Raw genomic sequence first — 56,775 nt, 5'->3', positions numbered from 1 at the left:
CCCCGAGATGCCAGACCTCGTCATCCGGTAAAACAACCTCGTTCCAGTTGGCGATGAGAGCCGCATCGTGCTCGGGAATCGTCTTGAACGGACGCTTGTCGATCCGCAACACGCGCGGATCGCCGAAATGGGTGTCACTGGTGAAGAAAACCGTCAAACGCCGTTCCGCCTGTCACTGCCCGTTTCAAGCGTAATCGTGCAACGGCGAACCTAGTTCCTGTCATCCGGCACGACAGGCAGCGGCAGCAGGTCGATGCCTTCGTCCAGAAGCGCGCGGGCCTCCTCCATGTCGGCCTCGCCATGGATCGAGCGCTCTTCCGTCTCGCCGTAATGCATCTTGCGGGCTTCCTCGACAAAACCCTTGCCGACATCTTCCGAGTTCTTCATCACGTGCTCGCGCAACGCACGAAGCGCGGCGCGCAGCTCGCGCTCCTGATCCGAGAGAACGGCCACCGGCTGCGGTTCAGGCGTAGCTGCTGCTGCGAGCGGTGCTTTATCAGTGCGCGCCACGGACGGCGCCATGATTTGTTTCTCAACCTTGAGTGAATTGCAGAACGGGCAGGTCACGAAGCCGCGCTTGCGCTGCGTTTCGAACGCCTCGCTCGAGGGAAACCAGCTTTCGAATTCGTGGGCCTGCTCGCAGGCCAGGGCGTACTTGATCATGTCCTTCGGGTTCGAAATCTTTATGCGGTTGCGGCTGTTCCGACGGTACTGGACTCCGGCACCACCTCGACCTTGAAGGTCCGCGCGTTCTTGAGCGTCGGGATGCGCCCGCGAACTTCGCTGACGAGGGCGGTGTCGATCTCGGCGAGGATCACGCCAGGTTCCGTGCCGGCTTCCGCTAGCACGCGGCCCCATGGGTCGATGATGATCGAATGGCCGAAGGTCTCGCGACCATCCTCGTGCAGGCCGCCTTGCGCGGCCGAAATCATGAAGGAGCCGGTCTCGATGGCGCGTGCCCGGTGCAGCACGTGCCAATGGGCTTCGCCGGTCTGCTTGGTGAAGGCGGCGGGTGCGGAGAGGAACGACGCCCCGTTCTCGGCAAGCGCCTTGTAGAGGGCTGCGAAGCGCACGTCGTAGCAGATGGTCATGCCGAGATAGCCCCAGGGCAGGGGCGCTGCCACGGCATGGGTGCCGCCGGTATAGGTGGCGGATTCCCGCCAGCTCTCACCGTTCGGCAGGTCCACGTCGTAGAGGTGGATCTTGTCGTAGGAGGTCACGATCTCGCCGTCCGTGTGGATCAGGAAGGCGCGGTTGGCGACCTTGTCGCCCTCCTTTACGGCAATCGAGCCGATATGGACATGGATGCCCTTGTCCCGCGCCACCTCCTGCAGGGCGGCGAGCACCGGATCATTCGCTTGAGGCCCGACCTTGTCGAACAGCTCCGCCCGGTCCCGACAGACGAGAGAGGTCATCTCCGGCGTCTGGGCGAAATGCGCGCCCTTGTCGGCGGCCTCGCGCACGAGGGCCACGGCGGCGTCGCGGTTCTTCAAAACATCGCGGCCGGAGCGCATCTGCACGCAGGCGGCGGTAAAGCGGGTCGGGTTCATCTCAAGCGGTCTCCGTCAGGCCTGCAGCATGGGCTCAAGCTGGCCCCGGTCGTCGAGGGCATAAAGATCATCGCAGCCGCCCACATGTTTGTCGCCGATAAAGATCTGCGGCACGGTGGTGCGGCCATTCGCTTTCTGGATCATTTCCGCCCGCGCTTCCGGCTTTTTCTCGATGTCGATCTCGGTGAAGGCGACGCCCTTGTCCTCGAGAAGGTTCTTGGCGGCCGAGCAGTAAGGGCACCAGCCCTTGGTATAGATCGTGATGGACGGCATGATTGTCTCCGTGTTGAGGCTAGATATAGGAAGATTCAACGCCGGATCACAACTCTTGTCCCACACGGGCGAAGGCCAGCACATCCACCGAGGCCGCGCCGCCGCGCAAAAGCGCGCGGGAAGCGGCATTGGCGGTGGAGCCGGTGGTGAGCACATCGTCGATGAGGAGGACCCGCTTGCCTTTGAGCCGGGCCTTGGCCTCGTCAGGCACCCGGAAGGCCCCTTGCAGGTTCTCCTGCCGCTGGGATTTGGTGAGCCCGACCTGCCGCCTCGTGCGCTTGACGCGGGCGAGAAGGAAGGGATCGCAAGGAACCGCGCTTTCCTCGGAAACCACCCTGGCCAGCGCCATGGCCTGATTGAAGCGCCGCCGCCAGAGCCGCCATCGGTGAAGCGGAACGGGCACGATCACATCCGCTTCGCTTAAAAGCTCGCGGCCCGCCCGGGCCATCATGATGCCGAGCCCGCGCGCGAGTTCCAGCCTGTCATTGTATTTGAGCCGGTGCACGAGAAGGCTCGCCGTGCCGTCATATTCCGCGACCGCGCGGGCGCGCTGGAAAACCGGCGGATCGGCGATGGCGGCGGGCGAGAACAGGGGCTGGCCAAGATCTACCTGGAACGGGATGCCGAGACGCTCACAGAACGGGCGTTCGATCAGGTGCATACCCGCCCAGCATCCGGCGCATAGGCCATGGGGCTCGCCGGTGGCAGCTTGGCAGGCGATGCAGGTGGGCGGGTAGAGAAGGCTCAAGGCCGAGCGCGAGACCGCCCGCGCTGCTTGGCGCAGACGGGATGAGAATGGGGATTGCTGCGCCTGGGTCGCATCGCTCATGGAGCAAGCTTAGCGGGTGAGGCGAGGAAGGGCGAGACGATCTTTTCCCTCTCCCTTTGCGGGAGAGGGATTGCCGTTGTGCTTCAGCCCCCTCCAAAAGTCTCTTGGCTCCGCCCGCATTCCACGTCATATCGAGCACCTGATGAACACACCTCTCGTCTTCGATCGCGCCCTTGTCCGCCATCGCCTCCAGCGGGCCATGAGGGAAGGCTATGCGGATTTTCTGCTGGTTCGTGCCGTGGAGGATCTGGAGGAGAGGCTGGCGGCTGTGCTGCGGCCTTTCCCCCTGGCGCTCGATGTCGGAACGCCGACCCCGCTTGCCAGCGAGGCGTTGAAGCGCAGCGGGCGCGTCGAGCGGGTGGTTCGCCTGTCGCCTATCTCTGAGCCCGGCGCGATCCATGGCGACGAGGAGCGGCTGCCGTTCGCCGGTGAGCAATTCGATCTGGCGATTTCTCTGTTGGCGCTTCAGGGCGTAAACGACCTGCCAGGTACGCTCATCCAGATCCGCCGCGCTCTGAAAGCCGACGGCCTGTTCATCGGCGCGCTGCTCGGCGGTTCGACCCTCACCGAGCTGCGTCAGGCCATGACCCAGGCCGAATCCGAGCTGGAAGGCGGTGTGAGCCCCCGCGTGGCGCCCTTTGCGGATCTGCGCGATATCGGCGGCCTGCTGCAGCGTGCTGGCTTCGCGCTTCCGGTCACCGACACGGATATCGTGCGCGTACGCTACGGCAGTGCCTTTGCCCTGATGCGGGATCTTCGCCGCATGGGGCTTACCAATGCCCTCAACGACCGCCGCCGGACGCCCCTGAAGCGTAGCACCCTGCTCCGAGCAGCGGAGATCTATGCGGAGCGGTTCGCCGATCCGGACGGACGCATTCCAGCAACCTTCGAAATCGTCTGGCTCTCCGGCTGGACGCCGCACGAAAGTCAGCAGAAGCCCCTGAAGCCGGGCTCGGCCCAGATGCGGCTTGCGGATGCCCTGGGCGGCAAGAACGGAGCAACCCCGCCGCTACCGGAAGAATGATCTTTCGTATCGGCGGGGCGCTGCTTGCAACTTGAGCACACGATTGATCGTTCTCCAAAGACCTTCTGGAGAATGTTGCGCCATGAAACAGCCCGGCCCGGATCATCCGATCACCGTCACACCCAATCCGCACCGCATCCGGGTCATGCTCGGCGGTTTCATCATCGCCGAGACAACGAAGGCGCTGACCCTCCAAGAGGCGACCCTTCCGACCGTGCAGTACATCCCACGGGAGGATGTGCATATGGATCTTCTCGATCCGACCGATCACCGCACGCATTGCCCCTACAAAGGCGACGCTTCCTATTTCACGGTGAATGGCGGCGGGCTTGTGCGCGAGAACGCGGCCTGGACCTACGAGGAACCAGCATCCTCGGTCGTCGCCATCAAGGAGCACGTAGCGTTTTACCCAGAGAAGATCGACGCCATCGAGGAGTTCAGAGACTGACGAACCGCTCGGCATGCTCCCAATGGCTGACGGGATGTGCATTGCCGGATCGGCTTCGTTTAAGGCAATCTCCGGCGGCAAAGGAAATGCCTCATGTCGCCATTCACCTTCAACACGGTTCCCTCGCTCATCGTGGGCTCGGGCAGCATCGCCCGGCTGGGTGAGGTCGCGGCCCAAAGACTCGGCGCCCGCGTGGCCCTCGTCACCGATGCCGGTCTCGTCAAGACGGGACTCGTCGCGCAGGCGCTGACCATTCTGGAAGAAGCGGGCATCGCCGTCGACGTGTTCGACGGCGTCGTAGCCGATCCGCCGGAGGATGTGGTGCTTGCGGCTGTTGCCAAAGCGAAAGCCTTCGACGCGCGAGCCGTCATCGGATTCGGCGGCGGATCCTCCATCGACGTGGCGAAACTCGTGGCGCTTCTCGTGCGAAGCCGCGAGACATTGCCTGAGATTTACGGCGTCGGCATCGCGAAAGGCCCGCGCCTTCCGCTTCTCGCCATCCCGACGACGGCGGGCACCGGATCGGAGGTGACGCCGATTTCCATCCTGACCACCGGCGCGCACGAGAAGAAGGGCGTCGTCTCGCCGCTTCTCATTCCCGATATCGCGCTGCTCGATCCCGATCTCACCGTGAACCTGCCGCCGCATGTGACGGCGGCGACGGGCATCGACGCGATGGTGCATGCCATCGAGGCCTATACGTCCGTGAGCGCCAACAACAACCCCGTGTCGAAGGCGCTCGCGCGTGAGGCGTTGAGCCTGCTCGGCCGCAATATCGAGCGCGCCGTGCATCAGGGTTCCGACAAGGAGGCGAGGGCTGCGATGCTGCTCGGCTCCATGCTTGCGGGTCAAGCCTTCGCGAATTCGCCGGTGGCCGCAGTGCATGCGCTGGCTTATCCCATCGGTGGACATTTCGGTGTGCCGCACGGCCTCTCGAACGCGCTCGTGCTGCCGCATGTGCTGCGCTTCAACGCCAGCGCCTGCGAGGACACGTATGCCGAACTCGCGCCTTATGTGTTTCCCGATCTCGAAGGCGGAGCCAGTGCGGCGGCTTTCGCCGAGGCCATCGCCGGTCTTTGCGGCAGGGTGGGCCTGCAGCCGCGCCTGCGCGATGTGGGCATTCCGCAGGATGCGGTGCCGATGCTGGCGGAGGATGCTATGAAGCAGACGCGGCTTCTGGTGAACAACCCGCGTCCGGTTGCGCTGGAGGATGCGCGCACGATTTATGAGGCGGCGTGGTGAACATGTCGAAGCAGGACAAGCCGACGCCCCGTCACCGCTCCACCTTCGGGGTCTTCCTGCCCATCACGACGCGATGGATGGACAACGACGCCTATGGGCATGTGAACAACGTTCATTACTACTCGTATTTCGATTCCGCCGTGAACGGCTGGCTCGTCGAGCAGGGTCTGCTCTCCATCGGCGACAGCCCGGTCATCGGCCTCGTGGTCGAATCGGGCTGCGCGTATTTCGAGAGCGTTGCATTTCCTGAAAGGCTGGAAGCCGGCATCAGCGTAGCGCATCTCGGGCGCTCCTCCGTGCGCTACGAGATCGGCATCTTCAAGGAAGGTGAGGACCTCGCCGCCGCGCAGGGGCACTTCGTCCATGTCTATGTGGATCGTGCGACGCAGCGTCCTGTGGAGATTCCCTCCCAGACGCGCGAGGCGCTCAGCGAACTTGCTTCAACCGCCCGCTGAACGACACCAGCGCCACGCCGGCGAGYACCACGGCACCGCCGGCGAGTTCACGAAAGCCCACGCGCTCGTTCAGGAACAGCACCGCGAACAGGATGGTCCAGACCGGCGCGAGATAGCCCACCATGGAGGCGCGGGTGGGGCCGGTGCGGCGGATGAGATGCATGAACAGCAGGATCGGCAGGGCCGTGGAGAGCACGCCTAACGCCAGCAGCGGCGCGGCATGGGTCAGCACCGGCACGAAAGCCGCAGGGCCGACCATGACGAGAGCAAGCAGCGTTGCGGCCGTGCCGGACGTGATCTGCTGGCCGAGCGCCATGCGCGCCGGGTCCGCGTGCTTGACGGTGCGGACATAGATATTCGCCGATGCATAGCTGCATGCGGTCATGATCATGGCGACAAGACCGGCGAGGCTGATGCCGCTGTCCGGCATCGCTGCCGGTCCGATCAGGATGCCCATGCCGATGAAGCCGACGAGCACGCCGACAAACCGCTGCGGCGTCAGCCTCTCGTCCACGAACAGCAGGTGAGAGAAGAGAGCGACGATCAGCGGGGACGAGGCCTGGATCATCGCGGCGGGAGCGGTTGCGATCTCGGTCAGCGCAAAGGCCACGAGCACGTTCGGCAGCCATCCGTTGAAGGTGCCGAGAAACGCCCAGATCCGCCATTCATGGCGCCGCGGCAGGATGCTTTTGCCCTGCACCGTAAACCAGATTGCGAGAGAGACTCCGCCGAGCAGACCGCGCATGGCCGCCAGCACGAATGGGTTCAGGTCCCCGCTCAACTTCACGAACAGGAAGGAGCTACCCCACAAAAGCGAGCAGACAAGCAGATTGACGAGAATGAAGCCGGGCGTCGGGGCGGAGGAGGCTTCGGCAGGTTGCGAAGACATGGGGGCTCACGAGCCGAGAAGATCGAGCAGGAACGGGATGAGCGGTTCATCGGCGGGCGGCATCGGATATTGCCGCAGCTCCTGCGGCTTTACCCATTTCAGGGCCTGCCCCTCCATGGATTGCACGAAGCCTTCCCAGCGGCGGCAGATGTAGAGCGGCATGAGCAGGTGGAAGGTCTCGTAGGGAAAGCTCGCGAAGGTCAGTGGCGCGAGGCAGGCCTCCTTCACGGTGATGCCGAGTTCCTCGTGCAGCTCGCGGATCAGCGTCTCCTCGGGCCGCTCGCCCGGCTCGACCTTGCCACCGGGAAACTCCCACAAGCCCGCCAGCTGCTTCCCTTCGGGGCGCTGCGCCAGAAGGATGCGGTTATCGGCGTCGATCAGGGCAACGGCGATGACGAGGGTGAGCTTGAGAGGGGGCGTGTTGGTGGTCATGTCGGCTCTTCTCTCAGCAGATTTAAGTGCGGAAGACAAATCGCAGCGCTTGCAAATCATAATGTGATAACATCAAAATAAGTCTTCTCACGAGGGTGCCATCCATGATTAAGCGTAAGTTTCTGCTGCAAGGTATGATGATCATTGCAGCCTCTGCCCTCTCAGGCGCAGCTCAGGCTGATTGCAAGGGACCGCCCTTCTATATTCCGGGCAACATGGCTGAGATTGAAGCTCCGATCACCGTCAAAGCGGGCACAGGCTGCACGTTTGGCCTCAGCGGTATTCCTGGAGCTATCAACGAAGTGAAAATCGTCCAGGCGCCCAAGATCGGCCGCGCCGGAGTTCAGAACCTTCGCGCCCTCTACGTAGCAAAGCCCGGCTACCAAGGGGCCGATGAATTTACTTACGCGCTTATCGGAACTGACCAGTATGGCGGGCCAATGCGCGTCACGATCAAGCGTAAGGTAACTGTCGTTCCGAGCCTGTAATCAGCTGCGGTAATCGCCGTTGATTTCCACGTAGGCCTTGGTGAGGTCGCAGGTCCAGGCCGTGGCCTCGCCACGGCCGAGGCCGAGATCGACGCGGATCGTGATCTCATCGCCCTTCATATAGGCCGTGGTCTTGGCCTCGCTGTACCCGGGATCGCGCGCGCCCTTCACGGCCACGCGGATATCGCCGAACCAGATGGCGAGCTTGTCGCGCTCGGCGGGCTCGCCCGCCTTGCCGACCGCCATAACCACGCGGCCCCAATTGGCATCCTCGCCGGCAACGGCGGTCTTCACCAGCGGCGAATTCGCAATCGCCATGGCGATGCGCTTGGCGGATGCGGCGCCCGTGGCGCCTGTCACCTTCACGGTCACGAACTTGCGTGCGCCTTCACCGTCGCGGGCGACCTGTTGCGCGAGGTCGATGAGCAGATCCTCGAGCGCCGCGCGGAATTCCCTGAGGCGACGGTCGCTCGGCAGCGAGATGGCGGGCGCGCCCTTCGCGGCGGCGGCCCCCGTCGCGAAGAAGAGCAGCGTGTCCGATGTGGAGGTATCGCTGTCCACCGTCACGCAGTTGAAGCTCTTGTCGGCGCCCTTCTTGAGCAGCGCCTGAAGCACGGACGCCGCAATCGGCGCATCGGTGAAGATGAAGGAGAGCATGGTCGCCATGTCCGGCGCGATCATGCCCGCGCCCTTGGCCATGCCGTTGATCGTCACCTCGACGCCGCCGATGGTGGCCGTGCGGGTCGCCACCTTCGGAAAGGTGTCAGTGGTCATGATGGCCTTGGCCGCATCGAGCCAGGCGGTGGGCTTGGCCTTCTTCTCGCAGGAGGCGAGCACACCCTCGAACTTCGTGGCATCGAGAGGCTCGCCGATCACGCCGGTGGAAGCGATGAACACCTGCGATGCGCGGCAGCCAGCGGCCTCGGCCGCGATCTCCGCCGTCAGCTTTACGGCTTCCGCGCCGGTCTTGCCGGTAAAGGCATTGGCATTGCCGGAATTCACCACGAGCGCCCGCGCGGTGCCCTTGGGCAGATTCTTGCGGCACCAATCCACGGGAGCCGAGGGGCACTTGGAGCGGGTGAACACGCCCGCCACCGTCGTCTCCTTGGGCAGCGTCACATAGAGTACGTCCGTCCGGTTCTTGTATCGGATGCCGGCCTCCGCCGTCGCAATCCTGACGCCGTCGATGGCGGGCAGGGCAGGGTACGACTTGGGTGCGAGCGGAGACACGGACTTGGACATGCTAAGGGTCTCGAAAAATCAGCGGATGGAATACCGTTGGGAAAGGCGACCTGTGGTTTTCTCGAACTTTTTGTCAAGTCAAAGCTGCTGAAGCGAGGTCGCGGAAAAGCAGGAACGTGCCATCTGTGTCCTCGTCGACCCAGTCTGCTGATGAGGAGACCCTCATGACAGGCAAAGACCCGCGTGACCTGGACGGCGGCTCGACTTTCCAGGGCGACGTGGGGAACCAGACGAACCGCCAGGGCGGCGTCGATCCCAACCGCATGGGCCGCCGGGAATGACGCCTGGTGGAATGGAAACAAAAAGGGCGGCCTAAGGGCCGCCCTTTGAACTTATGGAAGTAAAAACCTTAAGGCTGCTTCTGCTGGACGAGGTTGCCCTTGTCGTCCAGGCGCTCGATCTTGGCGTCCTTGCGTAGGCCGACGATCAGGTCCTGCTGGGCCTTGCGGCCGAGATAGGACTCGACCTGATCCTTGGTCTCCTCGAAGGTAGGCGCGGGCTTGTTGCGCTTTTCCTCGACTCGGATCACGTGCCAGCCGAACTGGCTCTTCACGGGGTCGGAGATCTGGCCGGGCTCCAGCTTGAAGGCGGCTTCGGCGAAGGGCTCGACCATACGGTCCTTGGTGAAGAAGCCGAGATCGCCGCCATCGGTCTTGGAGCCGGGATCCTTGGAGACTTCACCGGCCACCTTGGCGAAGTCCTCGCCGCCCTTCACGCGGGTGGCGATGGCTTTGGCCTCGTCCTCGTTCTCCACCAGGATGTGGCGGGCGCGAACCTCCTGCTCGGCGGGCACGCTCTTCACAGTCTCCTCATAGAGCTTGCGGGCGGCCTCGGGGTTCACGGCCTTCTTGGCCGTCTCGTTGAGGTATTCGTCCAGCAGGGTCTTGTCACGGTTATAGGCAAGCTTGCGGGCGAATTCGGCGCCGCTGCCGACCTTGGCCGCTTCAGCCGCCTTGGCGCCGAGCTTCAGGTCGATCATGTAGCCAGTGAGAAGCTCGCGCTTCTGCTCGTCAGGCACGTTCGGCATCTGGAGGCCCGGGTCCTCGGCGGCGATGGCGAGGTCACCTTCCGTAATGTCGACGCCGTTCACCCGGGCAACCACCTTGGAGGGGTCGACGGCGGGCACGGCAGCCGGGGACGTCGCCGGCGACGTCTGGGCGGCGGGGGGCGTCTGGGCATAGGCGGCGCCGGCCACGAGGGGCAGGGCGGTGCCCAGGATGAGAAGGCCTGGGGCGAGCAGGGTTTTGCGAACCGATGTTGGCGACATGTAAAATCCTCTGGCGGGCGAAAAGCGGCCCACTGACAGCACCGATCAGATGGCCCAACGTGTTTACGTTTGCAAGCGAAGGCATATGTATGCCACAGCATCCGGCACAGCGTGGCCTTTTCGAGGCCGGTTTATAGAGCTAAGACTGCGCCATTCAGGCACAGCCTTTAAGATGCGCCCTGGCATAATTAGGTCTATAAGGCGGCCCAAATCGCCCGTTCCCCTGGAATTCTGGAATTTTCGAAGGCTATCGATGTTCGGTTCTCTCGCGAAGAAAATCTTTGGCTCGGTCAATGATCGCCGGCTGAAGTCCTACCGGCCCAAAGTGGCGGCCATCAACGCGCTTGAGGCCGAGCTGGAGGCATTGTCCGACGAGCAGCTGCGTGCCCGTACGGAAGAGTTCAAGGCCCAGCTCGCTGCCGGAAAGACCCTGGACGACCTCCTGGTCCCCGCCTTCGCCACGGTCCGCGAGGCTGCCAAGCGCACCCTGGGCCAGCGCCCCTTCGACGTGCAGCTTCTGGGCGGCATGGTGCTTCACGAGGGTTCCATCGCCGAAATGCGCACCGGTGAAGGCAAGACCCTGGTCGCAACCCTGCCGGTCTATCTGAACGCGCTCGCCGGCAAGGGCGTGCACGTGGTTACGGTCAACGACTACCTGGCCAAGCGCGACTCCGAGTGGATGGGCCAGATCTACCGCTTCCTCGGCATGAGCGTGGGCGTGATCGTGCATGGCCTCGACGATGCCGAGCGCGCCGAGGCTTACGCTGCCGATATCACCTACGGCACCAACAACGAATACGGCTTCGATTATCTGCGCGATAACATGAAGTACGAGATGGGGCAGATGGTCCAGCGCGGGCACAACTTCGCCATCGTGGACGAGGTGGACTCGATCCTCGTGGACGAGGCGCGCACGCCGCTCATCATCTCCGGCCCGCTCGACGACCGCTCCGATCTCTACAACGCCATCGACAAGGTGCTCCCGCGCCTCGACAAGAGCGATTACGAGCTCGACGAGAAGCAGCGCTCCGTGGCGCTCACCGAAGACGGTACCGAGAAGATCGAACAGCTTCTGCGCGAGGTCGGCCTGCTGACCGAAGGCGATCTTTACGACGCGCAGAACGCCACCCTCGTGCACCACATGAATCAGGCGCTTCGCGCCCACACCCTGTTCCAGCGCGACAAGGATTACATCGTCCGCAACGGCGAAGTGGTGATCATCGACGAGTTCACCGGCCGCATGATGCAGGGCCGCAGGTATTCGGAAGGCCTGCACCAGGCGCTCGAAGCCAAGGAGCACGTGCAGGTTCAGCCCGAGAACCAGACGCTCGCCTCCATCACCTTCCAGAACTACTTCCGCCTCTACAACAAGCTCGGCGGCATGACCGGCACCGCGGCGACGGAAGCCGACGAGTTCCTCGAGATCTACAATCTCGAAGTGGTCGAGATTCCGACGAATCGCCCCGTCGCCCGTATCGACGATGACGACGAGGTCTACCGTACCGTTGAAGAGCGCTATCAGGCGGTCATCCGCGATGTGGAGGCGTCCTCCGCCAAGGGTCAGCCGATCTTGGTCGGCACCACCTCGATCGAGAAGTCGGAAATGCTCGCCGAACTCTTGGTCAAGGAAGGTTACAAGCTCATCGACTTCGAGGATCCGCTGGCGCTGGAGCCGCTCTACAAGGATGCGCGCGCCGGTCGCGGCACGAAGCATTTCGCGGTGCTCAACGCCCGCTTCCACGAGCAGGAAGCCTTCATCGTCGCCCAGGCCGGCGTGCCGGGCGCGATCACCATCGCTACCAACATGGCCGGTCGCGGCACCGACATTCAGCTCGGCGGTAACGCCAAGATGCGTGTCGAGCGCGAGCTCGTCGGCGTCGAGGGCGAGGAACGCGTGCGCCGCGAGAAGGAAATTCTCGACGAGGTCGCCATGTTCAAGGAGAAGGCGCTCGCCGCTGGCGGTCTCTACGTGCTCGGCACCGAGCGCCACGAGTCGCGGCGCATCGACAATCAGCTGCGTGGCCGTTCGGGCCGCCAGGGCGATCCGGGCCGCTCCAAGTTCTATCTGTCGCTCCAGGACGACCTGATGCGCATCTTCGGCTCCGACCGCATGGACGGCATGCTGCAGAAGCTCGGTCTGAAGGAAGGCGAGGCCATCATCCATCCGTGGATCAACAAGGCCATCGAGCGTGCGCAGGCGAAGGTCGAGGCGCGCAACTTCGACATCCGCAAGAACATCCTGAAATACGACAACGTCATGAACGACCAGCGCAAGGTCGTGTTCGAGCAGCGCAAGGAGTTCATGGCGGAAGAGAGCGTGCGCGATACCATCGACGATATGCGCCATGGCGTCATCGACGACATCGTGTCCCGCGCGATCCCTGAGAACGCCTATGCGGAACAGTGGGATGTGGCAGGTCTCAAAGAGAACGTCGTCAACTTCCTCAACCTCGACCTGCCGGTCGAGGAATGGGCGAAGGAAGAGGGCATTGCCGACGATGAGATCCGCGAGCGCATCACCAAGGCCGCCGATGAGGGTTACGCCCAGCGCGTCGAGGCCAACTCGGCGGAAGTGATGAACTACGTCGAGAAGCAGGTTCTGCTCCAGAGCCTCGATCATCTCTGGCGCGAGCACCTCGTGACGCTCGATCATCTGCGTCAGGTCATCGGTTGGCGCGGTCTCGCCCAGCGCGATCCGCTGAACGAGTACAAGTCGGAAGCCTTCGAGCTCTTCAATGCTCTCGTCGGCCACCTGCGCGAGCAGGTGACGGGCCAGCTCATGCGCATCCAGGTCGTGTTCCAGCAGCCTGAAGCCGCATCGCTTCCGCCCATGTTCCCGCAGCATCTCGATCCCGCCACCGGCGAGAACGAGTTCGACATGCCGCAAGGCGCGGCCTTCGGTGAGGGCGGAGCCCAGGGCTTCGCCGCCACCGCAATCGACCCGTCCACGGGCGCTCAGCGCGATCCGAACGACCCCTCCACCTGGGGCCGCGTCAGCCGCAACGAGCCCTGCCCCTGCGGTTCCGGCAAGAAGTTCAAGCACTGCCACGGCCAGTTCGTGGCCTAGAGGCGAAACTTGAAATGAAATGGAAAAGCCCGGCCTTCGTGCCGGGCTTTTTCTTTAGCGGTCGGTCGAGAAGATGACGCGCCACCCTCTGCCCCTTACAAGGGGTAAACACACGCTACCCCTATCCGTCAGCCCCTCAAAAAGGCTGGTCAGGTCTCATAAAGATACGTATCCGGCAGTCCCATACGGCGGCAGGATTGGATGGCGGGGGAGGATGGCAGGATGAGCCGGTCGGCTGCTTTCGCCATGGTGCGGACGAGGGCAAGTTCGATGGGGTTGAGGTTCCAGGCGGAATCGAGGCCGAGCCGTTCCCTGATCCAGTCCGGCACGATCCCGACGGCGGCCTTGACCAGCATGGGCTGAAGGGTGCGGGTCGCGCCGGGCAGGATCGACGTCTTTCGCATGATCTCCAGGAATTCGAAGATGATGGGCGAGGGGACGAGCCTCGGCTTCATTGTCTCGAACAGGGCATCGAGCTCCTGCTGCGAGGTGGGAGCGCCCTTCGCGCCGTAGAGCCGCGCGGCCGGGGCGGCCTCGGTCAGCAGGGAAGCGCGCTCGCCGCCGGTCAGGTCCCTGGCATAGGCGTGGTAGGCCTGCGTGAAGCCGAAGCCCGCGGTGGCCTGCACCCAATCGAGCAGCACCGGATCATTCGCATGATAAGCCTCTCCCTCGCTGGTCTGCCCGGTCACACGGTCATGGCGTCTGACGACGCCGGCAATCATCGCCTCCGCCGTGCTGCGGGGGCCGTAGATGGTGATCATCGCGGCAAGGCCGGTGCGCTGAAGCCGGGTGAGCGGGTCCGTCCGGAAGCTGCTGTGCTGCCACACGCCGTCACGCACGCGCGGCTCGCCGAACTCCAGAATGACCGCTGCAACCCCGCCGATGAAGACGGAAACGGGATTCTTGAAGATGCGCCAGGACACAGAGTCCGGCGGGACCAGCGCGGGCTCCATCGGCGGCGACGAGAAATCGACGCTGGGAACCGGCTGCAGGAGCGACTGCGCCATATGATCGATGTGGCGGCGAAGGGGGCCGGGCAGGGGAATGACGCTTGGATTGTAGAGCAATGCGTATCCTCCAGCCGTCAATTCATTCGCAAGCCGGATGGTTGCCGGTTCCGCTCAAGCGGCGACAGGGCCAACAAAAAGCCCGCCGGATGGCGGGCTTTTGCATTCCTGGTAGGCTGGCGTCTCTTAGTTCGCCGCAGCCACATTGACTGGGGAGGAGCCTTGCGCCCGCTTCTGAGGCACGGCCTTATGAACCGGCGTCGTGCGCAGGCTCGGGGACATGGCCGAAGCGACGGGAGCGGCCTGGGCCGTCTCGGCGGCGGGTTGCGATGCCGAGGAGCTGAAGAGGTCGGCGACGCCGCCGAACATCTTCTTGTAGAAGGGTGTCTCCTGCGAGGCGGCGGCGGGCGCGGCGGAAGCCGTCACCACGGGCGCAGCGGCAGGCTGAGGCGCAGTGCGGGCGACCAGGGGTTCCTGCGTCTCGACGGGAGCTTCCCGCATGGAGGCGAAGGCCAGGGCGGCCGACGGGGTGTCGATGGCCTCGCGGCCGCTGTCGTCGAGCGCGATCTGCTGCGGACCGGAGGAGATGCCCTCGGTGCGGCTCACATAACCGAGCTTGCTGTCTGTCACGCCGGATGCGTTGGCGAGCGCCGTGCGGAAGGATTCGTGCGTGTCGCCATCATGATAGACGAGCTTGATCGGCTTGGTGCCCTTGGCGACCAGGCTAGCGACTTCCTGCTCGTCCTCGTGCTGTTTCTGCACCACGGCGGCGGCGACGGTCTCGTCGGCGTTGAACATGTAGCGGGCGCCGGCAACCGCCACGCGGACTTCGTCCTTCGTCACCTCAAAGGTGTCGGAGCCTTCCTTCAGGTTCTTCCAGAAGGCGATGTTCGGGTCGAGGCGGTGCTTGGCCAGGTTCTGGGCCGTCATCCGGAACGGATAGGACTGGAACTGGAAGCCGCGCTGGCCGCCTGCAAGAGCGTCGCGGGCGATGGCGTAGATCTCGGCCACGTTCTGATCCGTCATGGCGAAGCAGCCGCGCGAGGAGCACGCGCCGTGGACCATGATGTCGCCGCCGTTGCGGCCGAGCGAGCGGTCGAAGGCGTTCGGATAGCCGGTATCGAACGACAGGTAATAGTTGGAATTCGGGTTCATCTGCGCCGGGGTGACCGTGTAGAAGCCTTCCGGCACTTGGCGGTCGCCCTCGCGGGTCTTCGGGCCGAGCTGGCCGGACCAGCGGCAGACGGGGTAGGTCTTGAGCAGGGCGTATTTGCCGTCGGAGCCGCGCTTCCAGATCTCCAGCTCCGATTCCTTCTTGTAGGCTCGGACCAGGATGGGATCGTTCTTGGACATGCCCTTGGCGGACATGAGCGCCATGGTGGCCGGCGGAATCGGCACGAGRTGGCGCGTGGAACCTTGGGTGAGGTTGCCGTCCTGGCAGGCGGCAAGCGCGAGCACCAGGCTCGCGGCCAATGCGATACGCTTCATCATGGGGGACCCCGCGTTTCTGATCTGCCGGCGTTGTGCCTGACAGTTCCCCTGTACCCTTAAATCGTTAGCCTTAACCCGCCCTTACTGCAAGCCGGGACGCAATGAAGTCATGGTTAAAGAGAGGTAAATTCCCCTGCCCGAGAGAATTTTTGCTCCTGCCAAGCTGCTGCGAAGTCTCTGGCGGATCATCTCTTTTGGAGAAAACGGTCCTGTGGACAGGAAAAAGGCCGCACCCGAGGGAGCGGCCTTGAACGGGAAGCGGCCGAGCTTGTCTTAAAGCTTGCGGCCGATGTTGAGGAACTTCTCGGCCCGGTGGTCACGGATCTCCGCGGGGCCCATGTTGCCGAGATCGTGGAGGGCTTCCTCGATGGCGTTGCCGGCGGCCTGGATGGCGGCCTGCGGGTCCCGGTGGGCGCCGCCCACGGGCTCGGTGACGATGCTGTCGATGATGCCGAGCCGCAGGAGGTCCTGGGCCGTGATCTTCATGTTGGTGGCAGCGTCCTGGGCGCGTGCCGCGTCGCGCCACAGGATCGAGGCTGCGCCTTCCGGCGAGATCACGCTGTAGATGGCATGCTCCATCATCAGCACCTTGTTGGCGGTGGCGATGGCAATGGCGCCGCCCGATCCGCCCTCGCCGATGACGAGGGAGACGTTCGGAACGCCCAGGCCCAGCTGAGCCTCGGTGGAGCGGGCGATGGCCTCGGCCTGGCCGCGCTCCTCCGCCTCGATGCCCGGATAGGCGCCGGCGGTGTCCACGAAGGAGAGAACGGGCAGGTTGAACCGGTCCGCCATTTCCATCAGGCGCACGGCCTTGCGGTAGCCCTCGGGGCGCGCCATGCCGAAATTGTGCCGGATGCGGGTCTCGGTGTTGTTGCCCTTTTCCTGGCCCATCACGCAGACTGGCTGGCCCCGGAAGCGGCCGAAGCCGCCCATGATGGCTTCGTCCTCGGCGAATTTGCGGTCGCCGGCGAGTGGCGTAAACTCGGTGATGAGCCCGGCGCAATAATCGACGAAATGGGGCCGCTGCGGATGGCGCGCGACAAGGGTCTTCTGCCAGGGGGTGAGCTTGGCATAGAGGTCCTTCAGGGCATCGGCGGCCTTGGTTTCCAGCCGGGAGATGTCGTCGGAAATGGAGACGGCATCCCGGTTCTCACCGAGGGCCCGAAGCTCTTCGACCTTCGCCTCAAGTTCGGCGACCGGCTTTTCGAAATCGAGATAACTGCGCATCAGACTCTATGGATAATGGAAAGCCAGCGTGACTGAGTAGCTTCGCTGGAGCGGGCGGACACTGGCGATTTAGGGTGATCAAGTCAAGTTGAGCCCTGCTTTACTCCCCTAAAACCCGGCGAAATCAAGGAAGAACGCGTCACTTGAGAGGCGGGAGCCGGTACGAAGACCGGCGAGAACCGCCGCGAGCGGCGCACCGCCTGGACGGTTCCGGGGCGGTAGAGCTGCTTGGTGGCCTCGACAATGTGGAGGCCCGCGAAGGGCATGGAGAAGCCGACCCCGATACCCTCCCAGACCTGGGCGGTGCGCAAAAGAAGGCGGCTCGTCAGGGGCGGCATATAGAGGGTCTCGGCCCATCCCTCGGGCGAAAACCATGTCTGGCGCATGAGGCTTTTGAGCTGCGAGCGGCTATAGGGCTGGCCGTAGCCGAAGGGGGTGGTGTCCATTCGCGCCCACAACCCGCGCCGGTTGGGGGCGACCAGGATGATCCGCCCGCCGGGGGTCAGGATGCGCCAGATCTCGTGGAGCAATTCGCTTGGGCTCTCCACGGTCTCGAGGGCATGGACCACGAGCACCCGGTCGATGGAGGAATCGGGCAGCGGCATCATCAGCGGATCGACGAGGGCGGAGGCCGAGGGGCCGGTGCTCGGCCAGTTCACTACGCCCTGGTTCGCCGGCATAAAGGCCAGCGCCCGCTCGCACTCGTTCCTCACACGGATCAGGTAGGGCGGCGCATAGCCGAGTCCAAGCACGCGCAGGCCCGTCAGCGGGCCCCAGAAACGGTCGATGGCCCGCCCGACATAGCGGCGCGTCACGGCCCCGAGGGGGCTCGCGTAAAAGCTGCGCAGGTCGGTGATATCGATGCTCATGGACTCGTCAGGATGCCTTTCGATCCGGCCGACAACGCCTGATATTCGTTCGGGATCTGGTTTCTTCTGCCAACTGTTCCATGATAGCTCAGAGCACATCAAGACAAGGTTCCTCGATGTCAGCCCAGATTCACGTCTTTCTCTGCCTTCAGGATAATATCGGTGTCCTGATCCACGATCCCAATACCGGTGCCTGCGCGGCCATCGACGCGCCGGAGGAGGGGCCGATTCTCGCGGCTCTCGCCGAGAAGGGATGGCAGCTCACGGACATTCTCGTCACGCACCGGCACAGCGATCACGTGCAGGGCATTGAGGGCCTGAAGCGCCGCACGGGCTGCCGGGTAGTGGCCCCCGTGAAAGCCCGCGAGGCGGTGCCTCACGCCGATGCTTATGTGCGCGAAGGCGACACGGTCATCGTGGGCGGCTTGCAGGCGCATGTGTGGGAAACGCCCGGCCATTGCTTGGACCATGTATCCTACTGGTTCGCTGCGGACCGGGCGCTGTTCGCGGGCGATACGCTCTTCACGCTGGGCTGCGGGCGCATGCTCGAGGGCAACTACCCTGAGTTCTGGCATTCGCTTCAGCGATTGGCGGCGCTGCCGGACGAGGCGCGGGTTTATTCCGGGCACGACTACACTCTGTCGAATGCCCGCTTCGCGCTGGCCGCCGATCCGGACAACGAGGCCCTGAAGGCGCGCGCGAAGGAGGCCGAAGAGGCGAAGGCCCAAGGGCGCTTCCTGGTGCCGTCTACCATCGGTCAGGAGAAGGCGACCAATCCTTTCTTGCGCGCCGGGGAGCCCGAGCTCGCGAAAACCGTTCATAAGGAAGGCGCTTCCACCGTTGAGGTGTTTCAGGCCTTGCGCGAATGGAAGAACAGGTTCTGATGCGGGTGAGCAACGAAGGAGCGGCAGGCACCCTATGAGCGACCACGGCCTCATCATCGGACTCGAGAGCAGGCTTTTGAACGCCTGGCCCTCGTTCGATTACCAGATCTATGACGGCTGGATCCTTCGTCTCGCCAACGGCTATTCGAAGCGCGCCAATTCCGCGACGCCATTTCGCTCCGGCGTTGGTCTCGACGATGAACTCATCGACTACATGATCGCCCGCTTCGTGGAGGCGAGTGTGCGCCCCACCTTCCGGCTCAACGGCATCGAGGCGCCGGACGTGGACGAGCGCCTGAAGCTGCGCGGCTTCAAGGAGGTCGAGCCCACGCATGTGCTCACTTCGACCATCACCAGCGCGGATTGCGAGCGCGATCCCGAGGTGGCGCTCGATCCGCAGCCATCGAAGCGCTGGGTGCGGGAGGCGGCCCATTCCTATGGCGGCGACAAGTCCGACGACGCGACGCTCCTGCAAATCGTCTCACGCATTCGCCAGAAGGCAGCGTTTGCCACCTTGAGCCTCGACGACAAGCCCGTGGCCTGGGGTCTCGGCGTCGTGGAGCGGGGTTATATCGGGCTCTACGACATCGTCGTCTCGCCGGATCTGCGCGGCATTGGTCTTGGCCGCCGCGTGGTGTCGAGCCTGATCGCCTGGGGCTGCGAGCAGGGCGCGCACACGGCCTATCTCCAGGTGCGTGAGGAGAACGAGGTGGCCCGCTCGCTTTACGGCGCGCTCGGCTTCGGAACCGCCTATCGCTACACCCACCGGATCATGCCCGGGCGCTCTTCCGTTTCGGCGTGAGCGTTGCCACCAGCGCGCCGATGACGATGAGGCCGCAGGACAGAGCCAGGGTGAGCGAAGGCTCCGCATAGCCGCCTGCGATCAACAGCAGGGTCGAGAGCACGGGCGTCGCATAGGCGGCGACGCCGAGAAAGCGGATGTCGCCGTGCTTCATGCCGATATCCCAGACATAAAAGGCCACGCCTACGGGTCCAATTCCGAGGGCGAGAAGCGCGAGCCATTCCATGTTCGTTTCCGGCCACACCGTCGTCTCGAAGGCGAAATGGCAGACCCAGCTCAAGAGCGATGTGGCAAGGCAAAAACCCGCCACCGCATCGGTCGGCACCTGCCCGAAACGGCGCGAGAGAACCGAATAGCCGCCCCATATGAAAGCGGCGATGAAGGCGCAGAGATAGCCCGGCACGTATTCCGCCCGCGCATCGAGGGCGCCGCGCCCCGCGATCAGCACGATCACGCCCGAGAAGCCGAGCAGCGCTCCCACAAGATGCGCGCGCCGCAAGTGCTCGCCCGGCAGCAGGGAGGCGAAGAGCACGATCAGGAGCGGCCAGAGATAATTGATGAGCCCCGCCTCGGCCGGAGGCGCCCAGCGAAGGGCTGCGAAATACAGCGCGTGATAGCCGAAGAGGCCGCCCAGCCCCAAGGCCCAGACGGCGGGCKTCTGCTTGAGGGCCTTGATCCCTTGAGGGCGCACGATCCAGCTCGCCACGCCCACAAGCCCGCCGATGAGGAAGGTCATCGCATTGAGCTGAAGCGGCGGAATCGTACCCGTGGCAGCCGTGAGCAGGGCTAGGGTGGACCAGAGCAGGATAGTGATGAGGCCGATGGTGGTGGCGGTGCGAGTCGTCATGGTGTTCGCAATAAACGAAAGCCCTCCTGCTGAGGAGGGCTTTCAATAGGAAATGACGAATTCTTTAAGTCTCGGTCAGGCCATGTACTGCCCGCCATTCGCCGACAGCGTCGAGCCCGTGATGAAGCCGGCATCGTCGCCGGCGAGGAACAGTACGGCGCGGGCGATCTCTTCTGCCTCACCGAGGCGTCCTACGGGGATGAGCGGTAGGATCTTCGCCTTGAGCACTTCCTCGGGCACCGCCTTCACCATCTCGGTGGCGATGTAGCCCGGTGCTACAACGTTCACGGTGACGCCCTTGTTGGCGTTCTCCAGCGCGAGCGCTTTCGCGAAGCCGATCACGCCTGCTTTCGCGGCGGAATAATTGGCCTGTCCCATCTGTCCCTTCTGGCCGTTGATGGACGAGATGATGACGATGCGGCCGAAGCCGCGTTCGCGCATTCCCTCGATAACAGGGCGCGTGCAGGTGAACATGGAATCGAGATTGGTGCGCATCACGGCGGACCACTGGTCGAAACTCATCTTGTGGAACATGCCGTCGCGGGTGATGCCCGCGTTGTTGACCAGGATATCGACCGGCCCGACTTCTGCTTCGACCGCGCGGATGCCCGCCTCGCAGGAGGCGGCATCGGACACGTCGAACTTGAAGACCGGGATGCCCGTCTCGCCCTTGAATCGATTGGCCGCTTCGTCGTTGCCCGCGTAATTCGCGGCGACCTTGTAGCCGGCCTGCTTCAGGGCCGCGGAGATTGCGGCGCCAATGCCGCGAGTTCCGCCCGTAACCAATGCAACGCGCGCCATGCCTGTTTCCTTCCCAAGAATGTTCCTAAGCGGATCTCTTCGAGATCTCGTTGTCGAAGGGCTGCTTCACCGAAGCAGCCCTTCACTAATAGCTTAGTACAAGTCGGGAAAGGTGGAAGGGTGCGCAGCCTTATTTTCCTTGTGCGCTGAAAGATTCATCGCTGGATCTTCAGCGCACAAGGCAGCTTTTACCTTTCAAGGCACATGGCGACGCCCATGCCGCCGCCGATGCACAGTGTTGCGAGACCCTTCTTCGCATCACGGCGGTTCATTTCGTGCAACAGGGTCACGAGAACGCGCGCGCCCGATGCGCCGATGGGATGGCCGATGGCGATCGCGCCGCCGTTCACGTTCACGATGGACGGATCCCAGGCCATGTCCTTGTTGACTGCGAGCGCCTGCGCCGCGAAGGCCTCGTTCGCCTCGACGAGATCGAGATCCGACACTTTCCAGCCGGCCTTCTCGAGCGCCTTGCGYGAAGAGGGAATCGGGCCCGTACCCATGATCGCGGGATCGACGCCGGCGGTGGCCCAGGAGGCGATGCGTGCGAGCGGGGTGAGACCGCGCTTCTGCGCTTCCGCTTCCGTCATCAGCACGAGGGCGGCCGCGCCGTCATTGATGCCGGAGGCATTGCCCGCGGTCACGGTGCCGTCCTTCGAGAAGGCGGGCTTGAGCTTCCCGAGCGCTTCGACGGTGGTGCCGGCGCGGATGTACTCGTCCTGATCGACCACGATATCGCCCTTGCGGGAGGAGATCGTGACGGGGACGATCTCGTCCTTGAAGCGGCCTTCCTTCTGCGCGGCCTCGGCCTTGTTCTGCGAGGCGGTGGCGAACTGGTCCTGCTCCTCGCGGGTCAGCTGCCAGCGCTGCGCCACGTTCTCGGCGGTGTTGCCCATGTGGTAGCCGTTGAAGGCATCCATCAGGCCGTCYTTCAGCATGGTGTCCACGAGCTTGAAGTCGCCCATCTTGGTGCCGGCGCGCATATAGGCCGCGTGCGGGGCGAGCGACATGGATTCCTGGCCGCCGGCCACGATGATGTTGGCRTCGCCGTTGGCRATCTGCTGCAGGCCGATGGCGACCGTGCGAAGCCCCGAGCCGCAGAGCTGGTTGAGCGCCCATGCGGTCTTTTCCTGCGGCACGCCCGCGGCCATGGCCGCCTGGCGGGCCGGGTTCTGTCCTTGAGCTGCGGTGAGGATCTGGCCGAGGATCACCTCGTCCACCTCCGCGCCGTCCACTTTCGCGCGCTCCAGGGCCGCCTTGATGGCGATGGCGCCCAGTTCATGAGCTGGGGTGTTGGCGAAGGCTCCGTTGAAGGAACCGACGGGGGTGCGGGCTGCTCCCACAATGACGATGCTGTCCTGGGCCATGCCACTCTCCTGTGCTGATTTGTTCGACATGAAGATGATGTAGTGCTGGTTCGATCAAAGCCCCAGAGCTTGGGATGTCAAGGATGCGTTGGTACAACCGGGGCTGAAGGGTCGTTAGACTTTTGGCGCTTTGATCGCGCGGCATAAGCCTTATAATCAATGATGACCGGCAAAATTCTGCCACACTATGCCGGCTGCCGTTTTTCAGGAGCGAATCGGGCCACATGGCGACGGAAAAGCAACCGACGGTCATTAAGAAATATGCCAATCGCCGTCTCTATCACACGGGCACATCCACTTATGTGACACTGGAGGATCTCTCCGGCATGGTGCGCCAGGGCGATGATTTCGTGGTCTACGACGCGAAGTCGGGCGACGACATCACCCGCTCGGTCCTGACCCAGATCATCTTCGAGCAGGAGAACAAGGAGGGGCAGAACCTTCTCCCCGTCACCGTTCTGCGCCAGCTGATCCGGTTCTACGGCGACAGCATGCAGGCGCTCGTTCCGAGCTATCTCGAATTCTCCATGAACAATCTGTCCCAGGAGCAGCAGAAGCTCAGGGACCAGATGTCCACCGCCTTCGGTTCCGGAGCCTTCCAGGCCATGGAGGAGCAGGTGCGCAAGAACATGGGCTTCTTCACGGAAGCCATGCGCATGTTCTCGCCCTTCCCGCCAGGTGGACCGCTGGGTCCGAACGGCTCCAAGGCTCCGGTTGTGCAAGAGCACGAGCAGAGCGGCGGGGATCTCGACGCCCTGAAGCGTCAGATGGCCGACATGCAGGCGAAGTTGGATAAGCTCGCCGGGAAGTAGAGCGAGTCTTCCTCTCACCACGGACTTCATTCGTCATGGCCGGGCTTGTCCCGGCCATCCACGTCTTGGCCGCCTCTAACCCCAAGCCCGCTCCAGCATGTCACGCAGCGGCGACGGCTGCATCAGCGCCGTGGGCTCTCCGAAGAAGCTCCCTTCCAGGTAATCTACACCCCAAGACGTCAGAAGCCGCGCACTCATCTCATCGTCCACCCATTCGGCGGCAATCGCGATGCCGCAATTCTGGGCGCGGTCGATGAGGGTGCGGATGTAGAGCCGGTCCTGCGTCGAGCGCTTGAGCGGCTGGATGAAGATTCCGTCGATCTTGAGGAGATCGAAGGGCATGTGCCGCAGCTGTTCTGCCGCGACATAGCCCTTTCCGTAGCCCGACAGGGCCAGCCCGATGCCGATGGCTTTCATGGCATGGAGGCGGCCCTGGAGCGTGCCGTCGCCGGCAAGGGCGATTTCCGGCACTTCGATCACGAGTCGCGATTCGATGCCGGGGCGGGCGCCGAGATGGGCTGCGAGCATCGGCAGCCATTCCGCATCCTTCAGGGTGGCGGGGGCTATGGGAAGTGAGAGCCGCGCATGGGGGTAACGGGCGAGGTGATCCGCCGCCAGCTCCAGCATGCGACCATCCACCAGAAGCGCGAGATTGGCGTCGTCGAGGCCGGGCACGGGGCCGAGCGGGATCGTGCCGCCATCGGATGTAGATAGAGTGGCGACGGCCTGTGCAAGCGCCGGCTGCCGGGTCTGCGCGTCCATCACGGGCCGAGTGGCCAGGACGAGGCTGCGGTCGTTGAGAGCGGCTACGATATCGAAGGGGGCCTGCTCGACCGAGCGGGAGCGGGGCGCGGGCCGGGGATCGTAGAGCCCTTTGTCCGAGCCGCGATTGTGGCTTGCCTCCACCGCTTCCTCGGCAAAGCGGAGGAGCTTGTGGGCGCGGAAGGTATGGTCTGGAGCGCAGGCCGCGCCCAGGATCAGGCCTTCGCCGCAGCCTTTCAGGAGCCCCGCCATGCGGTTCATGGCGCCGACGGCCTCCGAGGCCGGGYAGCCGACGAGGGCGAGCGCGAAGCGGGTCGAGCCGACGATTCCGAACCCGTCATGCCGGCGCATCATCGGGCGGAGCCTGCGGGCCACCTCGTCCAGGCTATCGGCCTCATTGAGCGCGCCGACGACCAGGGTGCAGGTCTGGGATACGCGCAGGGCCTCGTTGATGCCGTTCTGGACCTGCCGCAGCAGCTCCGAGCRCGCAGCGATCCGGGCAGGCAGGCAATTCTGGGCGGCGAGCGCGGGGTCGGCCCGCAAGGTGCCGCGCACGAAGGCGGGGCGGCCATAGGCGCCCGGCTGCCAGCGCCCGCAATCTTCCACCATCAGCACCTTGTCGGGGCCGAGGCGCAGAGCGTGGCGGGTCTCGTAGGAGCCGCCCGATGTATTCAGATCCGCGATGATGTCGAACCGGGCCAGGCCGCTGCCGGGCTCGACGAGCTGCGCGAAGGCGCGGCCGGTGCGGGGCAGGTCCCGTTTGGTAAGGCCGAGGATCTCGGCGGCGTTCGGACCCCAGGTGAGGGCATCGGTGGCCATGTCCCAGGAATAGGGGGTGCCGGGAAGCGCGGCGGTGACGCCGGCTTGCTTGCGGGGTGTCCGGGATGCTCCCTGGAAAATCCCCAGCCGGCCCTGCCGCTTCGTCGCCATAACGCACACCCTGCACTCAAAAAAACACGCTTGAGGCGAGGGGCACGCCTGCCCTAAGCCTCGGAAAACTCAAGGCGTACAGGATCGGCGCTCAGGCTTAATGAACTGTAAAAAACGAGATACTGAATCAGGTCGCTTGGGGATTGCGGGCATAAAAAAACCGGCGCTTCAGGCGCCGGCTCTTTTTGTCGCATGCCGCGTAAACTTACGCGTCAGCCTTCACCTTCAGAACCTGACGGCCACGGTACATACCGGTCTTCAGGTCGATGTGGTGTGGGCGGCGCAGCTCGCCGGAATCCTTGTCCTCGCTGTAGGTCGGGGCTTTCAAGGCATCGGCGGAGCGACGCATGCCGCGCCGCGAGGGCGACGTTTTTCTCTTAGGAACGGCCATTTCTCGTCTCCGGTCAAAATAGCGGAGCGCCCGCTCAACCGGGAAACGCTCACATCTCAAACTTGATGAGGTTGCGCCTCTTACAAGGTCTTGGAGGAAATATCTAGTCCTTCGTTGCGAATTTAAGGCTTCAGGCAACCGCTGAAGGGGGCCGCTCCCGCCATGCGGGCATGCAACTGCCCCGCCAAAGCCCGGTGGCGGTTGCTGGGTTTTGCCGGATTGCGCACCAGCGGGTTCGGCAGGGACCGCGCGAGGAGGGCTGCCTCCTGCCGGGTCAGGTTCTTGGCCGGTTTGCGGAAGTATTTCTGGGCGGCCGCCTCGGCACCGAAGACGCCTTCGCCCCACTCCGCCACGTTGAGATAGACCTCCATCATCTGCCGCTTGGACCAGATCAGGTCGAGATAGAGGGCCACCGGTAGCTCCAGGCCTTTGCGGAGATAGGACCGGCTCGGCCACAGGAAGAGGTTCTTGGCCACCTGCATGGGAATGGTCGAGGCGCCCCGGGAGGGGCCGTCCTCGTCGGCATCCTCCACCACTTCGCGGATGGCGATCCAGTCGACCCCGTTATGCTCGCAGAACCGGCTGTCCTCGGCGGTCATGACCGCAAGCGGCAGGTGCGGGGAAATCTCATCGAGCCCGACGAAATCCCGCTCTACGCTCTGCAGCGTCATCCAGCGGCCCATCATGAGGGTGGAAACCGGAGGCACGACCCAGTAGAGAAGCCCTAGCAAAAGAACCGCGCCGACCCATAAGACAATCAGACCAAGGCCGATCTGGACGACGCGGCGGAGGAACCGGGAGACCGTCATCGGCCCTCGCGCCCGACCCGGCCGCAATGTCCAGCGACGCCTCGATTTTTCCTCAATGTTCTCCTCGGACGTGGCCGCTGCCCCGTCCGAATTCGGGCTCATCATGTCGCCATCCAACAGCACTTTCACCGCGCGGCTCGTCGAGGCCGCGCAGCTCGTCGAAGCCAATCTCGAAGCCTTGCTATCAGACAAAGCGGGCCACGGCGAGATTGCGCGGCCTGCGCGCCTGATGGCCGCCATGCGGCATGCGGCCTTAGGCGGCGGCAAGCGGTTGCGTCCCTTCCTCGCCATCGAGGCGGCGCGGCTCTTCGGCCGGGAGGGAGAGGGCCCCCTGCGGGCCGGTTCAGCTATCGAGCTCCTGCATTGCTATTCCCTGGTGCATGACGACCTGCCCTCCATGGACGACGACGACCTGCGGCGCGGGCGCCCGACGGTGCACAAGGCCTATGACGAGGCGACCGCGATTCTCGTGGGCGACGCCCTCCAGACACTCGCCTTCGAGGTGCTGGCGGAGGCGGCCACCGATCCCGATCCCGCCATTCGCGCCGATCTCGTGCTCGGCCTCGCCCGCGCCTCGGGCTTGGGCGGCATGGTCGGCGGGCAGTTGCTCGACCTCACGGCGGAGGGGCGCTACGGCGCGGCCACCATGGGCGAGGCGGAAATACGCCAGCTCCAGATGATGAAAACCGGCGCGATCCTCACCTTCTCGGCGGAGGCTGGCGCAATCATCGGCAAGGCGGATGCGGATTCGCGCCGGAGCCTCGTGGAATACGGCCGCGCGCTGGGCGCGGCCTTCCAGGTCGCCGACGACATTCTCGACCGGGAGGCTTCCGCGGAGGCGCTCGGCAAGCGCACCGGCAAGGATCAGGAGAAGGGTAAGGCGACTCTCGTCGATCTGCTCGGCATGGACGGCGCGAAACGCGAATGCGCCGCACTGGTGGACAAGGCCCATGCCGCGCTCGACCGGTTCAGTGCGAAGGCCGATACCCTGCGCGAAGCCGTGCGCTTTGTGGTGGAACGACAGGTTTAGCGGGCCGTCACCACCTGGATGATCGCCTCGGTGAGGCTGTCCGCGTCGTAGGGTTTGCGAACGACAGGTATATCCGCGAACGAGGCGGGTACCATGCCGTTCTCGCCGTAGCCGGTGGCGAAGACGAACGGGATCTTGCGCCTCGCCAATTCCTCGGCGACCGGGATCGAGGTCTCGCTGCCGAGATTGACGTCGAGAATGGCGGCGCTCGGTGTCGAGGCGGACAGCTTGCGCAGGGCATCGGAGACGGATCCGCTCGTGATTACATCGCCAATCCCGCTCTCGTTGAGCATGGCTTCCACATCGAGCGCGATCAGAAGCTGATCCTCGACCAGCAGTAGCGAAATCTCGGCGAGATTGATGCGCGTTTTGACAGCAACGCCCAGCCGTTGGGGCTGCTCGTCATCCGGCGCAAAGATCTGCGCAATGTGCTTTTGCGGAATCAGGAGGGAGGCCTCGACGCCGGTGGGCGGATAATCGACGCGGCTTTCGCCGCCGAGATCGTAAGGGATGCTGCGGTCGATCAGCACCGTGCCGAACCCTTCGCGCTTGGGCGGCGATACGATCGGGCCGCCGGATTCCCGCCACATGATCCGGCATCCGCCCTCGGCTTCGAGCGTCCAGATCACCGAGAGCTGGCCGCCGGCTTTCGAGAGCGCGCCGTACTTCGCCGCATTGGTGCACAATTCATGCAACACCAGCGCCATCACTGAATAGGCGCGCGCATCGAGCCCTACCTTCGGACCTTGAAACACGATGCTCGTGCTGGGCTCGCGATAGGGTGTCAGCTCCGCGCCGAGGAGTTCGTCCAAGAAGCCGCCGCCGCCGCTGCGAACGACCTGATCGTGCGCGACGGCGAGAGCCTGGATGCGGCCCTGCAGGGATGAGATGTAATCCTTCAGCTCACGGCCTTCCTCGACCGGATGTCCGACGAGGGACTTGATGATCGCGAGGATGTTCTTGACCCGGTGGTTGAGTTCCTCGTTCAGCATGCGCTGACGGACGTCGGCCTTCGTGCGTTCGTCGGCAAGAAGCTCTCCGTGACGCAGCACGACTTCGGCCAGGGTGATCTTCGTCGCCTCCGCGATCTCGCGGTCCGCTCCGGTCCAGGGCAGGGATTGCGCGTGAACGATCTGCTTCCAGATGGCGAAGCTCTTTCGCGGCGTCAGCCGGTCGCCCATGGAGCCGGTATTGTAGGACTTGTCGGGATTGCCGGCCCAATCCAGCGTCTGAACCTGCTCCTTGCGGAAGAAGAACAGGTAGTCGCGCGGCCTCTGCGACAGCGGCACGGCCATCACGCCCGAGGCCTGCGCCCGGTAATTGTCGGCCGATGCGAGACGGTGGGACAAGGCGTGCGTCGCCCACACCTTGCCCTCGGCCACGTTGCCGGCGAAGCGCGCGAGACCGGCGATGGCATCGGCCGGAGGCGTGCTGCCTTGCGCCGTCCACACGCCGTCGATCCAGAGGCCGACGCCGTCGCATGGAACGAGCTGGCCGAGATCGCCGAGGCTTGCGCGCAGCATGTCGCTCACATCGGATTGGTGCGAGGCCAGCCGCAGGATCTTGTCCAGCGAGCGGCGCGCGTCCATGGCCACATCGAGCTTGCGTCGCTGCAGGAGCGCGTTGAGATGGAGCGAGAAGAATTCCCCGAACACTTCCGCGGCCACGCGCAGGCCCATGGGCAGGACACGGGGCGAATAATGATGGCAGGCGATGAGGCCCCACAGCTCGCCGTCGATGATGATCGAGATCGACATCGATCCGGCGACACCCATGTTGTGCAGGTATTCGAGGTGGATCGGCGAGACGCTGCGCAGATGGGCGAAGGACAGATCGAGCGGCTCGCCCGATGCATCGAGCGCCGGCTCCAGCGGGATCTGCCGGCTGTCGGCATCGCCGATGATACGGATGATGTTGCGCAGATAAAGAACGCGCGCCTGCTGGGGAATGTCGCTGGCGGGAAAATACTGGCCGAGGAAGCTTTCGAGATCGCTGCGCTTAGCTTCACTCACAACCTTGCCGGAGCCGTCGCGCTCGAAGCGGTAGACCATGACGCGGTCGTAGCCGAGGAGGCCGCGCACGAGCCGCGCGGTTTCGCGCACGAGGCGATCCGCATCGGTCGTCCTGCTCAGGCGGCCGATCAGGGCGCGGGTGAGGTCGAGAGGATGGTTGAACCGCGTGGCAGACGGCTCGAACTCGATGATGACCGTCGATTGGAAACGGTGAATGGCGACATCGAAGGTTCTGCCATTGATATCGAGATCGAACAGCAGAGCGGCCCGGCCCTCGCTGCTCGATGTCGCGAGTGCATTGCGCAGCGTGTGGGCAATCTCTCCGCCGAGAAGATTTTCCAACGCGCTTCCGTTGATCTCGCCCCTGAGGCCCAGGATCGCGGATGCATTCGCGGAATGGCGCAGGATCAGCGATACCTGCGTATCGCAGGCGAGCAGGCAACCATGTTCCTGGATGCTGCCGGGAATGTGGATCGGCTCCCGGTCGCAATTGGTCAGGTTGACAGGCTCGTTCACATCCATCCCGACGGCTCTTTCAGTTCCAGGCGATCAGTGCCCAATACCGAGTGCCCCTGCATGAAGGACATTAAGCCAAGGGGGATCGATGGGAAGGGGCGATGAGATTCTGCGTCCAGAAAACCAATTCTATTGCATCAAGGATCAACTGCGACGCACGCGTTGTCGCAGGTTCTCCATCTCACCTGAATGGTCAAGGTCAAACTCTTGCGGATTGGCGTCTCTTGAACCAGCGCGGCAACTTCATTTCGCTCACGATGACACCGGCCACGATCAAGGCGGCGCCGAGCAGAGCCGCAACGGGCATGAGCTCCCCGTAGAGACGACCGACGATCCCCGCCCAGACGGGCTCACCCGCATAGATCACCGTGGCGCGGGTGGGCGAGACCGTCTTCTGCGCCCAGTTCATCGCAAGCTGAATGCCGGCGCTGGCAAGCCCGAGGCCGACGGCGCTGCCGATCAGGAGCCATGACGGCGCGGGCAGTGACTCGCCGAGGGGAGCCATCAATCCGAGCGCGAGAACCGAAGTGGTCGCCAACTGCACCACGGTCACGCGGCGCGCATTCACTTTGCCGGCATAAGCGCCGATGAGAATGATCTCGGCGGAAATGGCGATGGCACAGAGCAGCGTCAAAATCTCGCCGATGCCGAGGCCGATGGAGGTGCCGTCGGGCCCTGCTAGAAGGGCAAGGCCGATGAAGGCGAGCGCGATGCCGGACCACGCCATGACGCTCGGCGGGCGCTTCAGCACCAGCCATTGCAGCAGCGGCACGATCGGCACGTAGAGCGCCGTGATGAAAGCCGACTTGCTGCTGGGGATATATTGCAGCCCGTAGGTCTGGAGTGTGTAGCCGAAGAAGATGGCGATGCCGATCATGACGCCCGCCTTGATCTCGAGCCATGTCAGCCCGCGCAGCACGGGCGCGGCAATGAGGGCCATCATCAACGCCGCCGTGCCGAAGCGAAGCCCCACGAAGAACAGCGGCCCGCTCGCGCTGAGCGCCAATTGTACGACGAGGAAGGTGGCGCCCCAGATCATCGTGACGAACACGAGCACCGCCTCGCTGCGGCTGAGAGCGAAGGGAGAGGCGGGTGAGGTAGGGGCGGAGTTCACGTAATAAATCCTCGACGGAGCGTGCGTCGCACGAGGAGTGCAGGCACGTCCAGATCAAGACTGAAGAGGTAACGGCTTACACGGTGACCTGCGTTCCGACTTCCACCACGCGCCCTGTCGGGATCTGGAAGAAGTCCGTGGCGTCGCTGGCCGATTTGGCGAGGCCGATGAAAACCTTATCCTGCCAGAGCGGCATGCCTGAATGGCTGGCGGGGCGGATCGAGCGCCGCGAGAGGAAGAACGAGGTCGCCATGATGTCGACCTTGAAGCCCTGCTTGCGCAGGATCGCGAGGCCACGCGGAATGTTCGGCGTTTCCATGTAGCCGTAGCTCAGGCGGATGCGCCAGAACGTGTCGCCTACATGCTCGATGGCGACGCGGTCCTCGTCTTCGACACGCGGAATGTCCTCGCTGCGCACGGTGAGGATCACGTTCTTCTCGTGCAGCACCTTGTTGTGCTTGAGGTTGTGGAGCAGGGCGGCCGGCGCGGTGTCGGGATCGCTCGTGAGGAACACGGCGGTGCCCTTCACACGGTGCGGCGGGCTCTTCTCGAGCATCTGCACCAGCTCGACCAAAGGTACGTCGATCTTGCGGGTCTTCTCGAACAAGATCCGCGTGCCCTTCACCCAGGTATACATGAGCACGAAGAAGAAGCCGGCGATGATCAGGGGCACATAGCCGCCGTCCAGGAGCTTCACGAGGTTGGACGAGAGGAAGGTGAGGTCGATCAGCAGCAGGGGGATCATCACGAGTCCGGTCTTCACCGGACCCCAGCCCCAGCTGCGGCTCATGACCACGCAGGCGAGAAGCGTGGTGACGACCATGGTGCCGAACACCGCGATGCCATAGGCGCTGGCGAGGCTGCTGGAGGAGCCGAAGAGCATCACGAGGCTGACCACTGCGGCAAGCAGAAGCCAGTTCACACGGGGCAGATAGATCTGTCCTGAATGGGTCTCGGAGGTGAAGCGTACTTCGAGCCGCGGCAGCAGGCCGAGCTGAATAGCCTGCCGCGTCAGCGAAAAGGCGCCGGTGATGACGGCCTGGCTCGCGACGATAGTGGCGAGCGTCGCCAGCACCACGAGGGGCAGGAGCAGCCAGGGCGGCGCCAGAAGGAAGAAGGGGTTCGCGAGGGCGTCGGGATTCGACAGCACCAGGGCGCCTTGGCCGAGATAGTTAAGGGCGAGCGCCGGGAAGACGACGGTGCTCCAAGCCACGCGGATCGGGCGGCGGCCGAAATGGCCGAGATCCGCGTAGAGCGCTTCCGCGCCCGTCACGGCCAAGCACACGCTGCCGAGAATGGCAAAGGCCGTTCCCGGATGTGTAACGAGGAAGGAGACGCCGTAATACGGATTGAAGGAGAGCAGAACCTCCCAGTCGTCGGCGATATGGAGGAGGCCGAGACCCGCCATGGTGATGAACCATAGGAGCGTCAGCGGGCCGAAGAACGCCGCGACCTTGCCCGTGCCGCGGCTTTGCACGGCGAACAGGGCGATCAGGATCGCCAGGGCGCCCGGCAGCACATAGCTCTCGAAGGATGGGGCGACGAGTTTCAGGCCCTCAAGGGCCGATAGGACCGAGATGGCGGGGGTGATGGCGGCGTCGCCAAAGAACAGGGCCGCTCCGGCCATACCCATCATCAGCACGGGAAGGCTTCGACGCCCGAGCGCGAGCTGGGTCAGGGCCACGAGGGTCAACGAGCCGCCTTCGCCCTTGTTGTCGGCGCGCAGAAGAATCAGCACGTATTTGACGCTGACCGTGAGGATCAGCGCCCAGATCAGCAGCGACAGGATGCTGATGATCAGCTCGCGGCTGAGCGGAACGGGCGTTCCATGGTGACCGCCGGTGGCGGCCGCCACCGTCTCGCGCATGGCGTAAAGAGGGCTCGTGCCGATATCGCCATAGACCACGCCGATAGCGCCGAGCATGAGGGTCCAGAAGCCCGCATGGGAGTGGCTTTCGGGGGTGCTGGCCTCCGGAGCCGCGGAATCGGCGTGCCCAGGAGCGACTTGCTGTTCTGCCATGTGTGCTTTTCTTTGCGGATAGCCCGCGAACGGCCCTTGTTGAATCACTCTCGTCGACGACGAAGGGCGGCCCCTTCTCCGATGCTCTTCCTCGGTGAGCGCAAGCGACCGTCACTGCCGGCGCGGCGGGCTCTCTAGCACATCGCGCCCTAGCTTAAAACGGAATTTCAGCAAGGGTTCCACTGCCTTATTCGGCGGCATCGCGCCCGGCTTGGCCGTAATTCTTCTCGATATAGTCGAGCACGAGCTTCTGGAAGTCCTGGGCCAGCGTCGCCCCACGTAGGGTCAGAGCCTTCTTTCCGTCGATGAAGACCGGGGCCGCCGGCTGCTCGCCGGTGCCGGGCAGGGAAATGCCGATATTGGCGTGCTTCGATTCGCCAGGGCCGTTCACGATGCAGCCCATGACGGCGACGTTCAGGTTCTCGACACCGGGATAGGTGCGTTTCCAATCGGGCATGGAGGTAGAAATCCAGGTCTGGATGTCCCGCGCCAGCTCCTGGAATACGGAGGACGTGGTGCGTCCGCAGCCGGGGCAGGCCGCGACCAGGGGCACGAAGGTGCGGAAACCCATGGTTTGGAGCAGTTCCTGGGCGGTCTTCACCTCGAGGGTGCGGTCGCCGCCGGGCTCAGGCGTCAGCGAGAAGCGAATCGTGTCGCCGATGCCCTGCTGGAGCAGGATGCCGATGGCGGCGGAAGAGGCCACGATGCCCTTCGAGCCCATGCCGGCCTCGGTGAGGCCCAGATGGATCGCGTAATCGGAGCGGCGGGCGAGGTCCTCGTAAACCGCAATCAGGTCCTGCACGGCGGAAACCTTGGCCGAGAGGATGATCCGGTCCTTCGCCAAGCCGATCTCCTCCGCGCGGGCGGCGGAGAGGAGGGCGGACTGGAGCATGGCTTCTCGGGTCACCCAGCGCATGTCGCGCGGGTTCGCGGAGGCCGCGTTCTCGTTCATGAGATGGGTCAGGAGTTCCTGGTCGAGGGAGCCCCAGTTCGCGCCGATGCGCACGGCCTTGTCGTGGCGGATCGCCTGCTCGACGATGGCGCCGAACTGCCGGTCCTTCTTCTCCTTGAAGCCCACATTGCCGGGATTGATGCGGTACTTGGCGAGCGCCTCGGCGCAGGCCGGATGATCGGCCAGCAGCTGGTGGCCGATGTAATGGAAGTCGCCGACGAGCGGGACGCTCACGCCAAGCCGGTCGAGCCGCTCGCGGATCTTCGGCACGGCGGCGGCGGCCTCGTCGCGGTCCACCGTGATGCGCACGATCTCCGAACCCGCGCGGGCAAGCGCCGCCACCTGGGCCACGGTCCCGTCCACATCCGCCGTGTCCGTGTTGGTCATGGACTGGACGACGATGGGAGCGCCGCCGCCGACCATGACATTGCCGACCCTCACGCCCACAGTGCGGTGGCGCGGGGCGGGGCCTGCATGGGTCTCAAGGCAAGGCGCTTCAGGAGAAGACAAAGAAGACATGCTGCAATCCACGGCGGCCGGTCACAATGGCTGCCGCCGTTTAGCTGATGCCAAAACCCTGTTCCGTCAAGCGCGGCCTAGAGCATCGGGCCCAAAAGTGGGAACCGGTTTTGGGTGAAAAGATGCTCAGGACCAAAACCTCGAAGCATCGGCCTCGACGAGCGCTGATGCGGTTTCAGCAACGGGCGCAGCGGCCGATGATTTCCAGGGCCTTGGCGTGCGAGGAGAAGCTGTGCTGCTTCAGGAGGCCGGACAGGGCGCGGGCAATCTCGGGGGAAGGAATATCCGTGACCTCGCCGCACCCTTCGCAGATCAAAAAGGCATGGGTGGCGCTGTTGGGCTCCCCGTCATGGGCAACATAAGCGTTCAGGCTCGCGATGCGATGGGCCAAGCCCTGCTCGATCAGGAAGTCGAGGGCGCGATAAACGGTGATCGGGGCGACCCGCCGGCCCTGCGGCGCGAGAAGGGCTGCCAGATCGTAGGCGCCGAGGGGCTTTGCGGCTGTGTGGAGCACTTCTAGAACCCGGCGGCGGATCGGCGTCAGGCGAACGCGCTGGGCCTTACAGATCTCCTCGGCCTGCGACAGACTTTTCGCAACTTTCGCCGGAATGCGGATCGCTTTTGCGGTTTCACGAAGGCTGGAGGGAAGATCGAGGACAGGCTGAGTCATAAGAGTGCTCTGAATCTGACGGCCAAAATGGAACGGAATGGAATGAAGCGAGGCAAAGCAGGTCAGCCCCTCCTCAAAAAGATAGTTTATATCGAAACATAATCAACCCGTCGAAGCGCAAAGCCGGCGAGGAATTTTGCCGGATTGCAAAGACCCGAGGCTTGGCAGGGATTTAACTATGCCGAAAACGCCAGACGCTGGTCTTCTTGATCTCGGTATCCTCGAGGGTGCGGGTCACCGGGACCTCGTAATGGCTAACCTGCTCCAGCTTTTCCCTGGGCAGGTAGCTGCGCCCCGGATCGCCGATGAGCACCGTGGCGCCTCGGCGGCTGAGGTCGAACAGCCAATCCGTCACTTGCGCTGCCAGATCGCGCTCGTAGCAAATGTCACCGGCAAGCACCGTATCCCATCCCCGGTCCTGGCCGATCAGGTTGTCCTGCACGGGCGTCACCGTCACCCCATTGGCCTCGGCATTGAGCCCGATGGCGACTATGGCGAAGGAATCGATATCGCAGGCCGCAACCTCCGCTGCTCCCGCCTTCATGGCCGCGATGGCGACGAGCCCGGAGCCCGAGGCGAAGTCCAGAACCCGTTTGCCGCGCACGGTCTCGGGATTGTCGAGGATGTAGCGGGCAAGCGCCTGCCCGCCGGCCCAGGCAAAGGCCCAGAAGGGCGGCGGCAGGCCGATCTCGCCGAGTTCCTCCTCCGTCCGCTGCCAGAGCTCCGTCGCCTCGTCGGCCACATGCAGGGAAAGTTCCGGCGTGTGAGGAACCGGCAGAAGCCGTGTCTCGGCGTGGATAAAGGCAACCGGGTCCTTGATCATGAGCTGAGCAGGGAGGCGTAAAGCCGCTTGAGGTCGTCCATCACATGGCGCTCGGTAAAGCCTTCCAGTACCCGAGCCCGCGCAGCCTCGCCCATGCGGGCCACGCGATCCGGCTCCGAGGCCAGCGCGATCAGGGCTTTTGCCAGCGCATCGGCGTCATCCGGCGTCACCACGAAACCTTCCACCCCATCGCGGATCAGGGCGCGGCAGCCGGGCACATCGGTGGTGAGGATCGCACGGCCGCAGGCGGCGGCTTCCAGCAGGGTGCGCGGCAGGCCTTCGCCGCCGCGCGAGGGCAGGCAGGCGATGTGGTGGTCGCGCCAGACGGCTGCCACGTCCCGCGTCGGCCCATGCCAGGAGATTCCCGGCTCGGCGCTCCAGCCTTTGAGGGTTTCTTCCGGAATGGCCTTGGGGTTCGACGGGTCGGGCGCGCCGTAAAGCGACAGCTCCACATCGGCGCCGTTCGCCCGAGCGATGCAAACGGCCTCGACCGCGAGATCGATGCCCTTGGACCAGAGCATGCGGGCAACAAGGGCCACCCTCAAAGGCGGTTGCGAGGGAAGCGGAGCGGGCTGAAGAACATCCGGGTCGATGCCCGCGCCGCCCACGATGGTGACGTTGGAAGCCTTGGGATCAAGCCCCAGCAGTTTCGGATCGTCCGGGTTCTCGAACAGATAGCGTGTGTTGGATGTTGCAAGCCCGCGCACCAGCAGGCGCACGGCGCGCTGGGACCAGCGCCCGACGAAATCGGTACGGGCTCCTAAGAACCCGAGCCCCGTCAGCGCATAGACCCGCCGCCCGACACCAGCCATGGAGGCGGCAAAGCCTCCGACCAGAATGCTTTTGAGCGCGATGCAGTGAACGAGATCGGCCTTCTCGTCCTTCAGGATCGCAGCGAGTTGGCCTGCGGCATAGCCCGCCGCCATGGGGTTGAGGCTGCGCCGCTCCGCTTCCAGCGCGATGACCTTCGCGCCGGTAGCTTCGATCGCCTCGCGATGGGTGCGCACCCGTGTCACCACCGTGACGTCGAGCCCAAGCTCGCGCGCGGCCCTGGCCATCGGCAGGAAATGCGAGACGAAGAACCAGTCCTCGGTAACGACGAAGACGAGCTTGCGGCCCTGTGTTTCGGGAAGGGGTGTCAGCGACAAGGGATCATCCGGATGAAAAAGGCTCTGCCCTTCTAGCTGTGGTGATGGATAGAGGGAACCACCCATTTCCCCATCCGTTGCCGTGACCTGACGATGGAGACGCGTATGAGTGAGTGGCTGCCGACGATCCTGGCGACGGTAGCGGGCATCCTGTCCACAGCAAGCTTCGTGCCGCAGGTGCTCAAAGCTTGGAGGGAGCGGGATACGGCCGCCATCTCCAAGCGCATGTATATGGTCACCGTCACAGCCTTCACGCTCTGGTCCGCTTACGGCTTCCTGATCGGCAACATGCCGCTTATCGTCTTCAACCTGTTGAGCTTGTGCTTGAGCGGAACGATCCTCTTTCTGAAGATCCGCACCGATCGCCAGGAAGCGCGCATGCAAGGCGCGTCTTCGTCACGCAGGGAACCGGGAGCTGTCTCATCCGGTTGACGTCCTGCTCTTCATTCAAGGCGACCCATGGCGCTCGATTCAAACAATACCACCGATGTCGTCGATCCCCGCGATGCCGCCGAGAGTGCGGGGCTTCTGTATGTCTCCGACGAGGAGCCGGGCATCCGGCGCAAGAAATCCGGCAAGGGCTTCACCTATCTGCGCCCGGACGGAAAGAAGGTCGCGGACGACGCTACATTGAAGCGCATCAAATCGCTCGTCATTCCGCCCGCATATACGGATGTGTGGATCTGCTCCAAAGCCAACGGTCACATCCAGGCCACGGGACGTGACGCCAAGGGCCGCAAGCAATATCGCTATCACGCTGCTTTCCGCGAGGCGCGGGAGAGCACCAAATACGAGCACATGCTGGAATTCGCCAATGGCCTTCCGGCGATCCGCAAGACCATCGACGAGCATATGGGCCTGCGCGGGTTGCCGCGCGAGAAGGTTCTCGCAACCGTCGTGCATCTTCTCGAGAACACGCTGATCCGCGTGGGTAATGAGGATTACGCCAAGCAGAACAAGAGCTATGGCCTCACCACCTTACGCGATCCGCACGTCAAGGTGAATGGCGGCGAGCTGCGGTTCCAGTTCAAGGGCAAGAGCGGCAAGACCTGGAAGCTGCAGGTCAAGGATCGCCGCGTCGCCAAGATCGTGAAAGCCTGCCAGGACCTGCCGGGCCAGGATCTGTTTCAATATCTCGACGAGAACGGCGAACGGCAATCGATCTCCTCCTCGGACGTGAACGCGTATCTCAAGGAGATCACTGGGCGCGATATCACGGCAAAAGATTTTCGCACCTGGGCGGGCACGGTGCTCGCCACATTGGCGTTGTCCGAATTCGAGCAGTTCGACAGCGAGGCAAAAGCCAAGAAGAACATCCGCGCGGCCATCGAGGAGGTGTCGTCAAGGCTGGGCAACACGCCCACCATCTGCCGCAAATGCTATGTCCATCCGGAGGTATTCTCCTGCTATCTCGACGGCGATCTGCTTTTGGAGATCAAAAACCAGGTCGAGACCGAGCTGCGCGAAGACTTGTCTTCCCTGAGGCCGGAAGAGGCGGCGGTGCTTACGCTCCTGCAGGAGCGCCTGTCTCGCGAGGTCCAGAAGCAGGAAAAGGTGAAGCCTGCGAGAAAGCGCAGCACATCGACCCGCAGGCAGAGTAAAGCACAGCCCGAGGCGCGTGTCTGAGCCGCTTGACCGATCCTTCGCGTCTGTGCTCCATCGCGCGGCTACGCCGCCGAGGTTCATATGCGCCTGCTCTCCATGACCATGCTCTGTACTACCATTGTCTTCGGGAATGCGCTTTCACCGAGCATCGCTCAGGATCGCCCTGAGCAAAGCTGGGTGGAAGTCAAGTGCGAGCGCTATAAGAAGGCTTGGGTCGAAGCGTTGAAGAGGCGCGGCATGAAGGGCATCGGGCAGGAATTCATTGAGCGCCACGAAGCCTTTCTCGCCTCCGGCTGCACCGCGCGAGGAGATGTCTGCCCTCGCTCCACCGAGGAGTTCGACCTCGCCAACATGATGGTCGTCGCAGCCATGAATGCAGGAACGGCCAGTACCTTCCCACCCTTCTCCTGCCGGAAGTAGCGGCCTCCGATCGAACAATCTCCTGTAGCCTCGCGTTAGGACCCGGTCACGTCCCTGCCGGCGAGGTCTCCACATGCGCGTTCATCATCTCAATTGCGGCTGCATGTGTCCGGTCGGAGGCAAGCTTTGGGATGGGGTGAGTCGTGGAATGACCGCGCAGCTGGTGTGCCATTGCCAGCTTGTCGAAACCGACAGCGACGGGCTGGTGCTCGTGGATACCGGCTTTGGCTCTCGGGATGTAGAGCACCCTTATGAGCGGTTGAGCCCGCTTTTTATTCACACCAACCGCATCCAGCTGGAACATCGCTACACCGCCCTGGAGCAGGTGAGGCAACTGGGCTTTTCAGCCCGCGACGTGCGCCACATCGTTCTCACCCATCTCGATTTCGATCATGCGGGCGGTCTCGAGGATTTTCCTGAAGCGAGGGTGCATGTGCTGGAAGCCGAGATGGACATCGCCGAGGACCGGCATGGGTTTATCCAGACACGCCGCTACAGCCCCGAGCAATGGGACGAGGTTCGCGACTGGCGTCTCTACAATCCTGACGGCGAGCGCTGGTTCGGCTTCGAGGCCGTGCGCGATCTCGATGGATTACCGCCCGAGATCCTGATGGTTCCGCTGCCGGGGCATACGCTCGGTCATGCCGGCATTGCCATCGATACGCCGGAGGGCTGGCTGCTCAATGCGGGCGATGCCTATTTCCATCGCCACGAGATGGACTCTAAGCCTTCCTGCACGCCGGGCCTTGCCGCCTATCAGCACCTAATGGAAATGGACAGGCCGTTGCGGCTTCACAATCAGGAGCGACTGCGGGAACTCGCAAACGATAGGCGCAGCAACGTGAGAATCTTCTGCAGCCATGATCCCGTGGAACTCGAAGCTCTCTCCCGCCTCAGCGCGGGTTGGCAGCCGCTTTCCGGATATCAAGCGGGTCTTCGGGCCTAAGCAAGGCCGTGCCCCTTGGTTTCATGCCGCAACTGCCCTAAAAGCACGGGGGTAGGTTGAAGGGGAAGCGGTATGGAACTTGACGCCCTGATGCTGTCGCGCATCCAGTTTGCGTTCACGATAGCCTTCCATATCATCTTCCCGGCCTTCACCATCGGTCTCGCGAGCTGGCTCGCGGCCCTCGAATTCAACTGGCTTCGCACCGGCAATCCGCTTTACCGCAACCTCTTCCGGTTCTGGGTGAAGGTGTTTGCAGTGTCCTTCGGCCTCGGCGTCGTGTCGGGCATCGTCATGAGCTACCAGTTCGGCACCAACTGGTCGCGTTTCTCCGAGGTCGCCGGAAACGTGGTCGGGCCGCTGATGGCCTACGAGGTGCTGACCGCTTTCTTCCTTGAGGCCTCTTTCCTCGGCATCATGCTCTTCGGCTGGGAGCGCGTCGGCGACCGGCTGCATTTCTTTGCCACCTGCATGGTGGCTTTGGGCACGCTGATCTCCGCGTTCTGGATTCTCTCCGTGAATTCCTGGATGCAGACGCCGGTCGGGTTCGCCATCGAAAACGGCAAGATGGTGCCGGTCGATTGGTTCTCGATCGTCTTCAATCCGTCATTCCCCTTGCGCTATGCGCATATGGTGATGGGCTGCTACATCACGACCGCCTTCGCGGTGGCGGGCATGTCGGCCTGGATGTTGCTGCGCCATCCTCACGATGCGCCAGAGGCGAAGCTCGCCGCCTCGCGCCGCTCCCTGTCCATGGCGCTCTGGTTCGCAGCGATCTTCGTGCCGGTACAGATCGTCATCGGCGACCTACACGGTCTCGGAGTGCTCAAATATCAGCCGACGAAGCTTGCGGCGATCGAGGGCAATTGGGACCGCATGGACAACATGCCCCTGCGCCTCTTCGCGTTGCCGGATGAGGTGGCGGAAACGAACCGTTTCGAGATCGCGATTCCGAAGATCGGCAGCTGGGTTCTGACGCACGCTTTCGACGGCGTGGTGCCTGGCCTCAAGGATGTGCCGCGCGATCAGCGTCCGCCTGTCTGGCCGGTCTTCTTCTCGTTCCGCATCATGGTCGGCCTGGGCTTTGCCATGCTGGGCATCGGGTTGTGGAGCCTTTACCTGCGCTACAGGGGCACGCTGTTCACCAACAGAATTTTCCTCACCGCTACCATGATCATGACGCCCTCAGGGTTCGGCGCGGTATTGTTCGGCTGGTTCACGGCGGAGATCGGCCGTCAGCCCTATGTGGTCTACGGCCATTTGCGCACGGCGGATGCGGTGTCGCCGGTCGCGGCGGGCGCGGTCGGCGCGTCGCTCATCACCTTCATGGTGGTCTATGCCTTCGTGTTCGGCTTCGGCTCGTATTACCTCGCAAAGCTCCTGTGGCGCGGGCCCGATCCGGTCGAGCAGATGCCGGATGAGGACGATCTCGGCAAGAGAGCCAAGCGTCCGTTCTCCGTGTCGGACGAGGGGCTGGAAGGCAAGCCTAGGCACCGCGCACAGCTGACACGATAGGAGGCGAAAGATCATGTTCGGTTTCGGAATGGAATACGAAGGTCTCGCCTTCTGGCTGCCGCTGATCTGGGCCGGATTGATTGCCGTCGCGGTTGCCATGTACGTGATCGTGGACGGGTTCGATCTCGGGGTCGGCATTCTCTTCAAGGCCGCGAAAAGCGACAATTGGCGCGACCGGATGATGTTTTCGGTGGCCCCTATCTGGGACGGCAACGAGACATGGCTCGTCCTCGGCGGCGGCGGCTTGTTCGCTGTCTTCCACATCGCCTATGCGGTGCTGATGCCGGCGCTCTACGTGCCGATCACCCTCATGCTGATCGCGCTGATCTTTCGCGGCGTCGCCTTCGAGTTCCGCTTCAAGTCGGAACGCTCGAAATTCCTGTGGGACAACGCCTTCTTCTTCGGCTCCCTGCTGGCGACCTTTTTCCAGGGCATGGTGCTCGGCGCCTTTGTGCAGGGCTTTTCTAACAATGGGCGCCAGTTCACGGGCGGCACCTTCGATTTCCTCACGCCTTTCAGCGTGCTCACCGGCATCAGCCTGATCTGCGGCTACGGGCTTCTCGGCGCCACATGGTGCGTGATGAAGACCACCGGCGAACTGGAAATCTGGGCGCGCCGCGTGGCCGTTCGCTTCCTGATCGCGACTGTCGTGGCCATGGCCATCGTATCGGCGTGGGTGCCTTTCCTGGGCACACGGATCGAGGCGCGCTGGTTCAGTTGGCCCAACATCGCCTTCCTCGCGCCTATTCCGCTGATCACGGTCTATGTGGCCTATCGTCTGTTCCGTGATCTGGAAGAGGGGAGGCACGTGCGGCCGTTCTTCTTGGCGATCACCATGTTCCTGCTCGGCTATCTTGGCCTCGGCGTCAGCCTGTTTCCCTACAATGTGCCGCCGACCCTGACGATCTGGGACACGGCCAACACCGTCAGCTCCCAGCTCTTCGCGCTTGTGGGTTTCGCCATCGTGCTGCCGATCACTTTCGCCTACACGGCCTATGCCTATTACGTGTTTCGCGGAAAGGTGGCCGAGGAGATCAAGGGCGGCGGATACGGGTATCATTGATGCAGACCGAACCGCATCCACCCGGCGAGGGACGCGCCAAGCGCCTCCTCTGGTTCGTCTTCATCTATGTGGCGAGCCTCATTGCCTTCGCGGTCCTGGTCTACGGATTGAGGTGGACCATCCCGCGGTAGAGCATTTTTCGGCGAAGTGGATCCGGTTCGCCGTCAAAAAATGCGGCAAAGCAAAGATTAAGAGCCGTTTCCATATTCGTGGAAACGGCTCTTAATCATCAGCGATAGGTGCCGATGAAACCCTTGTCGGTCAGAACCACCCAGCGGGCGCCGCGGCGCTCGATGGACTCCACCCGGCCGACGCCTGGAATGACGCCGCCGGGCATGACCTCGTAAAGGCGCCGGTTGCGGCTCTCCACCAGGGCGGAACCGTTATAGACTTCGCGCAGAACCCATCCGTCCACCGGCTCGGTCTTTGCCTGCCTGACGGCTGCGTCCCGGTTGGTGTCGGTTGATGTCGAAGCGGCCGCCGCCGTGACAGCCGGCTTGGCGCTGAGAATGTTCAAGGTCGTCGTGATCTGCCCCTCGAACTTGTCGAATCGTGCTTCGAGGGCGGACAGCTTCTTGCCGGGCTCCTGCAGGGTGATGGCGAGGCGCTCCACCTTCTCCGTGAGCTTGGCCTGATCGGCAGCGGAAACGGTGTGGTTCAATTGCTTGTACGAGGCCATCGTGCCCTTCAGCGACTCGAGGTCGCTGGTGAGCTGGGCAAGGACCTCCTGGCTGCGGGCCGTCTCGGTCGCGAGGCGCTCGATGGCCTCCCGGTTGCCGAGCGTTCCCATATAGGAGGCGAACCAGCCCGCCCCGATCAGCAAAATGGCTGCGGCCGCCTGGGCGGCGCGGCGCATGAAGGCGGATGGGGGCTTGGAAGCTATTTTGGGAATGGCGGCCTCGGCCATCGTTACCGGCGCGGCCCGAGGAACGGGCTTCAAACCGGCCTTGGCGCTCTTGATCGCCTCTTCCAAGGCGGCATTCGCCGCAGGGTCGATCTGGACGGCGCCGGCAGGTGATTCCGTTGCCTGTTCGGGGGAGGCTGTGGGAGCCAGAAGGCTGTCGTGCTTTTCCATAATGCGACCTCATTTGTCGGTCACATCCGCTTAACTATAAATATTTACCGAAGAGTTACCTTAAGAATATGGGGTTACGTTACGGCATAATTACGTACCTACCCAAATATATAGTAAGAAAATTTACTTCCGGGTTTGACGAGTCTTTTTATTGACATAGTTACATTGAATAGGGTTACTAAAGAGGATGGCGTAACGGAAGGCGCCGACCTTGGGGGCATCTTTAATCCGTAAGAACCGTGGGAATTTTCCACCCAGATCCGGCAGTCCCTGCTAGGATGGCTTTCGGTCCAAAGCCCGACATCGAAACCGTCGCAAGACGGGTAACCTCGTGCTAGGATATAACCTGGCATAGTGGTACTGCAACTCGACGATGGGTCCGGGAACATGATCCATCGATGGAAAGAAGAACATGAAGCAGGCATCGAGAAATCGGGAAGAGAGCACAGAGGTCCAAGACGCTCTGAAATCTTGCCTACCATCCTTTACCGGCGTCGCCGTCTTTTCGGCTGTAGTCAACATTCTGGCCCTGACGGGCTCCATCTACATGCTCCAGGTCTATGACCGGGTGCTGTCGAGCCGGAATATCGCAACCCTGATCGGCCTCTCGCTCATTACCCTGGCGGCCTATGCCCTTTCGGGCGGCCTCGACATGCTGCGCGGCAAGATGCTGGCGCGCATCGGCGCCCGGTTCGACGAAATTCTCGCACCCCGCGTGTTCGACCTCGTGGCCACCATGCCTCTCAAGGGCGCCAAGTCCGCCGAGAGCATGCAGCCGATCCGCGACGTGGATACGATCCGCGGCTTCCTATCGGGCCTCGGCCCCACAGCGCTCTTCGACATGCCGTTCATGCCGATCTTCCTCATCGGCTGCTTCATGATCCACCCCTGGGTCGGCGTCATGTCGGTCATCGGCGGTATCTGTATCATCATCCTGACCATCTATACGGATTCCAAGAGCAAGGGCCCCTCCTACGAGGTTACCAAGAGCGGCGCCGAGCGTCAGGCCATGGCCGAGACCAGCCGGCGCAACGCGGAGGCCATCCGTGCGCTCGGCATGCTCGGCTTCCTCTCCAAGCGCTATGACGAGGTGCATGTGCGCCACGTCAACGACGGCCTGGTCGCCAGCGAATCCTCCGCCGGCATCAGCGCCTTCGCCAAAGTGTTCCGCATGGTCCTCCAGTCGGGCATCCTAGGTCTCGGCGCCTATCTGGTGATCCAGGGCCAGATGTCGGGCGGTCTCATGATCGCCGGTTCGATCCTGATGTCCCGTGCGCTCGCGCCTATCGAAATCGCGGTCGCTCACTGGAAGGGCTTCACCGCCTCCCGCCAGGCCTATCGCCGCCTGCAGCACATCATGTCGATCGTGCCTGCCCAGGGTAAGCGCATGCCGCTGCCCGGTCCGAAGCAGGCTCTGTCGGTCGAAGACATCTATGTGGGTCCTCCCGGTTCGACGCAGCCGGTCGTCCAAGGCGCCGCGCTCCAGCTTCAGGCTGGCCAGGGCCTCGGCCTCATCGGCCCCAGCGCCTCCGGCAAGTCGACCCTCGCCCGTGCTCTCGTCGGCGTGTGGCCTACCTTGCGCGGCGAGATCCGCCTCGACGGCGCGGCCCTCGATCAGTGGGAGCCGGATCATCTGGGTCCTCACATCGGCTACCTGCCGCAGGATGTGGAACTGTTCGAAGGCACCGTCGCCGAGAACATCTCCCGCTTCAAGCCGAACGCCAAGCCTGAGGACGTGATCGCTGCCGCCAAGACCGCCGGCGCCCATGAACTCGTCCTCAACCTGCCGGACGGCTACGATACGAAGATCGGCGAGAGCGGCGCGTCCCTCTCGGGCGGCCAGCGCCAGCGCGTCGCCCTGGCCCGCGCTCTCTTCGGCAACCCGTTCCTGGTCGTGCTCGACGAGCCGAATGCCAGCCTCGACGGCGCCGGTGACGAAGCCCTCAACCAGGCGATCCTCGCGGTTCGCCAGCGCGGCGGCATCGTCGTCGTCATCACTCACCGCCCGGCCGCTCTCGGCCAGGTCGATCAGGTCGCCATCATGGAAGAGGGTCGCATCAAGGCCTTCGGCCCGCGGGACGAGGTCCTGCAGGGCGTGATGAAACGCAATGCAGCTCCGGCCCAGGCTCCGGCGGTTCGTCCGCAGCAGGCCCCGGCTCAGGCTCAGGCGCAGGCGAGCAGCCTGCGGGAGGTTGGTTAAATGTTGGTCATTCCGAATCAAGCCCCGAAGCCCTCGCTTCATCAGCAGGTTCTTCGTCAGTCGACCATCGCCGGCATATCGATGATCGCCCTGTTTGCAGGCACGATCGGCCTCTGGGCCGCGACCTCCACCCTCTCGGGTGCAGTGGTCGCCGGCGGCCAGTTCGTCGTCGATAACAGCGTCAAGAAGATCCAGCACTCCACCGGCGGCATCGTCGGCGAGCTGAAGGTGAGGGAAGGCGAGCGCGTCAAGGAAGGCGACCTCCTGGTCCGCCTCGACGAAACGCTGACCCGCGCCAACCTGCAGGTCGTCGCCAAGCAGCTCGATGAGTATCTGGGCCGTCAGGCGCGTCTCGAAGCCGAGCGCGACAGCGCAACCCAGATCCAGCTGCCGGTCGAATTCGCGAACCGCCTCAACGAGGCGGCCGTTCAGAAGATCGTCTCTTCCGAGCGCACGCTGTTCGAGGCTCGCCGCGGAGCCCGCGACGCGCAGAAGGACCAGCTCAAGAAGCGCATGGCCCAGTCGCAGGACGAGATTACCGGTCTGAGGGCTCAGCAGAATGCCAAGGCCCGCGAGGCCGAGCTCATCGTCGAGGAGCTCAAGGGCGTCCGCGAGCTCTACCAGAAGAACCTGGTGCAGCTGCCCCGCCTGAACGCTCTCGAGCGCGATGCCGCCAGCATCGAAGGCCAGCGCGGCCAGCTGATCGCGGCCGTCGCCCAGGCAGAGAGCCGCATCGCCGAGACCGAGTTCCAGATCATCCAAATCGACGAGCAGATGCGCGCCGAGGCGATGCAGGAGCTGCGCGAGATGCAGGGCAAGGTGGCCGAGTACACCGAGCGCAAGGTGGCCGCCGAGGACCAGCTCAAGCGCATCGATATCCGCGCCCCGAGCGATGGCTACGTGCACCAGCTGAACGTTCACACGATCGGCGGCGTCATCTCCCCGGCCGAGCCGGTGATGCTGATCGTCCCCACGAACGACAAGCTCCAGCTCGAAGCCCGTGTGCTGCCGAACGAGATCGATCAGGTGAAGCTCGGACAGAAGTCCACCGTGAAGGTTCATGCCTCGAACGCCCGCATGATACCTGATCTGCACGGCACCGTGAGCCGCATCTCGGCGGACGTGTCGCGCGACCAGCAGACTGGCGCGTCCTTCTACACCATCCGCGTGGATCTGCCCGCGACCGAGATCAAGCGCCTGGAAAACCTGCATCTTATCGCAGGCATGCAGGCCGAGGTCTTCGTCGAGGTCAACGAACGCACACCGCTCGAGTACTTCTTCAAGCCCATGCAAGAGCAGATCGCCCGCGCCTTCCGCGAGCACTGATCTCTCAAGCTCCAAGAGGCTTTCAATCCAACCGCCGTCGGCAGCCAGCCGGCGGCGGTTTTTTATTTTTCATGCGCGAACAGCAGCTTAGCCCTGCATGGAGGGGTCCAAGCCTGGAAACTCGCCGCGAAAAACCCATAAACAGAGGCGGATGCCGCCTTCCCCTCCCGGCATCCAGGCGTAAAGCGAAACTTCGAGGCTGACCGGGAGTTGAAGCTTAGCCATTCAAGACCGGAAATTCTTGAGGACATAGAGGTTTGAGAATCATCTTTCGATTTGGCGGCATCGCGTTGCTTGTGGCCGCCATTGTCATCCTGGCCGTCCTGCCCTTTGCCACGTCCTTCGTGGAGCAATGGACGCGCCGGGACGTGGAACTGCGGTCCCGCCTGGTGTTCAACTCGGCCAGGGATCAGGTCGCCGGGCTCATCGCCCGCAACGATGCGACCCGAATCGCCAATCTTTTCGAACGCATCGCGTCAGACGAGCGGGTTCTAGCCATCGGCTATTGCGATGGCGACGAACTGCGCTTCCCTTCCCACAACATGCCGTCAACCTTCACCTGCGATAAGGCAGCGCGTTCCAATGCGGAAAGCTTTTCCGCCTTTGGGAGCGAAAGAGGGGAAATTTTAGTCAGCTCGTTTCCGCTGACCGTGGCAGGTCGCGTGGGCCACCTCGTCGTCTTGCATGACCTGACCTATTCCAACAAGCGCGGCGGAGAGGCGCGGAACTACCTGTTCCTGGCGCTGGCCGGCGTGGCCTTCGGTGCGGCAGCGCTCGCCGCCATGATCGCCGCTCTCATCATGAGGCGCTGGCTCGCCTCCATCCGCCAAGCCCTGGAGAGCGCCCGCTCCGGCACGGCCGGTACGCCCGAGCAGGAGAACATCATTCCCCTCGGCCAGGAAATCCGGGATGTGCTCCAAGAGCTCGAAGCCTCGCGCCGGACTATCGACGCGGCTCATACCGATTGGAGCCCGGATACGTTGAGGGCAGCGCTGGCGAACGAGTTATCGGGATCGGAAGTGATCGTAGTGTCGAACCGCGAGCCCTACATCCACAACAAGGCCGACGACGGGCGCATTACCCTGCAGATTCCCGCAAGCGGCCTCGTCTCGGCTCTCGAGCCCGTGGTGCGCGCCTGCGGCGGCACATGGGTGGCGCATGGCAGCGGAACCGCGGATCGGGAGGTGGTCGATTCATCCGACCGCGTGCCGGTGCCGCCGAGCCATCCTTCCTATACTTTGCGCCGCGTCTGGCTGACCGACGAGGAGCAGGACGGCTATTATTATGGCGCGGCCAACGAAGGTCTCTGGCCCCTGTGCCACATCGCCTTCGTGCGGCCGATCTTCCGCGAGCCGGATTGGCAGTACTATCGCGCCGTGAACGAGAAATTCGCCGATGCCATCGTGGCTGAGGCCAAGCGCGAGGATCCGATCATCCTGGTTCAGGATTATCATTTCGCGCTGCTGCCGCGCATGATCCGCAACCGGCTTCCACAAGCAACCATCGTGACATTCTGGCATATCCCGTGGCCCAATGCGGAGACCTTCGGCATCTGCCCTTGGCGCGAGGAAATCATCGACGGTCTTCTCGGTTCGTCGATCCTCGGCTTCCACACCCAGGCCCATTGCAACAACTTCCTGGAAGCAGTGGACGTCTACGTGGAAAGCCGCATCGACCGCGAGCGCGACTCGGTCACGTTCGGCGGCGAGGAAACCCTGATCCGGCCCTACCCAATTTCCATCGAATGGCCGCCGACCGCGCTCGAAGGGCAGAAGCCCATTGAGGAATGCCGAAGCGCGGTGCGCGAGCGCCTCGGCCTTCCGCAGACCATGCGGATCGGCGTGGGCATCGAGCGGTTCGATTACACGAAGGGCATTCTCGACCGCATGCAGGCCATCGATGCGCTGCTTGCCGAGCATCCCGAATGGCACGGCAATTTCTGCTTCATCCAGGTGGCGGCGCCCACGCGCAGCAAGCTCGCCAATTACCGGCAGCTTCAGGAGGAAGCGGAGGCCTTGGCGCGGGACATCAACGAGCGTCATGGGGCAGAGGGCTATGAGCCGATCAAGCTGCTCATCCGCCATCACGAGCCCGACGAAGTGTTCGAATTGTTCCGCGCGGCCGATCTGTGCATCGTGTCGAGCCTGCATGACGGCATGAATCTCGTGGCGAAGGAATTCGTGGCCGCGCGCGACGACGAGGAGGGCGTGCTCATTCTCTCCGCCTTCGCCGGCGCCTCGCGCGAATTGTCGGAAGCCCTGATCGTGAATCCCTACAACTCCCATGCCATGGGCCAGGCCATCAACCGCGCGCTCACCATGCCGCAGGACGAGCAGCGGGAACGCATGCGGCTGATGCGCGATCAGGTGAAGGAGCGCAACGTCTATCGCTGGGCGGGGCAGATGCTGCTGGCCGCATCGCGCCTGCGCAAGAAGCAACGGATCAAACGTTTGATCGCGTCGGGCAGAAGACGGGCGGCGGCCAATGCGTGAGGCTCAAGCCGTGAACGTCTCGACGAACCCGATGGATGATTCCTACGCGCTCTTCCTCGATTTCGACGGAACTCTCGTCGATATCGTGGAGCGGCCCGACGCCGTGTCCGTGGATCCGGCGCTGCCAGCCATTCTCACGCGGTTGCGGGAGCGGCTGAGCGGCGCGATGGCCATCATCAGCGGCCGGCCCGTGTCCTTTCTCGACGATCGTTTGAGCCCAAATCTCTACGACATCGCGGGCCTGCACGGGCTGGAGCACCGGATCGCGGGCGAGCTTCACCTGTGCGATCCCGATGAGCACCCGCAATTGCGGCGGATGGTCGGGCGCCTGCACGAGGCCGTGGCCGGCAAGACGGGCGTGCTGATCGAGGACAAGGGCTGCTCGGTTGCGATCCACTGGCGGCTCGCGCCCCAGGAGAGGGATTTCGCCCTTGCCACGGCCCAGGCCGCCATCGAGGCGCTCGGCAGTGAATATCGTCTCCAGCACGGCAAGGCCGTGGCGGAGATCCTGCCTTCGGCCGCCGGAAAGGGCAGGGTGATCGAGCGCTTCCTGCATGCGCCGCCCTATAAAGGCCGCAAGCCGATTTTTGTCGGAGACGACTTGACCGACGAGAACGGATTCAAGACCGTAAATGCCCATGGAGGCCTGTCGATCCGCATCGGTGCGGGCGACACGGTCGCCAAGGTTCGCCTGGGAACGCCTGCCGACCTGCGACATTGCCTGTCCATGTGGGCTTTCGAGGGTGCCCTTCCTTTCACGATGGATGATTGACGAAATGAGTTCCCTGGATCTTGCCGTGATCGGCAATTGCATGATCTCCGCCCTGATCGACCGTCGCGCGCAGATCGTCTGGAGCTGCTTTCCCCGCATCGACGGAGATCCGGTTTTCTCGGCCCTCCTCGACAGTCCCGAAGGGCGCACGGATGAGGAACAGCGCGGCGTTTTCGCCATCGACATGGTCGGCATGGTCAGCTGCGAGCAGAGCTATATCCAGAACACGGCGGTTCTGCTCTCACGCATGACCGATTCGTCCGGCAACATCGTCGAGATCACGGATTTCGCGCCGCGCTTCAAGCATTTCGACCGCACCTTTCGCCCTCCGATGCTGCTGCGCCGCATCACGCCGGTGAAGGGACGTCCACGCATTCGGGTGCGGCTGCGGCCCCATTACGATTGGGGCTCTTGCCCGCCGGAGATGACGCGGGGCAGCAACCATGTGCGTTTCGTCGGCCCCGATTATTCGCTCAGGCTCACCACCGATGCGCCCATCTCCTACGTGCAGGATGAGCGCTTCTTCGTGGTCGATCGTCCCATGTCGTTCTTCTTCGGAGAAGACGAACCCTTGCGCTCGGAGGCGGATTCCACAGCGCGCGAATTCCTCGACAGCACGATCGGCTTTTGGCACGACTGGGTACGCTCGCTCTCGATTCCCTTCGACTGGCAGGAAGCGGTGATCCGCGCGGCCATCACGCTCAAGCTCTGCAACTACGAGGAGACAGGCGCCATCGTCGCGGCGCTTACCACCTCCGTGCCCGAGGCGCCGCACACGCAGCGCAACTGGGATTACCGCTATTGCTGGCTGCGTGACGCCTATTTCGTGATCCAGGCCCTCAACCGGCTCGGCACCACGAAGACGATGGAGGAATACCTTACCTACATCACCAACATCGTCGACGACATGGATGCCATTCCCAACCAGAAGGACATGCCGCCGCTCTTCAGCATCACGCGCTCGCCCGATCTGGAGGAGCGCGAGGCGACCGCGCTCGCGGGCTATCGCGGCATGGGTCCGGTACGCGTGGGCAACGCCGCCTATACGCAGATCCAGAACGACGCCTATGGCAGCATCGTGCTCGCTTCCGTCCACGCCTTCCTGGACAAGCGCATGATCCGCCCCGTCGGCAACCGGGCTTTGTTCTCGCATCTGGAGAAGCTGGGACATCGTGCCATCGAGGTGTTCGACCAGCCCGATGCCGGGCCCTGGGAACTGCGCACCAAGGCTGCCGTTCACACCTTTCCGAGCGTGATGTGCTGGGCGGCCTGCGACCGGCTCACCAAGATCGCCGTTGCCATGGGCCGTGAGGATCGCGCGGCGTTCTGGCGCGAGAATGCGGACCGGATGCACCGGCTCATCGACACCCGTTCCTATAACGCGGAGAAGGGCACCTTCGTCTCCTCCTTCGACGGCGAGGATCTGGATGCAACCCTGCTGCTGCTGTCCGAACTCAATTTCGTGAAGCCGGACGATCCACGCTTCGTCGCCACGGTGGATGCGGTAGGCAAGTCCTTACGCCGGGGCGATCTCCTGCTGCGTTATGATGTGGAAGACGATTTCGGACACATGCATACCGCTTTCATGATCTGCGGCTTCTGGTACGTGGATGCGCTCAACGCCATCGGGCGAAAGGACGAAGCCAAAGAGTTGTTCGAGCATATCCTGAGCCTGCGTAACTCCTTCGGCCTCTTTTCCGAAGATGCCGACTTCACGACTGGCGAATTGTGGGGCAATTTCCCCCAGACCTACTCCATGGTGGGTCTCATCAATTCCGCCGTTCGCCTGAGCCGGAGTTGGGAAGAAGCTTTTTAGAGTACGCGCTCCGAGCAGGGGCGGAAAGGACGATAGGCTCTCTCGATGTTTGCATTTCCTGTTCTGCTCGGGGATATCGGCGGCACCAATGCCCGCTTTGCCGTTCTGCCCGCGCCTGGAGAGCCCGTTCAACTTCTACCGCGTACCCTGACGGCGCAGACGCCGAGTCCTATCGAGGCCATCCGCATCGCTCTTGAAGGCTATGAGGGCGAGGCGCCGCGTTCCGCCATGATCGCGGTCGCGACCCGCGTGGATGCGCCCGCCATCCGTCTCACCAACGCCCATTGGATGATCGACGCGGAGGCCATCGGCAAGGCGCTGAACCTCCAGCGCGTGGCCCTCGTCAACGACTATACGCCTGTCGCCGCCTCCGTGATCGTGCTGAGCGAGGAGCGAGGCGATCTCGCGCCCCTCGGCAATGTCGCGCCCGCGGGCTCCGGCGCGCGCGTGGTGTTGGGCCCCGGCACGGGTCTTGGTGCTGGAGCCATCGTTCCGGTGGAAGACCGGTTCGCCATTCTCGCCACCGAGGCCGGGCACATGGAATTCGGCCCCGCGAATGAGGAGGAAACCGCGCTCTGGCCGCATCTGGAGCGGCTCGATGGGCGGATCTCCGGCGAGGTCGTCCTGTCAGGCCCGGGGCTGTTTCGCATCGTAAAGGCTCTGGCCGCGCATCGGTGCGTGGAGTGTCCCTTCACCCGGCCCAACGATGTGTTGGATGCCGCCCGCCAGGGCGACGAGCTGGCGAAGGCCGCGCTCGATCTGTTCGCCCGCTGGCTCGGACGCTATGCGGGCGATCTCGCGCTCACCTTCGAGTCCTCGGGCGGCGTCTTCATCGCGGGCGGCATCGCGCCGCGCATGGTGGACATTCTCCAGAACGGCGGTTTCCGCGATGCCTTCAACCGTAAGGTGCCGCATCAGGACTGGGCCGAGAGGGTCCCGGCCTATGTGATCGTCAATCCCGAGCCTGCCTTGCAGGGCTTGGCGGCCCTGGTCACGAACCCGCAGCATTTCGTCTTCCAGTCGCAAGGATGGAGCGCGGCTTAGAAAAGCGGGGTTTGGTTTCTCGCCAAGCCGCTTTAAAGATGAGCCCGGCGCCGCRTGTCAGCGGACGCCTGCCCGTATCCAGCTGCAAGCCATCATGAAAACAGAACAGATCGTCCTATCGCCGCTCGCTCCCGGAGCGAACATCTCCCTCACCGCCCACCGCTTCGGCGAGCCCGGTGCGCGCCCATTGGTCTATATCCAGGCCGCCCTCCATGCGGATGAGATCCCCGGCATGATCGCGGCCCATCATCTGCGCGAGCGTTTGACCGCTCTTGAGGCGGAGGGCCGGATCAAGGGCGAAATCGTGTTGGTGCCCGTCGCCAACCCCATCGGACTCGCGCAGCGCGTGATGGGCAGCCATGTCGGTCGCTTCAACCTCGCCGACGGCATCAACTTCAACCGGGGCTATCCCTATCTCGTGCCGAAAGCCGCCGAGCGCATCGAGGGCAAGCTGACGGCGGATGCTCAGGCGAATGTGCGCCTGATCCGCGAGGCGCTGCTGAGCGAGCTGGAGGCCTGGGAGACGAGCAATCCCACCGATGTCCTGAAGAAGGCCCTGCTCGGAATGGCGATCGCGTCCGACATCGTCCTCGACATGCATTGCGATTCCGAGGCGGTCGAGCACATCTACGCCCATACGCAATCGGCTGAAGAGTTCGCACCGCTCTCGGCCCTCATCGGCGCGCAGGCCTATCTGCTGGCCGATGAATCGGGCGACGATCCGTTTGACGAGGCGTGCAGCCGCCCCTGGGCGGAGTTGGCCGAGCGCTTCAAGGATCATCCGATCCCCTTCTCCTGTCATTCCACCACCCTGGAATTCCGGGGCGAGCGGGATGTGAGTCACGAACTCGGCCAGAAGGACGCGGGCGCGCTCATTGACTACCTCACACTGCGCGGGATCATCGCCGGTAACGCGCCCAGCATCCCGAAGGCGCTCTGCGAGGCGACGCCCCTGGCGGCTTCCGAGCCTGTCCAGGCGCCGGCCACCGGCATCGTGGTGTTCCGCGCCGACATCGGCGACCGGGTGAAGGCGGGCGATGTGATCGCCGAGATCGTCGATCCCATGACCGGCACGGTGACGCAGGCCAAGTCGCCCACGGACGGGCTGATGTTCGCCCGGATCTCGCTGCGCTTCGCCACCCAAGGCACGCGCCTCGCCAAGGTGGCGGGCACCAATGCCAACCGGACGGGCAAGCTGCTTGGAGCTTGAGAAAGATCAATTAAATCAAAAAGAAAGGCCGCTCCAGGGAGCGGCCTTTCCATTGTCGGTTCCACGGCCCGTTAGAGCCGGCGACTTTTATGCTTACGCACCAATCTCGGCAGAGGCCAAGATCCAGGTCACGGCAACCGGGGACCGTAGGTTATGACAATGAGACACTGGATCACCTCCTTTCACTGTTGACGGGAAACCCCCATATGGGGTCAGAAGAAGCCAACGAAAGGCCGGGGCGCTGCGGCGTTCTGTCCCCCACCGCGTTTCCTGAAGAATCTGAGAGCCATGACCGATCTTCCGGCCCCTGTGGGCCGCCGCCGCACTTTTGCGATCATCTCCCACCCCGACGCGGGTAAGACCACGCTCACCGAGAAGCTGCTGCTGTTCGGAGGCGCGATCCAGCTCGCCGGCGAGGTGAAGGCCAAGAAGAACCGCGTTTCGACCCGGTCCGACTGGATGGGCATCGAGAAGGAGCGCGGCATCTCGGTCGTGACCTCGGTGATGACCTTCGAGTATGGCGGCTGCGTCTTCAACCTGCTCGACACGCCGGGCCACGAGGACTTCTCGGAGGACACCTATCGCACGCTCACGGCAGTGGACTCGGCCATCATGGTGATCGACGCCGCGAAGGGCATCGAGGCGCGCACGCGCAAGCTCTTCGAGGTGTGCCGCATGCGCGACATCCCCATCGTGACCTTCATCAACAAGATGGACCGCGAGGCGCGCAGCCCCTTCGACCTGCTCGACGAGATCGAGAAGACGCTCGCCCTCGATACCGCGCCGGTCACCTGGCCGATCAGCCAGGGCAAGAGCTTCGCCGGCACGTTCGATCTGCGCCGCAATGTCGTACGTCGCATCGACACCGATGAAGAGTTGATGCCTGTCATCGGTCCCGACGATCCGAAACTCTTGAGCCTGCTGCCTCCGGAAGAGACGGAAGCCTGGCAGGAGGAGACGATGCTGGCGCAGGAAGCCTGCAAGCCGTTCAATCTCGGCGCGTTCCGCGAAGGCCATCTCACGCCAGTGTTCTTCGGTTCGGCTTTGCGCAATTTCGGCGTGCGCGATCTCATCGATGCGCTTGCCGAATATGCACCGCCGCCGCGCGGCCAGGAGGCGGACAAGCGCCTTGTGGAAGCGGGCGAAGCGCGCATGACTGGCTTCGTGTTCAAGATCCAGGCGAACATGGATCCCAACCACCGCGACCGCATCGCGTTCATGCGCATCTGCTCCGGCAAGCTCCAGCGCGGCATGAAGGTGAAGCTCGTGCGCACGGGCAAGCCCATGAGCCTGAACACGCCGCAATTCTTTTTCGCGCAGGACCGCGCGATTGCGGACGAGGCCTGGGCTGGCGATGTTGTCGGCATTCCCAACCACGGCACGCTGCGCATCGGCGATACGCTCACGGAAGGCGAGGACATCGTGTTCCGCGGGGTGCCGAGCTTCGCGCCGGAAATCCTGCGCCGCATCAAGCTGCAGGATGCCATGAAGGCGAAGAAGCTGCGTGAGGCCTTGCAGCAGATGGCGGAGGAGGGCGTCGTGCAGCTCTTCGTGCCGCAAGACGGCTCCGGCGCCATCGTCGGCGTCGTCGGCGCGCTGCAGCTCGACGTGCTGAAGGAGCGCCTGAGCGCCGAATATGGCCTGCCTATTGATTACGAGCCGACGCGCTTCTCCATCTGCCGCTGGATCACGGCGGACGATCAGAGGGAACTCGACAAGTTCGTTGAGAGCCACCTGTCGGCCATGGCGCGCGATCTCGACGAGGCGCCCGTGTTCATGGCGGCGAATGCCTTCAACCTTCAATACGAGATGGACCGCTACAAGGGCATCCAGTTCTCGGATGTGAAGGACTATCAGAAGAAGGCCGCTTAAGGATCAAACTTTTCCAGTTGTCCCGTTCAGCGGGATAACTGGCTCAACGGAATCCGCAATTCGACGCGCAGCCCCTCTCGCCGCCACTCGCAATGGATCGCGCCGCCCAGCTGATCCGTCACGCTCTTGCGGGCGAGCTGCGAGCCGAAACCCTTGGTCGTCGGCTTGGCCTCGATGGGCGGTCCATCCGTTTCCTGCCAGACGAGTGACATCGCCTCTCCGTCCTGCCAGCAGGAGATCGTGAGATGTCCGTGTGCAACGGAGAGCGAGCCGTATTTCGAAGCATTGGTCGCAAGCTCATGCAGGACTAAAGCATCGGACTGGAAATTCGACTCCTGGGTTTTGGCCTGGTGCGATCTGTGATTCACTTGCTGGAACGGGAGGTGGATCATGGGTCACTGCTATTCTCTCGA

Annotated in this window: 53 protein-coding genes (1 of these 53 only partly in view); 25 read left to right on the top strand and 28 right to left on the bottom strand. The window is 63.5% G+C overall.

Going from position 1 to position 56,775, the window contains the following annotated elements; all coding sequences use genetic code 11:
* The 5 genes in view from ACXJKO_RS01185 to ACXJKO_RS01165 are tightly spaced (at most 53 nt apart) and all read right to left on the bottom strand, a layout consistent with a single transcriptional unit that may run on beyond the window.
* Nucleotides 1-157: the start of a metallophosphoesterase family protein gene (locus tag ACXJKO_RS01185; RefSeq protein WP_457089242.1), read on the bottom strand. It extends 359 nt beyond the left edge of the window; the window shows 157 of its 516 coding nt (coding positions 1-157); it begins with the start codon at nt 155-157; the stop codon falls past the left edge of the window.
* Nucleotides 158-210: 53 nt separating this feature from the next.
* Nucleotides 211-663: a DUF1178 family protein gene (locus ACXJKO_RS01180; protein ID WP_457089241.1), complete on the bottom strand. Its 453-nt coding sequence runs from the start codon at nt 661-663 to the stop codon at nt 211-213.
* Between the two features lie 20 nt (nt 664-683).
* The gene (locus tag ACXJKO_RS01175; RefSeq protein WP_457089240.1) at nt 684-1,550 is read right to left on the bottom strand and encodes a carbon-nitrogen hydrolase family protein; all 867 of its coding nucleotides are present in this window, start codon (nt 1,548-1,550) and stop codon (nt 684-686) included.
* Between the two features lie 15 nt (nt 1,551-1,565).
* Nucleotides 1,566-1,823, bottom strand: coding sequence for a glutaredoxin 3 (gene grxC / locus ACXJKO_RS01170; RefSeq protein WP_457089239.1), 258 nt, complete (start codon nt 1,821-1,823; stop codon nt 1,566-1,568).
* 46 nt (nt 1,824-1,869) lie between these two features.
* A complete protein-coding gene (locus tag ACXJKO_RS01165; RefSeq protein WP_457089238.1) occupies nt 1,870-2,652 on the bottom strand; it encodes a ComF family protein in 783 nt (260 codons plus the stop codon).
* A 142-nt stretch (nt 2,653-2,794) separates the two neighbouring features.
* Between ACXJKO_RS01165 and ACXJKO_RS01160 the strand changes: the two genes are divergently transcribed.
* The 4 genes from ACXJKO_RS01160 to ACXJKO_RS01145 all read left to right on the top strand — a co-directional run bounded on the left by ACXJKO_RS01160 (nt 2,795) and on the right by ACXJKO_RS01145 (nt 5,821).
* Nucleotides 2,795-3,676 (top strand): methyltransferase domain-containing protein, encoded by an 882-nt coding sequence (locus ACXJKO_RS01160; RefSeq protein ID WP_457089237.1) that lies wholly within the window; start codon nt 2,795-2,797, stop codon nt 3,674-3,676.
* Nucleotides 3,677-3,758: 82 nt separating this feature from the next.
* Nucleotides 3,759-4,124, top strand: coding sequence for a DUF427 domain-containing protein (locus ACXJKO_RS01155; protein WP_457089236.1), 366 nt, complete (start codon nt 3,759-3,761; stop codon nt 4,122-4,124).
* A gap of 93 nt (nt 4,125-4,217) precedes the next feature.
* A complete protein-coding gene (locus ACXJKO_RS01150; protein ID WP_457089235.1) occupies nt 4,218-5,366 on the top strand; it encodes an iron-containing alcohol dehydrogenase in 1,149 nt (382 codons plus the stop codon).
* A gap of 2 nt (nt 5,367-5,368) precedes the next feature.
* Entirely contained in the window at nt 5,369-5,821 is a 453-nt protein-coding gene (locus ACXJKO_RS01145) for an acyl-CoA thioesterase (protein ID WP_457089347.1), read from the top strand.
* On the opposite strand, the gene ACXJKO_RS01140 is transcribed toward ACXJKO_RS01145, so the two are convergent.
* Together ACXJKO_RS01140 and mutT are read right to left on the bottom strand one after the other, a co-directional pair.
* Nucleotides 5,793-6,710 carry a DMT family transporter gene (locus ACXJKO_RS01140; RefSeq protein ID WP_457089234.1) on the bottom strand — a complete coding sequence of 306 codons (918 nt, stop codon included), beginning with the start codon at nt 6,708-6,710 and terminating at the stop codon, nt 5,793-5,795. The two genes, ACXJKO_RS01145 and ACXJKO_RS01140, sit on opposite strands and share 29 nt — an antisense overlap.
* A 6-nt stretch (nt 6,711-6,716) precedes the next feature.
* Nucleotides 6,717-7,142: an 8-oxo-dGTP diphosphatase MutT gene (mutT, locus tag ACXJKO_RS01135; RefSeq protein WP_457089233.1), complete on the bottom strand. Its 426-nt coding sequence runs from the start codon at nt 7,140-7,142 to the stop codon at nt 6,717-6,719.
* A gap of 104 nt (nt 7,143-7,246) precedes the next feature.
* On the opposite strand from mutT, the gene ACXJKO_RS01130 reads away from it, so the two are divergent.
* A complete protein-coding gene (locus ACXJKO_RS01130) occupies nt 7,247-7,630 on the top strand; it encodes a hypothetical protein (RefSeq protein WP_457089232.1) in 384 nt (127 codons plus the stop codon).
* On the opposite strand, the gene argJ is transcribed toward ACXJKO_RS01130, so the two are convergent.
* Both argJ and ACXJKO_RS01120 read right to left on the bottom strand, forming a co-directional pair.
* Nucleotides 7,631-8,872, bottom strand: a complete 1,242-nt coding sequence (gene argJ / locus ACXJKO_RS01125; protein ID WP_457089231.1) for a bifunctional glutamate N-acetyltransferase/amino-acid acetyltransferase ArgJ — start codon at nt 8,870-8,872, stop codon at nt 7,631-7,633.
* A 349-nt stretch (nt 8,873-9,221) separates the two neighbouring features.
* On the bottom strand, nt 9,222-10,139 hold the full coding sequence (locus tag ACXJKO_RS01120; RefSeq protein WP_457089230.1) for a peptidylprolyl isomerase: 918 nt from the start codon (nt 10,137-10,139) through the stop codon (nt 9,222-9,224).
* Nucleotides 10,140-10,392: 253 nt separating this feature from the next.
* On the opposite strand from ACXJKO_RS01120, the gene secA reads away from it, so the two are divergent.
* Nucleotides 10,393-13,206, top strand: coding sequence for a preprotein translocase subunit SecA (gene secA, locus ACXJKO_RS01115; protein ID WP_457089229.1), 2,814 nt, complete (start codon nt 10,393-10,395; stop codon nt 13,204-13,206).
* Nucleotides 13,207-13,355: 149 nt separating this feature from the next.
* On the opposite strand, the gene ACXJKO_RS01110 is transcribed toward secA, so the two are convergent.
* From ACXJKO_RS01110 to ACXJKO_RS01095, 4 genes are all read right to left on the bottom strand, one after another.
* Nucleotides 13,356-14,273 carry an oxygenase MpaB family protein gene (locus ACXJKO_RS01110; protein ID WP_457089228.1) on the bottom strand — a complete coding sequence of 306 codons (918 nt, stop codon included), beginning with the start codon at nt 14,271-14,273 and terminating at the stop codon, nt 13,356-13,358.
* A 126-nt stretch (nt 14,274-14,399) separates the two neighbouring features.
* A complete protein-coding gene (locus ACXJKO_RS01105; protein WP_457089227.1) occupies nt 14,400-15,704 on the bottom strand; it encodes a L,D-transpeptidase family protein in 1,305 nt (434 codons plus the stop codon).
* A gap of 273 nt (nt 15,705-15,977) precedes the next feature.
* The gene (locus ACXJKO_RS01100) at nt 15,978-16,931 is read right to left on the bottom strand and encodes an acetyl-CoA carboxylase carboxyltransferase subunit alpha (protein WP_457089226.1); all 954 of its coding nucleotides are present in this window, start codon (nt 16,929-16,931) and stop codon (nt 15,978-15,980) included.
* An 83-nt stretch (nt 16,932-17,014) separates the two neighbouring features.
* Complete coding sequence (locus ACXJKO_RS01095; RefSeq protein WP_457089225.1) at nt 17,015-17,800, bottom strand: class I SAM-dependent methyltransferase; 786 nt, start codon at nt 17,798-17,800, stop codon at nt 17,015-17,017.
* 116 nt (nt 17,801-17,916) lie between these two features.
* Between ACXJKO_RS01095 and gloB the strand changes: the two genes are divergently transcribed.
* The gene (gene gloB / locus ACXJKO_RS01090; RefSeq protein WP_457089224.1) at nt 17,917-18,684 is read left to right on the top strand and encodes a hydroxyacylglutathione hydrolase; all 768 of its coding nucleotides are present in this window, start codon (nt 17,917-17,919) and stop codon (nt 18,682-18,684) included.
* Between the two features lie 34 nt (nt 18,685-18,718).
* The gene (locus tag ACXJKO_RS01085) at nt 18,719-19,486 is read left to right on the top strand and encodes a GNAT family N-acetyltransferase (protein ID WP_457089223.1); all 768 of its coding nucleotides are present in this window, start codon (nt 18,719-18,721) and stop codon (nt 19,484-19,486) included.
* Here ACXJKO_RS01085 and yddG read toward each other — a convergent pair.
* From yddG to ACXJKO_RS01070, 3 genes are all read right to left on the bottom strand, one after another.
* Nucleotides 19,455-20,333 carry an aromatic amino acid exporter YddG gene (gene yddG / locus ACXJKO_RS01080; RefSeq protein WP_457089222.1) on the bottom strand — a complete coding sequence of 293 codons (879 nt, stop codon included), beginning with the start codon at nt 20,331-20,333 and terminating at the stop codon, nt 19,455-19,457. The genes ACXJKO_RS01085 and yddG overlap by 32 nt on opposite strands.
* 75 nt (nt 20,334-20,408) lie before the next feature.
* Nucleotides 20,409-21,134: an acetoacetyl-CoA reductase gene (phbB, locus tag ACXJKO_RS01075; protein ID WP_457089221.1), complete on the bottom strand. Its 726-nt coding sequence runs from the start codon at nt 21,132-21,134 to the stop codon at nt 20,409-20,411.
* A gap of 188 nt (nt 21,135-21,322) precedes the next feature.
* Entirely contained in the window at nt 21,323-22,501 is a 1,179-nt protein-coding gene (locus tag ACXJKO_RS01070) for an acetyl-CoA C-acetyltransferase (protein ID WP_457089220.1), read from the bottom strand.
* Between the two features lie 224 nt (nt 22,502-22,725).
* Here ACXJKO_RS01070 and phaR point away from each other — a divergent pair, with 224 nt between their 5' ends.
* On the top strand, nt 22,726-23,313 hold the full coding sequence (gene phaR / locus ACXJKO_RS01065) for a polyhydroxyalkanoate synthesis repressor PhaR (RefSeq protein WP_457089219.1): 588 nt from the start codon (nt 22,726-22,728) through the stop codon (nt 23,311-23,313).
* Nucleotides 23,314-23,388: 75 nt separating this feature from the next.
* Here phaR and ACXJKO_RS01060 read toward each other — a convergent pair whose 3' ends face one another.
* The 3 genes from ACXJKO_RS01060 to mtgA all read right to left on the bottom strand — a co-directional run bounded on the left by ACXJKO_RS01060 (nt 23,389) and on the right by mtgA (nt 26,205).
* Entirely contained in the window at nt 23,389-25,005 is a 1,617-nt protein-coding gene (locus tag ACXJKO_RS01060; protein WP_457089218.1) for an EAL domain-containing protein, read from the bottom strand.
* 205 nt (nt 25,006-25,210) lie between these two features.
* A complete protein-coding gene (gene rpmF, locus ACXJKO_RS01055; protein ID WP_202065583.1) occupies nt 25,211-25,396 on the bottom strand; it encodes a 50S ribosomal protein L32 in 186 nt (61 codons plus the stop codon).
* Between the two features lie 122 nt (nt 25,397-25,518).
* A complete protein-coding gene (gene mtgA, locus ACXJKO_RS01050) occupies nt 25,519-26,205 on the bottom strand; it encodes a monofunctional biosynthetic peptidoglycan transglycosylase (protein WP_457089346.1) in 687 nt (228 codons plus the stop codon).
* A gap of 103 nt (nt 26,206-26,308) precedes the next feature.
* Between mtgA and ACXJKO_RS01045 the strand changes: the two genes are divergently transcribed.
* A complete protein-coding gene (locus tag ACXJKO_RS01045; RefSeq protein WP_457089217.1) occupies nt 26,309-27,235 on the top strand; it encodes a polyprenyl synthetase family protein in 927 nt (308 codons plus the stop codon).
* On the opposite strand, the gene ACXJKO_RS01040 is transcribed toward ACXJKO_RS01045, so the two are convergent.
* From ACXJKO_RS01040 to ACXJKO_RS01010, 7 genes are all read right to left on the bottom strand, one after another.
* Complete coding sequence (locus ACXJKO_RS01040; protein WP_457089216.1) at nt 27,232-29,769, bottom strand: HWE histidine kinase domain-containing protein; 2,538 nt, start codon at nt 29,767-29,769, stop codon at nt 27,232-27,234. The genes ACXJKO_RS01045 and ACXJKO_RS01040 overlap by 4 nt on opposite strands.
* Before the next feature lie 193 nt (nt 29,770-29,962).
* On the bottom strand, nt 29,963-30,877 hold the full coding sequence (locus ACXJKO_RS01035; protein WP_457089215.1) for a DMT family transporter: 915 nt from the start codon (nt 30,875-30,877) through the stop codon (nt 29,963-29,965).
* 76 nt (nt 30,878-30,953) lie between these two features.
* Nucleotides 30,954-32,897: a potassium transporter Kup gene (locus ACXJKO_RS01030; protein ID WP_457089214.1), complete on the bottom strand. Its 1,944-nt coding sequence runs from the start codon at nt 32,895-32,897 to the stop codon at nt 30,954-30,956.
* Between the two features lie 187 nt (nt 32,898-33,084).
* Nucleotides 33,085-34,368: a flavodoxin-dependent (E)-4-hydroxy-3-methylbut-2-enyl-diphosphate synthase gene (gene ispG / locus ACXJKO_RS01025; RefSeq protein WP_457089213.1), complete on the bottom strand. Its 1,284-nt coding sequence runs from the start codon at nt 34,366-34,368 to the stop codon at nt 33,085-33,087.
* A gap of 175 nt (nt 34,369-34,543) precedes the next feature.
* The gene (locus ACXJKO_RS01020) at nt 34,544-35,038 is read right to left on the bottom strand and encodes a Fur family transcriptional regulator (protein ID WP_457089212.1); all 495 of its coding nucleotides are present in this window, start codon (nt 35,036-35,038) and stop codon (nt 34,544-34,546) included.
* 172 nt (nt 35,039-35,210) lie between these two features.
* A complete protein-coding gene (locus ACXJKO_RS01015; RefSeq protein ID WP_457089211.1) occupies nt 35,211-35,861 on the bottom strand; it encodes a class I SAM-dependent methyltransferase in 651 nt (216 codons plus the stop codon).
* Nucleotides 35,858-37,003, bottom strand: a complete 1,146-nt coding sequence (locus ACXJKO_RS01010) for a glycosyltransferase family 4 protein (protein WP_457089345.1) — start codon at nt 37,001-37,003, stop codon at nt 35,858-35,860. Before ACXJKO_RS01010 ends, ACXJKO_RS01015 begins: the two co-directional genes overlap by 4 nt.
* 111 nt (nt 37,004-37,114) lie before the next feature.
* Between ACXJKO_RS01010 and ACXJKO_RS01005 the strand changes: the two genes are divergently transcribed.
* The 7 genes from ACXJKO_RS01005 to ACXJKO_RS00975 all read left to right on the top strand — a co-directional run bounded on the left by ACXJKO_RS01005 (nt 37,115) and on the right by ACXJKO_RS00975 (nt 42,686).
* Nucleotides 37,115-37,441 (top strand): SemiSWEET family sugar transporter, encoded by a 327-nt coding sequence (locus tag ACXJKO_RS01005; protein WP_457089210.1) that lies wholly within the window; start codon nt 37,115-37,117, stop codon nt 37,439-37,441.
* A 27-nt stretch (nt 37,442-37,468) separates the two neighbouring features.
* Nucleotides 37,469-38,635: a DNA topoisomerase IB gene (locus ACXJKO_RS01000; RefSeq protein ID WP_457089209.1), complete on the top strand. Its 1,167-nt coding sequence runs from the start codon at nt 37,469-37,471 to the stop codon at nt 38,633-38,635.
* Nucleotides 38,636-38,695: 60 nt separating this feature from the next.
* Nucleotides 38,696-39,034 (top strand): hypothetical protein, encoded by a 339-nt coding sequence (locus ACXJKO_RS00995; protein ID WP_457089208.1) that lies wholly within the window; start codon nt 38,696-38,698, stop codon nt 39,032-39,034.
* A 148-nt stretch (nt 39,035-39,182) separates the two neighbouring features.
* Nucleotides 39,183-39,980, top strand: a complete 798-nt coding sequence (locus ACXJKO_RS00990; RefSeq protein WP_457089207.1) for an MBL fold metallo-hydrolase — start codon at nt 39,183-39,185, stop codon at nt 39,978-39,980.
* A 72-nt stretch (nt 39,981-40,052) separates the two neighbouring features.
* Nucleotides 40,053-41,492, top strand: coding sequence for a cytochrome ubiquinol oxidase subunit I (locus ACXJKO_RS00985; protein WP_457089206.1), 1,440 nt, complete (start codon nt 40,053-40,055; stop codon nt 41,490-41,492).
* A 13-nt stretch (nt 41,493-41,505) separates the two neighbouring features.
* A complete protein-coding gene (cydB, locus tag ACXJKO_RS00980; RefSeq protein WP_457089205.1) occupies nt 41,506-42,555 on the top strand; it encodes a cytochrome d ubiquinol oxidase subunit II in 1,050 nt (349 codons plus the stop codon).
* Nucleotides 42,555-42,686 (top strand): hypothetical protein, encoded by a 132-nt coding sequence (locus ACXJKO_RS00975; RefSeq protein ID WP_457089204.1) that lies wholly within the window; start codon nt 42,555-42,557, stop codon nt 42,684-42,686. Before cydB ends, ACXJKO_RS00975 begins: the two co-directional genes overlap by 1 nt.
* 98 nt (nt 42,687-42,784) lie before the next feature.
* On the opposite strand, the gene ACXJKO_RS00970 is transcribed toward ACXJKO_RS00975, so the two are convergent.
* On the bottom strand, nt 42,785-43,630 hold the full coding sequence (locus tag ACXJKO_RS00970; protein ID WP_457089203.1) for a hypothetical protein: 846 nt from the start codon (nt 43,628-43,630) through the stop codon (nt 42,785-42,787).
* 412 nt (nt 43,631-44,042) lie between these two features.
* Between ACXJKO_RS00970 and ACXJKO_RS00965 the strand changes: the two genes are divergently transcribed.
* The 8 genes from ACXJKO_RS00965 (at nt 44,043) to ACXJKO_RS00930 (ending at nt 56,362) form a co-directional block, all read left to right on the top strand.
* Complete coding sequence (locus tag ACXJKO_RS00965) at nt 44,043-45,830, top strand: type I secretion system permease/ATPase (RefSeq protein ID WP_457089202.1); 1,788 nt, start codon at nt 44,043-44,045, stop codon at nt 45,828-45,830.
* A complete protein-coding gene (locus ACXJKO_RS00960; RefSeq protein ID WP_457089201.1) occupies nt 45,831-47,156 on the top strand; it encodes an HlyD family type I secretion periplasmic adaptor subunit in 1,326 nt (441 codons plus the stop codon).
* Nucleotides 47,157-47,413: 257 nt separating this feature from the next.
* Complete coding sequence (locus tag ACXJKO_RS00955; RefSeq protein ID WP_457089200.1) at nt 47,414-49,648, top strand: alpha,alpha-trehalose-phosphate synthase (UDP-forming); 2,235 nt, start codon at nt 47,414-47,416, stop codon at nt 49,646-49,648.
* Entirely contained in the window at nt 49,641-50,420 is a 780-nt protein-coding gene (gene otsB / locus ACXJKO_RS00950) for a trehalose-phosphatase (protein WP_457089199.1), read from the top strand. The genes ACXJKO_RS00955 and otsB overlap by 8 nt, the downstream gene beginning before the upstream one ends.
* Before the next feature lie 4 nt (nt 50,421-50,424).
* Entirely contained in the window at nt 50,425-52,236 is a 1,812-nt protein-coding gene (locus ACXJKO_RS00945) for a glycoside hydrolase family 15 protein (RefSeq protein ID WP_457089198.1), read from the top strand.
* Between the two features lie 63 nt (nt 52,237-52,299).
* Complete coding sequence (locus ACXJKO_RS00940) at nt 52,300-53,280, top strand: glucokinase (protein ID WP_457089344.1); 981 nt, start codon at nt 52,300-52,302, stop codon at nt 53,278-53,280.
* A gap of 94 nt (nt 53,281-53,374) precedes the next feature.
* A complete protein-coding gene (locus tag ACXJKO_RS00935) occupies nt 53,375-54,490 on the top strand; it encodes a succinylglutamate desuccinylase/aspartoacylase family protein (RefSeq protein ID WP_457089197.1) in 1,116 nt (371 codons plus the stop codon).
* A 288-nt stretch (nt 54,491-54,778) separates the two neighbouring features.
* Nucleotides 54,779-56,362 (top strand): peptide chain release factor 3, encoded by a 1,584-nt coding sequence (locus tag ACXJKO_RS00930; protein ID WP_457089196.1) that lies wholly within the window; start codon nt 54,779-54,781, stop codon nt 56,360-56,362.
* Between the two features lie 26 nt (nt 56,363-56,388).
* Here the strand turns inward: ACXJKO_RS00930 and ACXJKO_RS00925 are convergent, their stop codons facing one another.
* Nucleotides 56,389-56,754, bottom strand: coding sequence for a hypothetical protein (locus ACXJKO_RS00925; RefSeq protein ID WP_457089195.1), 366 nt, complete (start codon nt 56,752-56,754; stop codon nt 56,389-56,391).
* Between the last annotated feature and the right edge of the window lie 21 nt (nt 56,755-56,775).

The organism is Microvirga sp. P5_D2, assembly GCF_054049475.1.
The sequence above is the reverse complement of the archived record's forward strand: the minus strand, read 5'-3'. Positions and strand labels throughout refer to the sequence as shown.

Bases quoted from the DNA above. Each gene is read 5' to 3' on its own strand.
- ACXJKO_RS01040 (WP_457089216.1), bottom strand. From the start codon at position 29,769: ATGGATGTGAACGAGCCTGTCAACCTGACCAATTGCGACCGGGAGCCG.
- secA (WP_457089229.1), top strand. From the start codon at position 10,393: ATGTTCGGTTCTCTCGCGAAGAAAATCTTTGGCTCGGTCAATGATCGC.
- ACXJKO_RS01165 (WP_457089238.1), bottom strand. From the start codon at position 2,652: ATGAGCGATGCGACCCAGGCGCAGCAATCCCCATTCTCATCCCGTCTG.
- ACXJKO_RS01015 (WP_457089211.1), bottom strand. From the start codon at position 35,861: ATGATCAAGGACCCGGTTGCCTTTATCCACGCCGAGACACGGCTTCTG.
- argJ (WP_457089231.1), bottom strand. From the start codon at position 8,872: ATGTCCAAGTCCGTGTCTCCGCTCGCACCCAAGTCGTACCCTGCCCTG.
- ACXJKO_RS00985 (WP_457089206.1), top strand. From the start codon at position 40,053: ATGGAACTTGACGCCCTGATGCTGTCGCGCATCCAGTTTGCGTTCACG.
- ACXJKO_RS01000 (WP_457089209.1), top strand. From the start codon at position 37,469: ATGGCGCTCGATTCAAACAATACCACCGATGTCGTCGATCCCCGCGAT.
- ACXJKO_RS01175 (WP_457089240.1), bottom strand. From the start codon at position 1,550: ATGAACCCGACCCGCTTTACCGCCGCCTGCGTGCAGATGCGCTCCGGC.
- ACXJKO_RS01150 (WP_457089235.1), top strand. From the start codon at position 4,218: ATGTCGCCATTCACCTTCAACACGGTTCCCTCGCTCATCGTGGGCTCG.
- ACXJKO_RS01020 (WP_457089212.1), bottom strand. From the start codon at position 35,038: ATGACTCAGCCTGTCCTCGATCTTCCCTCCAGCCTTCGTGAAACCGCA.
- ACXJKO_RS00990 (WP_457089207.1), top strand. From the start codon at position 39,183: ATGACCGCGCAGCTGGTGTGCCATTGCCAGCTTGTCGAAACCGACAGC.
- ACXJKO_RS01145 (WP_457089347.1), top strand. From the start codon at position 5,369: ATGTCGAAGCAGGACAAGCCGACGCCCCGTCACCGCTCCACCTTCGGG.
- ACXJKO_RS01120 (WP_457089230.1), bottom strand. From the start codon at position 10,139: ATGTCGCCAACATCGGTTCGCAAAACCCTGCTCGCCCCAGGCCTTCTC.
- ACXJKO_RS01100 (WP_457089226.1), bottom strand. From the start codon at position 16,931: ATGCGCAGTTATCTCGATTTCGAAAAGCCGGTCGCCGAACTTGAGGCG.
- ACXJKO_RS01160 (WP_457089237.1), top strand. From the start codon at position 2,795: ATGAACACACCTCTCGTCTTCGATCGCGCCCTTGTCCGCCATCGCCTC.
- phbB (WP_457089221.1), bottom strand. From the start codon at position 21,134: ATGGCGCGCGTTGCATTGGTTACGGGCGGAACTCGCGGCATTGGCGCC.
- ACXJKO_RS01085 (WP_457089223.1), top strand. From the start codon at position 18,719: ATGAGCGACCACGGCCTCATCATCGGACTCGAGAGCAGGCTTTTGAAC.
- ACXJKO_RS00965 (WP_457089202.1), top strand. From the start codon at position 44,043: ATGAAGCAGGCATCGAGAAATCGGGAAGAGAGCACAGAGGTCCAAGAC.
- otsB (WP_457089199.1), top strand. From the start codon at position 49,641: ATGCGTGAGGCTCAAGCCGTGAACGTCTCGACGAACCCGATGGATGAT.
- cydB (WP_457089205.1), top strand. From the start codon at position 41,506: ATGTTCGGTTTCGGAATGGAATACGAAGGTCTCGCCTTCTGGCTGCCG.
- mutT (WP_457089233.1), bottom strand. From the start codon at position 7,142: ATGACCACCAACACGCCCCCTCTCAAGCTCACCCTCGTCATCGCCGTT.
- ACXJKO_RS00935 (WP_457089197.1), top strand. From the start codon at position 53,375: ATGAAAACAGAACAGATCGTCCTATCGCCGCTCGCTCCCGGAGCGAAC.
- ispG (WP_457089213.1), bottom strand. From the start codon at position 34,368: ATGTCTTCTTTGTCTTCTCCTGAAGCGCCTTGCCTTGAGACCCATGCA.
- ACXJKO_RS01095 (WP_457089225.1), bottom strand. From the start codon at position 17,800: ATGAGCATCGATATCACCGACCTGCGCAGCTTTTACGCGAGCCCCCTC.
- phaR (WP_457089219.1), top strand. From the start codon at position 22,726: ATGGCGACGGAAAAGCAACCGACGGTCATTAAGAAATATGCCAATCGC.
- ACXJKO_RS01130 (WP_457089232.1), top strand. From the start codon at position 7,247: ATGATTAAGCGTAAGTTTCTGCTGCAAGGTATGATGATCATTGCAGCC.
- ACXJKO_RS01005 (WP_457089210.1), top strand. From the start codon at position 37,115: ATGAGTGAGTGGCTGCCGACGATCCTGGCGACGGTAGCGGGCATCCTG.
- rpmF (WP_202065583.1), bottom strand. From the start codon at position 25,396: ATGGCCGTTCCTAAGAGAAAAACGTCGCCCTCGCGGCGCGGCATGCGT.
- ACXJKO_RS00975 (WP_457089204.1), top strand. From the start codon at position 42,555: ATGCAGACCGAACCGCATCCACCCGGCGAGGGACGCGCCAAGCGCCTC.
- ACXJKO_RS00925 (WP_457089195.1), bottom strand. From the start codon at position 56,754: ATGATCCACCTCCCGTTCCAGCAAGTGAATCACAGATCGCACCAGGCC.
- ACXJKO_RS01180 (WP_457089241.1), bottom strand. From the start codon at position 663: ATGATCAAGTACGCCCTGGCCTGCGAGCAGGCCCACGAATTCGAAAGC.
- ACXJKO_RS00930 (WP_457089196.1), top strand. From the start codon at position 54,779: ATGACCGATCTTCCGGCCCCTGTGGGCCGCCGCCGCACTTTTGCGATC.
- gloB (WP_457089224.1), top strand. From the start codon at position 17,917: ATGTCAGCCCAGATTCACGTCTTTCTCTGCCTTCAGGATAATATCGGT.
- ACXJKO_RS01045 (WP_457089217.1), top strand. From the start codon at position 26,309: ATGTCGCCATCCAACAGCACTTTCACCGCGCGGCTCGTCGAGGCCGCG.
- ACXJKO_RS00960 (WP_457089201.1), top strand. From the start codon at position 45,831: ATGTTGGTCATTCCGAATCAAGCCCCGAAGCCCTCGCTTCATCAGCAG.
- mtgA (WP_457089346.1), bottom strand. From the start codon at position 26,205: ATGACGGTCTCCCGGTTCCTCCGCCGCGTCGTCCAGATCGGCCTTGGT.
- ACXJKO_RS00995 (WP_457089208.1), top strand. From the start codon at position 38,696: ATGCGCCTGCTCTCCATGACCATGCTCTGTACTACCATTGTCTTCGGG.
- grxC (WP_457089239.1), bottom strand. From the start codon at position 1,823: ATGCCGTCCATCACGATCTATACCAAGGGCTGGTGCCCTTACTGCTCG.
- ACXJKO_RS00945 (WP_457089198.1), top strand. From the start codon at position 50,425: ATGAGTTCCCTGGATCTTGCCGTGATCGGCAATTGCATGATCTCCGCC.
- ACXJKO_RS01155 (WP_457089236.1), top strand. From the start codon at position 3,759: ATGAAACAGCCCGGCCCGGATCATCCGATCACCGTCACACCCAATCCG.
- ACXJKO_RS01030 (WP_457089214.1), bottom strand. From the start codon at position 32,897: ATGGCAGAACAGCAAGTCGCTCCTGGGCACGCCGATTCCGCGGCTCCG.
- ACXJKO_RS00970 (WP_457089203.1), bottom strand. From the start codon at position 43,630: ATGGAAAAGCACGACAGCCTTCTGGCTCCCACAGCCTCCCCCGAACAG.